59 protein-coding genes (1 of these 59 only partly in view) are annotated in these 55,449 nt (G+C 67.3%); 25 read left to right on the top strand and 34 right to left on the bottom strand.

Annotated elements, in window-relative coordinates:
* Positions 1–62: 62 nt before the first annotated feature.
* Together moaC and yihA are read left to right on the top strand one after the other, a co-directional pair.
* Positions 63–548 carry a cyclic pyranopterin monophosphate synthase MoaC gene (moaC, locus tag HF203_RS11355; RefSeq protein ID WP_168669745.1) on the top strand — a complete coding sequence of 162 codons (486 nt, stop codon included), beginning with the start codon at positions 63–65 and terminating at the stop codon, positions 546–548.
* A gap of 89 nt (positions 549–637) precedes the next feature.
* A complete protein-coding gene (gene yihA, locus HF203_RS11360) occupies positions 638–1,252 on the top strand; it encodes a ribosome biogenesis GTP-binding protein YihA/YsxC (protein ID WP_168669747.1) in 615 nt (204 codons plus the stop codon).
* Positions 1,253–1,322: 70 nt separating this feature from the next.
* On the opposite strand, the gene HF203_RS11365 is transcribed toward yihA, so the two are convergent.
* The 5 genes from HF203_RS11365 to nudE all read right to left on the bottom strand — a co-directional run bounded on the left by HF203_RS11365 (position 1,323) and on the right by nudE (position 8,385).
* Positions 1,323–3,044 (bottom strand): OmpA family protein, encoded by a 1,722-nt coding sequence (locus tag HF203_RS11365; protein ID WP_168669749.1) that lies wholly within the window; start codon positions 3,042–3,044, stop codon positions 1,323–1,325.
* Between the two features lie 251 nt (positions 3,045–3,295).
* Positions 3,296–4,510, bottom strand: a complete 1,215-nt coding sequence (locus tag HF203_RS11370) for an acetate/propionate family kinase (protein ID WP_168669751.1) — start codon at positions 4,508–4,510, stop codon at positions 3,296–3,298.
* Positions 4,507–6,606: a phosphate acetyltransferase gene (gene pta, locus HF203_RS11375; RefSeq protein WP_168669753.1), complete on the bottom strand. Its 2,100-nt coding sequence runs from the start codon at positions 6,604–6,606 to the stop codon at positions 4,507–4,509. Before pta ends, HF203_RS11370 begins: the two co-directional genes overlap by 4 nt.
* Before the next feature lie 172 nt (positions 6,607–6,778).
* A complete protein-coding gene (locus HF203_RS11380) occupies positions 6,779–7,792 on the bottom strand; it encodes a thioredoxin family protein (protein WP_168669755.1) in 1,014 nt (337 codons plus the stop codon).
* Positions 7,793–7,836: 44 nt separating this feature from the next.
* Positions 7,837–8,385: an ADP compounds hydrolase NudE gene (gene nudE / locus HF203_RS11385; RefSeq protein WP_168669757.1), complete on the bottom strand. Its 549-nt coding sequence runs from the start codon at positions 8,383–8,385 to the stop codon at positions 7,837–7,839.
* A gap of 207 nt (positions 8,386–8,592) precedes the next feature.
* Here nudE and yrfG point away from each other — a divergent pair, with 207 nt between their 5' ends.
* Positions 8,593–9,315 carry a GMP/IMP nucleotidase gene (gene yrfG, locus HF203_RS11390; protein WP_168669759.1) on the top strand — a complete coding sequence of 241 codons (723 nt, stop codon included), beginning with the start codon at positions 8,593–8,595 and terminating at the stop codon, positions 9,313–9,315.
* Here the strand turns inward: yrfG and HF203_RS11395 are convergent.
* Entirely contained in the window at positions 9,276–10,820 is a 1,545-nt protein-coding gene (locus HF203_RS11395; RefSeq protein WP_168669762.1) for a DEAD/DEAH box helicase, read from the bottom strand. The genes yrfG and HF203_RS11395 overlap by 40 nt on opposite strands.
* Before the next feature lie 202 nt (positions 10,821–11,022).
* On the opposite strand from HF203_RS11395, the gene trxA reads away from it, so the two are divergent.
* From trxA to HF203_RS11420, 5 genes are all read left to right on the top strand, one after another.
* Entirely contained in the window at positions 11,023–11,349 is a 327-nt protein-coding gene (gene trxA, locus HF203_RS11400; protein WP_168669763.1) for a thioredoxin TrxA, read from the top strand.
* Between the two features lie 198 nt (positions 11,350–11,547).
* Positions 11,548–12,804 (top strand): transcription termination factor Rho, encoded by a 1,257-nt coding sequence (gene rho / locus HF203_RS11405; RefSeq protein WP_005224458.1) that lies wholly within the window; start codon positions 11,548–11,550, stop codon positions 12,802–12,804.
* 158 nt (positions 12,805–12,962) lie between these two features.
* A complete protein-coding gene (locus HF203_RS11410; protein ID WP_168669765.1) occupies positions 12,963–13,829 on the top strand; it encodes an AraC family transcriptional regulator in 867 nt (288 codons plus the stop codon).
* Between the two features lie 32 nt (positions 13,830–13,861).
* Positions 13,862–14,557: an AzlC family ABC transporter permease gene (locus HF203_RS11415; protein ID WP_168669767.1), complete on the top strand. Its 696-nt coding sequence runs from the start codon at positions 13,862–13,864 to the stop codon at positions 14,555–14,557.
* Positions 14,554–14,862, top strand: a complete 309-nt coding sequence (locus tag HF203_RS11420) for an AzlD domain-containing protein (RefSeq protein ID WP_168669775.1) — start codon at positions 14,554–14,556, stop codon at positions 14,860–14,862. The genes HF203_RS11415 and HF203_RS11420 overlap by 4 nt, the downstream gene beginning before the upstream one ends.
* A gap of 10 nt (positions 14,863–14,872) precedes the next feature.
* Here the strand turns inward: HF203_RS11420 and HF203_RS11425 are convergent, their stop codons facing one another.
* The 11 genes from HF203_RS11425 to HF203_RS11475 form a co-directional block, all read right to left on the bottom strand.
* Positions 14,873–15,292, bottom strand: coding sequence for a VTT domain-containing protein (locus HF203_RS11425; protein ID WP_168669777.1), 420 nt, complete (start codon positions 15,290–15,292; stop codon positions 14,873–14,875).
* A 7-nt stretch (positions 15,293–15,299) separates the two neighbouring features.
* Entirely contained in the window at positions 15,300–15,815 is a 516-nt protein-coding gene (locus HF203_RS11430) for a CIA30 family protein (protein WP_168669779.1), read from the bottom strand.
* The gene (gene hisC, locus HF203_RS11435; RefSeq protein ID WP_168669781.1) at positions 15,800–16,885 is read right to left on the bottom strand and encodes a histidinol-phosphate transaminase; all 1,086 of its coding nucleotides are present in this window, start codon (positions 16,883–16,885) and stop codon (positions 15,800–15,802) included. Before hisC ends, HF203_RS11430 begins: the two co-directional genes overlap by 16 nt.
* Positions 16,886–16,901: 16 nt before the next feature.
* The gene (gene hisD / locus HF203_RS11440) at positions 16,902–18,212 is read right to left on the bottom strand and encodes a histidinol dehydrogenase (protein ID WP_168669783.1); all 1,311 of its coding nucleotides are present in this window, start codon (positions 18,210–18,212) and stop codon (positions 16,902–16,904) included.
* Positions 18,213–18,251: 39 nt separating this feature from the next.
* Positions 18,252–18,902 (bottom strand): ATP phosphoribosyltransferase, encoded by a 651-nt coding sequence (gene hisG, locus HF203_RS11445; protein ID WP_168669785.1) that lies wholly within the window; start codon positions 18,900–18,902, stop codon positions 18,252–18,254.
* 12 nt (positions 18,903–18,914) lie between these two features.
* Positions 18,915–20,177: a UDP-N-acetylglucosamine 1-carboxyvinyltransferase gene (murA, locus tag HF203_RS11450; protein ID WP_168669953.1), complete on the bottom strand. Its 1,263-nt coding sequence runs from the start codon at positions 20,175–20,177 to the stop codon at positions 18,915–18,917.
* 127 nt (positions 20,178–20,304) lie between these two features.
* Entirely contained in the window at positions 20,305–20,634 is a 330-nt protein-coding gene (locus HF203_RS11455) for an STAS domain-containing protein (protein WP_168669787.1), read from the bottom strand.
* On the bottom strand, positions 20,631–21,251 hold the full coding sequence (locus tag HF203_RS11460; protein WP_168669789.1) for an MlaC/ttg2D family ABC transporter substrate-binding protein: 621 nt from the start codon (positions 21,249–21,251) through the stop codon (positions 20,631–20,633). Before HF203_RS11460 ends, HF203_RS11455 begins: the two co-directional genes overlap by 4 nt.
* Entirely contained in the window at positions 21,251–21,718 is a 468-nt protein-coding gene (gene mlaD / locus HF203_RS11465; RefSeq protein WP_168669791.1) for an outer membrane lipid asymmetry maintenance protein MlaD, read from the bottom strand. The genes HF203_RS11460 and mlaD overlap by 1 nt, the downstream gene beginning before the upstream one ends.
* 4 nt (positions 21,719–21,722) lie before the next feature.
* Positions 21,723–22,505, bottom strand: coding sequence for a lipid asymmetry maintenance ABC transporter permease subunit MlaE (gene mlaE, locus HF203_RS11470; protein WP_168669794.1), 783 nt, complete (start codon positions 22,503–22,505; stop codon positions 21,723–21,725).
* A gap of 1 nt (position 22,506) precedes the next feature.
* Positions 22,507–23,403, bottom strand: coding sequence for an ABC transporter ATP-binding protein (locus HF203_RS11475; protein ID WP_210424745.1), 897 nt, complete (start codon positions 23,401–23,403; stop codon positions 22,507–22,509).
* Between the two features lie 491 nt (positions 23,404–23,894).
* Here HF203_RS11475 and HF203_RS11480 point away from each other — a divergent pair, with 491 nt between their 5' ends.
* The 14 genes from HF203_RS11480 to mgtE all read left to right on the top strand — a co-directional run bounded on the left by HF203_RS11480 (position 23,895) and on the right by mgtE (position 35,875).
* A complete protein-coding gene (locus HF203_RS11480) occupies positions 23,895–24,914 on the top strand; it encodes a KpsF/GutQ family sugar-phosphate isomerase (RefSeq protein WP_168669798.1) in 1,020 nt (339 codons plus the stop codon).
* A 91-nt stretch (positions 24,915–25,005) separates the two neighbouring features.
* Positions 25,006–25,527, top strand: coding sequence for a 3-deoxy-manno-octulosonate-8-phosphatase KdsC (kdsC, locus tag HF203_RS11485; protein ID WP_168669801.1), 522 nt, complete (start codon positions 25,006–25,008; stop codon positions 25,525–25,527).
* Positions 25,524–26,120, top strand: a complete 597-nt coding sequence (lptC, locus tag HF203_RS11490) for an LPS export ABC transporter periplasmic protein LptC (protein WP_168669803.1) — start codon at positions 25,524–25,526, stop codon at positions 26,118–26,120. The genes kdsC and lptC overlap by 4 nt, the downstream gene beginning before the upstream one ends.
* Positions 26,117–26,605, top strand: coding sequence for a lipopolysaccharide transport periplasmic protein LptA (gene lptA / locus HF203_RS11495; protein WP_168669805.1), 489 nt, complete (start codon positions 26,117–26,119; stop codon positions 26,603–26,605). Before lptC ends, lptA begins: the two co-directional genes overlap by 4 nt.
* 13 nt (positions 26,606–26,618) lie before the next feature.
* Positions 26,619–27,344, top strand: a complete 726-nt coding sequence (lptB, locus tag HF203_RS11500) for an LPS export ABC transporter ATP-binding protein (protein ID WP_210424746.1) — start codon at positions 26,619–26,621, stop codon at positions 27,342–27,344.
* A gap of 173 nt (positions 27,345–27,517) precedes the next feature.
* Positions 27,518–28,996, top strand: coding sequence for an RNA polymerase factor sigma-54 (locus HF203_RS11505; protein ID WP_168669810.1), 1,479 nt, complete (start codon positions 27,518–27,520; stop codon positions 28,994–28,996).
* 35 nt (positions 28,997–29,031) lie between these two features.
* Complete coding sequence (hpf, locus tag HF203_RS11510; RefSeq protein WP_168669954.1) at positions 29,032–29,379, top strand: ribosome hibernation promoting factor; 348 nt, start codon at positions 29,032–29,034, stop codon at positions 29,377–29,379.
* Positions 29,380–29,667: 288 nt separating this feature from the next.
* The gene (locus HF203_RS11515) at positions 29,668–30,126 is read left to right on the top strand and encodes a PTS sugar transporter subunit IIA (protein ID WP_168669813.1); all 459 of its coding nucleotides are present in this window, start codon (positions 29,668–29,670) and stop codon (positions 30,124–30,126) included.
* 15 nt (positions 30,127–30,141) lie between these two features.
* Positions 30,142–31,110: an HPr(Ser) kinase/phosphatase gene (hprK, locus tag HF203_RS11520; RefSeq protein ID WP_168669815.1), complete on the top strand. Its 969-nt coding sequence runs from the start codon at positions 30,142–30,144 to the stop codon at positions 31,108–31,110.
* Between the two features lie 40 nt (positions 31,111–31,150).
* Complete coding sequence (gene rapZ / locus HF203_RS11525; RefSeq protein ID WP_168669817.1) at positions 31,151–32,008, top strand: RNase adapter RapZ; 858 nt, start codon at positions 31,151–31,153, stop codon at positions 32,006–32,008.
* Entirely contained in the window at positions 32,005–32,409 is a 405-nt protein-coding gene (locus HF203_RS11530) for a PTS sugar transporter subunit IIA domain-containing protein (RefSeq protein WP_168669819.1), read from the top strand. Before rapZ ends, HF203_RS11530 begins: the two co-directional genes overlap by 4 nt.
* Positions 32,406–32,675 carry an HPr family phosphocarrier protein gene (locus HF203_RS11535; RefSeq protein WP_168669821.1) on the top strand — a complete coding sequence of 90 codons (270 nt, stop codon included), beginning with the start codon at positions 32,406–32,408 and terminating at the stop codon, positions 32,673–32,675. Before HF203_RS11530 ends, HF203_RS11535 begins: the two co-directional genes overlap by 4 nt.
* Positions 32,672–34,408, top strand: a complete 1,737-nt coding sequence (gene ptsP / locus HF203_RS11540; RefSeq protein WP_168669823.1) for a phosphoenolpyruvate--protein phosphotransferase — start codon at positions 32,672–32,674, stop codon at positions 34,406–34,408. Before HF203_RS11535 ends, ptsP begins: the two co-directional genes overlap by 4 nt.
* A 105-nt stretch (positions 34,409–34,513) precedes the next feature.
* Positions 34,514–35,875, top strand: coding sequence for a magnesium transporter (gene mgtE, locus HF203_RS11545; protein WP_168669825.1), 1,362 nt, complete (start codon positions 34,514–34,516; stop codon positions 35,873–35,875).
* A 7-nt stretch (positions 35,876–35,882) separates the two neighbouring features.
* Here the strand turns inward: mgtE and HF203_RS11550 are convergent, their stop codons facing one another.
* From HF203_RS11550 to HF203_RS11560, 3 genes are all read right to left on the bottom strand, one after another.
* Complete coding sequence (locus HF203_RS11550; RefSeq protein ID WP_168669827.1) at positions 35,883–37,355, bottom strand: phosphomannomutase; 1,473 nt, start codon at positions 37,353–37,355, stop codon at positions 35,883–35,885.
* Between the two features lie 894 nt (positions 37,356–38,249).
* Positions 38,250–39,074 (bottom strand): adenosylmethionine decarboxylase, encoded by an 825-nt coding sequence (speD, locus tag HF203_RS11555; RefSeq protein WP_168669829.1) that lies wholly within the window; start codon positions 39,072–39,074, stop codon positions 38,250–38,252.
* Between the two features lie 36 nt (positions 39,075–39,110).
* Complete coding sequence (locus HF203_RS11560) at positions 39,111–39,566, bottom strand: OsmC family protein (RefSeq protein WP_168669831.1); 456 nt, start codon at positions 39,564–39,566, stop codon at positions 39,111–39,113.
* Between the two features lie 149 nt (positions 39,567–39,715).
* Between HF203_RS11560 and crp the strand changes: the two genes are divergently transcribed.
* Positions 39,716–40,372 (top strand): cAMP-activated global transcriptional regulator CRP, encoded by a 657-nt coding sequence (crp, locus tag HF203_RS11565; protein ID WP_168669841.1) that lies wholly within the window; start codon positions 39,716–39,718, stop codon positions 40,370–40,372.
* Positions 40,373–40,524: 152 nt separating this feature from the next.
* Here crp and trpC read toward each other — a convergent pair whose 3' ends face one another.
* The 8 genes from trpC to djlA form a co-directional block, all read right to left on the bottom strand.
* A complete protein-coding gene (gene trpC / locus HF203_RS11570) occupies positions 40,525–41,328 on the bottom strand; it encodes an indole-3-glycerol phosphate synthase TrpC (protein ID WP_168669843.1) in 804 nt (267 codons plus the stop codon).
* Between the two features lie 10 nt (positions 41,329–41,338).
* A complete protein-coding gene (trpD, locus tag HF203_RS11575; RefSeq protein WP_168669845.1) occupies positions 41,339–42,382 on the bottom strand; it encodes an anthranilate phosphoribosyltransferase in 1,044 nt (347 codons plus the stop codon).
* The gene (locus tag HF203_RS11580) at positions 42,382–42,966 is read right to left on the bottom strand and encodes an anthranilate synthase component II (RefSeq protein ID WP_168669956.1); all 585 of its coding nucleotides are present in this window, start codon (positions 42,964–42,966) and stop codon (positions 42,382–42,384) included. Before HF203_RS11580 ends, trpD begins: the two co-directional genes overlap by 1 nt.
* A gap of 2 nt (positions 42,967–42,968) precedes the next feature.
* Positions 42,969–44,468: an anthranilate synthase component I gene (trpE, locus tag HF203_RS11585; RefSeq protein WP_168669847.1), complete on the bottom strand. Its 1,500-nt coding sequence runs from the start codon at positions 44,466–44,468 to the stop codon at positions 42,969–42,971.
* A gap of 145 nt (positions 44,469–44,613) precedes the next feature.
* Positions 44,614–45,297: a phosphoglycolate phosphatase gene (locus HF203_RS11590; protein ID WP_168669849.1), complete on the bottom strand. Its 684-nt coding sequence runs from the start codon at positions 45,295–45,297 to the stop codon at positions 44,614–44,616.
* Between the two features lie 8 nt (positions 45,298–45,305).
* On the bottom strand, positions 45,306–45,998 hold the full coding sequence (rpe, locus tag HF203_RS11595; protein WP_168669851.1) for a ribulose-phosphate 3-epimerase: 693 nt from the start codon (positions 45,996–45,998) through the stop codon (positions 45,306–45,308).
* 104 nt (positions 45,999–46,102) lie between these two features.
* The gene (locus HF203_RS11600) at positions 46,103–46,609 is read right to left on the bottom strand and encodes a hypothetical protein (protein ID WP_168669853.1); all 507 of its coding nucleotides are present in this window, start codon (positions 46,607–46,609) and stop codon (positions 46,103–46,105) included.
* Positions 46,610–47,143: 534 nt separating this feature from the next.
* Positions 47,144–47,953, bottom strand: coding sequence for a co-chaperone DjlA (gene djlA / locus HF203_RS11605; RefSeq protein ID WP_168669863.1), 810 nt, complete (start codon positions 47,951–47,953; stop codon positions 47,144–47,146).
* A gap of 188 nt (positions 47,954–48,141) precedes the next feature.
* On the opposite strand from djlA, the gene HF203_RS11610 reads away from it, so the two are divergent.
* Positions 48,142–49,173 (top strand): NADP(H)-dependent aldo-keto reductase, encoded by a 1,032-nt coding sequence (locus HF203_RS11610; protein WP_168669865.1) that lies wholly within the window; start codon positions 48,142–48,144, stop codon positions 49,171–49,173.
* A gap of 13 nt (positions 49,174–49,186) precedes the next feature.
* On the opposite strand, the gene HF203_RS11615 is transcribed toward HF203_RS11610, so the two are convergent.
* Together HF203_RS11615 and HF203_RS11620 are read right to left on the bottom strand one after the other, a co-directional pair.
* On the bottom strand, positions 49,187–50,104 hold the full coding sequence (locus HF203_RS11615) for a PfkB family carbohydrate kinase (RefSeq protein ID WP_343043913.1): 918 nt from the start codon (positions 50,102–50,104) through the stop codon (positions 49,187–49,189).
* Positions 50,094–51,620 (bottom strand): formylglycine-generating enzyme family protein, encoded by a 1,527-nt coding sequence (locus HF203_RS11620; protein WP_168669876.1) that lies wholly within the window; start codon positions 51,618–51,620, stop codon positions 50,094–50,096. The genes HF203_RS11615 and HF203_RS11620 overlap by 11 nt, the downstream gene beginning before the upstream one ends.
* Before the next feature lie 193 nt (positions 51,621–51,813).
* Between HF203_RS11620 and HF203_RS11625 the strand changes: the two genes are divergently transcribed.
* Positions 51,814–53,115, top strand: a complete 1,302-nt coding sequence (locus HF203_RS11625) for a DUF3422 family protein (RefSeq protein WP_168669878.1) — start codon at positions 51,814–51,816, stop codon at positions 53,113–53,115.
* A gap of 17 nt (positions 53,116–53,132) precedes the next feature.
* On the opposite strand, the gene HF203_RS11630 is transcribed toward HF203_RS11625, so the two are convergent.
* The 4 genes from HF203_RS11630 to HF203_RS11645 form a co-directional block, all read right to left on the bottom strand.
* Entirely contained in the window at positions 53,133–53,681 is a 549-nt protein-coding gene (locus HF203_RS11630; protein ID WP_168669880.1) for a retropepsin-like aspartic protease family protein, read from the bottom strand.
* Between the two features lie 144 nt (positions 53,682–53,825).
* On the bottom strand, positions 53,826–54,239 hold the full coding sequence (gene rnk, locus HF203_RS11635) for a nucleoside diphosphate kinase regulator (RefSeq protein ID WP_168669882.1): 414 nt from the start codon (positions 54,237–54,239) through the stop codon (positions 53,826–53,828).
* 198 nt (positions 54,240–54,437) lie between these two features.
* The gene (locus HF203_RS11640; RefSeq protein ID WP_168669884.1) at positions 54,438–54,959 is read right to left on the bottom strand and encodes a retropepsin-like aspartic protease family protein; all 522 of its coding nucleotides are present in this window, start codon (positions 54,957–54,959) and stop codon (positions 54,438–54,440) included.
* Between the two features lie 410 nt (positions 54,960–55,369).
* Positions 55,370–55,449, bottom strand: the final stretch of a protein-coding gene (locus tag HF203_RS11645) for a YMGG-like glycine zipper-containing protein (RefSeq protein ID WP_168669886.1). 244 nt of this gene lie beyond the right edge of the window; only the last 80 of its 324 coding nucleotides appear in the window; its start codon lies beyond the right edge, outside the window; it ends in the stop codon at positions 55,370–55,372.

Raw genomic sequence — 55,449 nt, forward strand, 5'->3', positions numbered from 1 at the left:
CCCCCCCCCCCCCCCCCCCCCCCCCCCCCCCCCCCCCCCCGCGGCCCCATGGAGCCCTGGCGATGGACGAGTTGACCCACTTCGACGAGCAGGGCGCGGCGCGCATGGTCGATGTCGGCGACAAACCGGCAACTCGCCGCAGCGCACTCGCCGCCGGCCGTATTCGCATGCACCCCGCCACCCTCGCGCGCATCCGCCAGGGCGGCGCCGACAAGGGCGATGTGCTCGGGGTCGCACGGATTGCCGGGATCATGGGTGCCAAACGGACCGCCGACCTGATCCCGCTCTGTCATCCGCTCGCGCTCTCGCGGGTGGAGATCGCCTTCGCCCCCGACCTCGAGGCCAGCGCCATCGACTGCCAGGCCCGGGTCGAGACCACCGCGCCCACCGGGGTGGAGATGGAGGCGTTGTGCGCCGTCCAGGTCGCGCTGCTGACCATCTACGACATGTGCAAGGCGCGCGATCGCGCCATGTCCATCGAGCAGGTGCGCCTGCTCGAAAAGCATGGCGGACGTTCCGGCCACTGGCGGCGCCCCGATCAGGCTTGACGCCGCCGCACCGCTGCGGCATCCCTATCCATCCCGGCGCCAGACGCCATCCTCGCCGCGCAGACGGCGACCAACCCGGCACGCATCCGATGAATCCCTTCTATCAACGCGCTCACTTCCTCACCTCGGTCCCGCGGATCGATCAGGCACCGGCCGATCAGGGCCGCGAGGTCGCCTTCGCCGGCCGTTCCAACGCGGGCAAGTCGAGTGCCATCAACGCCCTCTGTCACCAGAAGGCCCTGGCACGTACCAGCAAGACCCCGGGTCGCACCCAGCACCTGGTGTTCTTCGAACTCGACGAGCAACGCCGGCTGGTCGACCTGCCCGGTTACGGCTACGCCAAGGTCGCCGAATCGGTCAAGCGCCAGTGGCAGCAACACCTGGCCACCTATCTGATCGAGCGACGCGCGCTCGCCGGGCTGGTGGTGGTGATGGACATCCGTCACCCGCTCTCGGCCTTCGACCGGCAGATGATCACCTGGGGGCTGGAGGCCGAGCTGCCGCTGTTGCTGCTGCTGACCAAGGCCGACAAGTACCGCAAGGGCGCGGCACGCGCCGCCGAGCTGGCGGTGGCCAGGGAGCTGCGCGAGGCCGGCGACCTGATCACGGTACAGCGCTTCTCGTCGCTCGAACGCCAGGGCGTGGAGGACGTGCACGCCTGGCTCGATGCCCGGCTGGCGGTCGGCGAGGAACTCACCGACTGAGGCAGGAGGGCGCGGGCCCGGTTGACCCGGGCCCGTGCCGTGCGCCACCGCGACGGGCGGCGCCAGCGGATCACTCGATCACATAGACCTCGACCCGACGGTTGCTGGCACGACCACGCGCAGTGGCATTGCTGGCGATCGGTCCGGCCTCACCGACCCCCTCGGCCTCGACCCGCTCGGGATCGAGACCACGCTCGATCAGGCCGGCGCGGACGGCCTCGGCCCGCTGGCGCGAGAGTTCGAGGTTGAGGGCATCGCTGCCAGCGCTATCGGTGTGGCCGACGATGCGCAGGGTCAGCCCCGGATTGTCGGCGAGCAGCGCAACGATCTGGTCGAGCACCGGCAACTCGTCGGCCGGCAGGGTCGCCGCGCCAGTGGGGAAGCGCAGGGTGTCGTTGGCCAGACGCAGCCGCATCCCTTGTTCGCTGTAGCTCGCGCCCAGCTCGGCGAGACGCTGATAGAGCGCACGCACCTGGGCGGTCCGCTCGCGCTCGGCGGCGAGAGCCGTGGTCAGCGTCTCGACCTGCGCGTCGATCTCGATGTCGTCGGCCTGCGCGGCGAGCGCGGCATCGTCCTCGACCAAGCGCGCCTGCTGCGCGGCGAGCTCGGCGCGTAACGCCTGGTGGTCAGCCTCGAGTTCGGCAAGGGTGGACTCCAGCTCGACGACCCGCGCCTCGCGCGCCATCAGCTGCTCGCGCAGCACGGCCTCGTCAGCGGCGCCAGCGGCAGCGCTCGTCAGCTCGGCCTCAAGCCCCTCGATCCGGGTCCGTGCCGCGGCCAGGGCGGTCTCGAGTTCGGTCAGCTGCTGTGCACTCGGGCGCGCGGCCAGGGCGGCGCTGGCCTCGGCGCGCTGCTGCCCGACGGCGACCAAACGCTCTTCGAGTTCGGCGATGCGCGCCTCACGCTCGGCCAGGGTCCGGTTCAGCTCGGCGAGCCGGGCCACCGCGTCATCGTCACCGTCCTCGCTCGGACGGGCCTCGAGCGCCGCCAAGGCCTCGCCATAGGCGCGCTTGAGCTCATCGAGCTCGGCCTCTCGTGCCGCGGCACGGGCCTCGGCCTGTTCCAGCGCCTGCTGCAGATGGGCTCGGTCGGCCTCGTGCTTGGCGCGGGCGGCGGCATAGTCCTCTTGCAGCAGCTCGAGCTTGGTCTTGAGTTCGGCGATGGCCTGCCGGTCGGCCTCCGAGGGTACGACCCCGAGGTTCTGTGCCAGACGCAGCAGCTCGGCGTCCATCGGGGTGGTGGTGGAGAGGTGGATGCGCTCGTTGAGATGACGCTCCAGGGTCTCGATGTGGGCGCGATGCTCGGCCGCGGTGGCGGCGATCGCCTCATGGACCCGGGAGAGATCGTCACGCAAGGTCGCGATGGTCGCCTCGGCCTGTTGGTAACGCGCCTCGAGTTCAGCATAGGCACCACTGGCCTGGGCACGTTCGGAGTCGAGATCGGCCGCCATCGACTGATGACGCTCGTGCAACGTCTGATAACGCTGTTCCAAGGCCTCCTTGTCGGCTCGCAGCGTTGCCAGGCGCTGCTCGAGTGCGGCGAGCGTGGTGTCGTGATCGAGGCGCAACTGCTCGAGTTCGAGGCTCAGCGCATCGCGACGCGACACCGCCTCTGCCAACTCGACGTCGAGCTGACGGGCATGGCCAGCGGCCTCGGCGAGCGCCTGCTCTTGGGTATCGAGCTGTTCGTAGAGCCGGTCATCATACCACTCATAGAGCAGATACACGCCGATCAGGGCGACCAGCAGGAACAGCGCAACCGGCCTCCAGAACGTGGAGCTGGTATCGGACATCGTCACCTCCTTGGGGTGGCTCGTTCGGTCGTTGTTCTCGTGCGCGGCCGACGGGAAAACCCCAAACGGACCACGGTTGGAACGACGATTATCCCGCATTTGCGGCACCCACCGCACACCCGCCGCACCAGCGTGCCGGACAGCCCCCTACCGAAACGCACGCGGCGCGTGGGTCTCCCCGACGCGCCGCGCACCGATCGGTCGGCACCGGGGCTAGGTCACCCTGGCCGTCACGATTGTCGAGACTGCAATCAGCGCCGCTTGCGCTGCACCGTGGCCAGCGTCTGCTGGGCAATCTCCAACTCCTCGTTGGTGGGGATCACCCACATCTGCACCTGGCTCTCGGCGGCACTGATACGCAGCCCGGCGTCACTGGCGCGCCCGGCGTTGGCCGCAGTGTCGAGGACGATCCCCAACCGCTCGAGCCCCTCGCAGGCACCGGCGCGGACTTCGGCGGAGTTCTCACCGATGCCACCGGTGAAGATGATGGCGTCGACCGCGCCGAGTTCGGCGTAATAGGCACCGATGTACTTCTTCAGACGATGGGTGACCATCCCCAACGCCAGCTCGGCGCGCTCGTTGCCACGCTCGGCCAGGCGCACCACCTCACGCATGTCGTTGACGCCACAGATCCCGACCAGGCCGCTCTGGCGATTGAGCATGTGATCGATCGCCTCGGCGTTGAGCCCGAGGTGCTTGCTCAGATAGATCGGCACCGCCGGGTCCATGTCGCCGCAACGCGTGCCCATCATCAACCCCTCGAGCGGGGTCAGCCCCATCGAGGTATCGACACAGCGACCGTTGCGGATGGCGCTGGCGCTGGCGCCGTTGCCGAGGTGCATGGTGATCAGGTTGCACTGTGTCAGCGGCTTGCCGAGCAGCTCGGCGGCACGCTTGGCGACATAGTGGTGCGAGGTGCCATGGAAGCCGTAGCGACGGATACGATGCTCGGTGTAGAGATACTCCGGGATCGCATAACGGTAGGCCGTCGGCGGCATGGTCTGATGGAAGGCGGTATCGAACACCACCACCGATGGGACGCTCGGGAAGTGCTTGCGCGCGACCTCGATCCCGGCGAGATGACCGGGGTTGTGCAGCGGGGCCAGCGGGATCACCTCGTGCAGTTCGGCGAGGACGTCGGCATCGACGATCACCGGGTGCTTGAAGTGCGGTCCGCCGTGGACCACCCGGTGGCCGATGGCGCTGAGTTCGGAGACGTCGCCGAGCACGCCGTGCGACTGCAGCGTCTCGACGATGAAGTCGATGCCCTCCTGGTGCGAGGGTACGGCGAGATCGTCCTGGGCGCGCTGCATCACACCATCGGCATCGAGCCATTCGAGACGCAGCTCACCCTCGGTCTCACCGATACGCGCCACCAGTCCCGAGGCGATGGTCGCCCAGTCGGCGCTACGGAAGAGCTGATATTTGATCGAGGAACTTCCCGAATTGAGGACCAGCACCTTCATGCCAGGGTCTCCTGTTGGGTCTGCGCCTGGATGGCGGTAATGGCGACAGTATTGATGATATCGGTCACGGTACAACCACGGCTGAGATCGTTGACCGGTTTGTTGAGCCCCTGGAGCACCGGACCGATGGCCACCGCCCCGGCGCTGCGCTGCACTGCCTTGTAGGTGTTGTTGCCGGTGTTGAGATCGGGGAACACCAGCACCGAGGCATGGCCGGCGACCTCGCTGTCGGGCATCTTCGAGCGCGCGACATTGACGTCGACGGCGGCGTCGTACTGGATCGGGCCCTCGAGCTTGAGTTCGGGGCGACGCTCGCGGGCGAGTCGCGCCGCCTCGCGCACCCGCTCGACGTCCTCGCCCTTGCCCGAGCTGCCGCTCGAATAGGAGAGCATCGCCACCCGCGGCTCGATGCCGAAGGCCGCAGCGGTCTCGGCCGAGGTCACCGCGATCTCAGCGAGCTGCTCGGCGGTCGGGTTGGGGTTGACCGCGCAATCGCCATAGACCAGCACCCGGTCGGGCAGACACATGAAGAACACGCTCGAGACCAACTCGACACCGGGCTTGGTCTTGACCGTCTCGAAGGCCGGCCGGATGGTGTGCTGGGTGGTGTGGACCGCGCCCGAGACCATGCCGTCGGCATCCCCCATGTGCACCATCATGGTGCCGAAGTAGCTGACATCCTCGAGCACGTCGAGCGCCATCTGCTCGGAGATCCCCTTGTGCCGGCGCAGCTCGTAGTAGGCCTTGGCATAGCGTTCACGCTCGGGCGCGGCGGTCGGATCGAGGATACGGATCCCCTCGAGCTTGAGCCCGAGTTCGTCGATGCTGTGCTGGATCTCGTCGGGATTGCCGAGCAGCGTGAGGTCGGCGACCTGACGCAGCATCAGGATCTCGGCGGCACGCAGCACCCGCTCGTCGTTGCCCTCGGGTAACACGATGCGCTGACGCCGCGACTTGGCACGCTGGATCAGCTCGTACTCGAACATCAGCGGGGTAACCCGCTCAGAGCGCCGCCCGGTGAGCCGAGTGCGCAGGTCGTCGACATCGACATGCGCCTCGAACAACCCCAGCGCAGCAGCGATCTTGCGCGCGTCGCCGGGGAGGATGGTCGACTCGATGGCGTGCAGGTTCATCGCCGTGGTGAAGGTATCGGCCGGCACCTGGAGGATGGCGACCTTGGTGCGGCGCAACCCCTCGATGAGTTGACGGACCTTCTCCGAGGGCGCCATGCCACCGGTGAGCAGCAACCCGGCTACCCGCGGGAAGGCGGTCGAGGCATCGGCGGCAAGGCTTGCGAGGATGATGTCGGCGCGATCGCCCGGGGTGATGATCAGGCTCCCGTCCTCGACATAGCCGAGGAAGTCGGGCACCGCCATGGCGGCGATCTTGTAGCTGGAGACCAGCTGGTTCATGGCGTCGTCATCACCATAGAGACGATCGGCGCCCAGCGCCTGACAGATCTCGCCCATGGTCGGTCTGCCGAGTTCACGATCCTCGGGGATGACGCAGACGTTCTCCTTGTCGGTGAGCAGATCGCGAGCCCGTTCCTTGACCGTCTCGACACAGTCGGGCTCGACGCCGTTGACGATGCTCACCAGGAAGTCGCCGCCACGCTCGCGCATCAGCTCGTGGGCGATGTGCAGCGCATCCTGCGCCTCCTGCGGGGTACGGCCGAACCCTTTGACCACCGCCACCAGGCCACAGCCGAAGTGGCTCGCCAGGTCGGCGTTGAAACCGAGTTCGAGCGACGGGATCAGACCGTTGTAATCGGTCCCGGCGCAGACCACCAGATCGCAGCGCTCCTCGAGCATCTTGAACTTGTTGAGGATCAGCTTCAGCAGTTCGTCGTAACGACCACTACCGATCAACTGACGCGCGGTCTCGACCGTGCAGCCATAGAGCATCTCCGACGGGAACGGCAGGTCGTAGCGACTGCGGATCAGCGCGGTCAGATTGTCCTCGGCGGCCCCCTGCGGGGCAAAGGGACGAAAGAATCCGACCTTCTGCTTGACCGATGAGAGCATCTCCATGAAGCCGAGCACGACCACGGATTTACCGCTACCACGTCCGGCGCCGGCGATATAGACGCTTTGCATTATTCTTCCTCTTACGGGGCATGGCGATCGCGAGGCGAATCGTCAGACCGTCAAAAACAGCGACGCGGAAAAATAACAGATAATACCCATACTGGGAGCGCGCTATTTCAATGACGTAGCGCCGGACCCCCTGTTTTTTTCAACACTCGCGCCGTACACGAAAGACCAACTCTCAGTCCATCATCCCCCCTGGGCGGCTGCGCCAAACACCATAGGAGACAGTGCGATAGGCGCGACTGTCGATATATTCGAGCACCCGCCCGAGGCGGTAGAAGCTCGCCACCGAATCGACTCGCAGCAGCTCCCGCCCGCGCTCGTCGAAGAACAACAGCGAGGGGGCGTAGAACACCCCCAACTCGGCGGCCCAGTCACGCGCCAGTCGGCGCCGACCCTCGGGGGTGATCACCGGGGTGGCGCTGTCGATGTCGAGTTGCACCGCATCGATCCGGGTGAAATAGGCATCCAGCCCGGAGGCGCGCAACACCTGGCCGTGGAGCACGTCGCAGGCATGACACTCACCGCGCTCGAAGAACACCGCCAGTGGTCGATCGCTGGGGAAACGGCGATCGAGATTGTGCGGTGGCGCATGGAAGAAATCGGCCTCGTTGAGCGCGTCGAGTTCGAACACCAGACGATTGTCCCCCCGGGCGAGGTAATCCCGGAAGGACTCGCGTCGATAGTGACCATCGGCGACGTATTCGAGCGCGGCGCGGAACTGATAGGGCGGGTAATAGCCACGCAGGCGCAACGCCAGGCGGCCATCGGCGGCGTAGAACAGGATCGCGGGGGTGAAGTCGGCCTGCTCGCGCAGTGCCAGCGCGCGTTCGCTGAGCACCGTACCATCGATCGCGGTGACCTCAGCCACACCCCAGGCATCGAGCGCGACCACGTCGAAATGACGGCGGGTGTAGTCACGGATATCAGCGCGCCCAAACACCTCCTCCATCAACAGGTGACAATAGGCACAGCGGCGCTGACCGAAATAGACCATCAGCCCGCGCTTGCCCGCCGCCACCGCCCCGGCCAGGTCATCGGGGAGATCGAACAGGGTCTCGGTGAACCAATCGGGATGCGCCAACAGGGTCGCGCGCGGACGGTCGTCGAAGGCCTCGCCGCCCTCCTCTGCCACCGCAGCGACCATTGCCACCACCAGCAGCGAGGCCAGCAATACACGAATGATGGTCATGCGGATCCCTCCCGATATCGACCTCAGCGGTGGCGGCGCGACGCTCAGTCCCCGGCGGCGAGCGCGCGCTGCGCGAGGAAGAGTGCGGCGATGGCGCGCGCCTCGTCGAAGTCCTCACGCGCCAGCAGCGCGTCGAGCGCGTCCAGGCGCCAGGGTACCACCTCAATCTCCTCGGGCTCGTCGCCCGGCAGGCGACTCGGGTAAAGGTCCTGGGCGAGTACGATCAGGCTGCGATGGGCGATATAGCCGGGCACCAGCGAGACCCGATCGATGATCCGCAGCGTCCGCGCCCCATGCCCGACCTCCTCCTGGAGTTCACGGTTGGCGGCAGCGAGTGGATGCTCGTCGGGCTCCACCACCCCTTTGGGCAGGCCGAGTTCATAGCGCTCGCTGCCGGCGCCGTACTCGCGGATCAGCAACACCGTCTCGGCATCGAGCATCGGCACGATCATCACCGAGTCGTTGCCACTACCGGGCACCCGCTCATAGGTACGCCGCGCGCCATTGGCGAACTCCAGATCGATCTGCTCGACCCGGAACAGTCGACTCTCGGCGACCAGCCGGCGGGCGAGGATCTTGGGTTTGGACCGCATCAGGGACTCCTTCACAGGGACAAGGGGTGGGTGCGCCCCACGATCGGACGCACACCACCAAACACCATACCGGCGACCGACATGGCGCCATCCTGCACGGGCGAGCGGGGTTGGCACCGTGCCCGGCCATCGGGCATGCTCTGTCGCGTGGCCGCCCCCCGCGAGGGGTCGCGGCACCCCATCGCATCCCAACCGCCGGCACGACACATGACCTACCAGGACCGCATCGACATCGACTGGACGCGGATCGACGCCGTCTTCCTCGACATGGACGGCACCCTGCTCGATCTGCACTTCGACAACCACTTCTGGCTCGAGCACATGCCCCGGCGCTACGCCGAGGCGCGCGGCATCCCGGTGGCCACGGCCAAGGCCGAACTGCACGCCCGCTATCACGATCTCACCGGTACCATCGAGTGGTACTGTCTCGATCACTGGAGCCGCGAACTCGGCTTCGACGTCGCCCTGCTCAAGCGCGAGGTCGAGCACCTGATCGCCGTCCATCCACGGGTGATCGAGTTCCTCGAACTGCTCGGCGCGCGCGGCAGGCGCCGGGTGTTAGTGACCAACGCCCATCAGCGCGCGCTCGCGCTCAAGCTCGAGCGCACCCGTCTCGCCGGTCACTTCGAGCACATCATCTGCGCCCATGACCTCGGCGCGGTCAAGGAGACGCCGGGATTCTGGTCGCGGCTACAGGCGATCGAGCCCTTCGACGCCACACGCACCCTGTTCGTCGACGACAATCCACGAGTGTTGCGCGCCGCGCGCGACTACGGCTTCGACTGGCTGCTCGCCGTCGGCGCACCGGACTCGCGGCACACGCCGCGCCCGGTCGATGGCTTTACCACCATCACCGGCTTCGGTGAATTGATCCCAGGGCTGACGGCGGCTCAGTCGACCGGCTCGACCTCCACGGGACGCGGCGACTGAACACCGTCGCCACGGTTGGCGGCCGGCTTGCGTCGACGTCGCCGACGCTTCTTACGCGGCGCCTCGGTCACGGCGAGCTCGGGGGCGGGAGACTGGGGGGCGGGAGCAGCGGCGGGATCGGTCGAGGCCGCAGACGCGGGGGACTCGGCAGGAGACGGCTTGGCGGGACGCGGACGGCGCGAGCGCGACGGTTGCCCGGTCGAGGTCGTGGTCTCGGAGCCACGCGGCCGCCGGGCGCGGTCACCTGAGGAACGCTCGTCGCTACGACGCGTGTCGCGGCGCACCCGCTCGGGACGCAACCGACTGCCGGGATCGACCGCGGCGAGCAGCGCCGGATCGACCGGCTCGACCGGGATCTTGGCACCAATGAAGGACTCGATGTCGGGCAGGCAGAAGGCATAGGTCTCGCAGACGAAACCCACGGCATCGCCCGCGGCACCGGCACGTGCGGTGCGCCCGACGCGGTGGACGTAGTCCTCCGGGTCCTCGGGCAGGTCGAAATTGACCACGTGGGTAACGTCGGGGATATGCAGCCCACGCGCGGCCACGTCGGTGCCGACCAACACCGGTAGCGAGCCCTCGGTGAACTCGCGCAGCAGGCGCAACCGCTGTTTCTGCGGGACATCCCCCGAGAGCACGCCGGTGTTGACGCCATTGCCCTGCAGATAGCCCCAGACACGATCGGCCGCCCGCTTGGTGTTGACGAAGACCATGATCCGCGCATCGCCCTCGAGCCAGCCACGCACCAGTCCGACCAGCAGCGGGATCTTCTCCTCGTTAGCGGTCATGTAGCAGCATTGGCGCACCCGATCGGCGGTGACCTGCTCGGTCTCGATCTTGATCAGGCGCGGCTGGTTCATGTGCTCGTAGGCCAACTCGGTGACCCGGTAGGAGAGCGTGGCCGAGAACAGCAGTCCCTGGCGCGACTCGGGCGGCGGCATCCGCCGCAGTAGGTAGCGGATGTCCTTGATGAAGCCGAGGTCGAACATGCGATCGGCCTCGTCGAGCACCACCACCTCGATGCCACGCAGGTCGAACACCCGCTGCTTGAAGTAGTCGATCAACCGCCCCGGGGTACCGATGAGGATATCGACCCCGGCGGCCAGCTCATCGCGCTGCCGTTGGTAGCCGGTGCCACCGTAGGCCAGCCCCAGGCGCAACCCGGTGTGGGCGCCGAGGGCGAGCGCATCCTTGTGGATCTGCACCGCCAGCTCGCGGGTCGGGGCGAGGATCAGCGCCCGCGGCCGACAGATGGTGTCGGCGGCATCGCGCGGCTCGGCAGGATGGCCGAGCAGCCGCTGCATGGTCGCCAGCAGGAAGGCCGCGGTCTTGCCGGTGCCGGTCTGTGCCTGGCCGGCGATGTCATGCCCCTCCAGCGCGATCGGCAGGGTCTCGGCCTGAATCGGTGTACAGTGGGTGAAACCGGTCTCGGCGAGACCCGCGAGGATCCGCGGATCGAGCGCCAGCGAGTCGAGGCGCGTCTGGGAGAGGTGTGTGTCTGTCATGACGTTTCGAGTATCCCTGAGCTACTGACCTCGCGGGCGGGCAAGGCTTGCAAATTCTCTTCGCTTTGGATCAAATAGCATCTTACCCAAGGGCCCATATCAACGCCAATTCGCCCGCCCGCTCCACAGCCGACCCGCGCGACGCCTCAACGGCGAGTTCTCACGCCCTTCACCCACACGAAATCAACGGGAGACGACTTCAGTGAGCGACAGCATCGTCCACGTGACCGATGAGACCTTCGAGGAAGAGGTGCTGAAATCCTCCAAGCCGGTGCTCGTAGACTACTGGGCCGACTGGTGCGGCCCCTGTAAGATGATCGCCCCGGTCCTCGACGAGATCGCCGCCGAATACGACGGCCGCCTCAAGGTCGCCAAGCTCAACATCGACGACAATCCCAACACCCCACCCCGTTACGGCATTCGCGGCATCCCCACGTTGATGCTGTTCCGCGCCGGCGAGGTCGAGGCGACCAAGGTAGGCGCCGTCTCCAAGTCACAACTGACCGCATTCATCGACAGCAACCTCTGACACCCGGCACCCAACCAGCACGCCCGGGGACACCCGCGCGTTCGAGGCGATCGATTTTCTAATTTTTTCCACGGGGCGTCCGCCCGGACGCCCCCTCTCCGGTGGGCTGCCGTCCTGCAGCCGCATCCTCTCGCGACACCGACCTTCTCGCGGGGCGCTGCCCACCAGCCACGACCTCTGTCTTTAACGATAACCGTGATGAATCTAACCGAACTCAAGAAGACGCCTGTACCCGAGCTGGTTGCCCTTGCCCAATCGATGGACATCGAAGGTGTCGGACGCTCTCGCAAACAGGACCTGATCTTCGCCATCCTCAAGGCACAGGCCAAGCGTGGCGAGGACATCTACGGCGACGGCGTGCTCGAGATCCTGCAGGACGGATTCGGGTTCCTGCGCTCGGCCGACGCCTCCTATCTCGCCGGCCCCGACGACATCTATGTCTCCCCCAGCCAGATCCGGCGCTTCGCGCTGCGCACCGGCGATACCATCTCAGGCAAGATCCGTCCGCCCAAGGACGGCGAGCGCTACTTCGCCCTGCTCAAGGTCTCGGACATCAACTTCGACCGCCCCGAGAACGCCAAGTCGAAGATCCTGTTCGAGAACTTCACCCCGCTGTTCGCCCAGGAGCGGCTCACCCTCGAGGTCGGTAACGGCAGCACCGAGGACATCACCGCCCGCACCATCGACCTGGTCGCCCCCATCGGCAAGGGCCAGCGCGGCCTCATCGTCTCGCCGCCGAAGGCCGGTAAGACCATGATGCTGCAGAACATCGCCCAGTCGATCGGTCACAACCACCCCGACTGCTACCTGATCGTGCTGCTCATCGACGAGCGTCCGGAAGAGGTCACCGAGATGGCCCGTTCGGTGCGCGGCGAGGTCATCTCCTCGACCTTCGACGAACCGGCCACCCGTCACGTCCAGGTCGCCGAGATGGTGATCGAGAAGGCCAAGCGCCTGGTCGAGCACAAGAAGGACGTGGTCATCCTGCTCGACTCCATCACCCGTCTGGCACGCGCCTACAACACCGTGGTGCCCTCCTCGGGCAAGGTGCTCACCGGTGGTGTCGACGCCAACGCACTGCAGCGTCCCAAGCGCTTCTTTGGTGCCGCGCGCAACGTCGAGGAGGGCGGCAGCCTCACCATCATCGCCACCGCGCTGGTCGACACCGGCTCGCGCATGGACGACGTCATCTACGAGGAGTTCAAGGGCACCGGCAACATGGAGATCCACATGGATCGCCGCATCGCCGAGCGCCGCATCTTCCCGGCGATCAACATCAACCGCTCCGGCACCCGCCGCGAGGAGCTGCTGATGGGCCCGGCGGAGCTGCAAAAGATGTGGATCCTGCGCAAGATCCTGCACCCGATGGACGAATTGGCGGCCATGGAGTTTCTCTTCGACAAGCTCAAGGCGACCAAGACCAACGACGAGTTCTTCTCCTCGATGAAGGGCTGAGCGGGCACCCAACCCGCCCCAAGATACGCCTGGCGCGCGGCGTCATCGTCGCGCCATCCCCCCCAACGATGGCGCGGGTCCCAAGGACGCGATCCAGGCGCCGACGCGACACCGGCACAGCGACCGACGCGCCCCCATCACCACCCGTCCCAGCACACATGGACACCGCATCGGCCACAGAGCATGTCCACTTCCATCTCGGCGATGCACTCGGAGGCCTCGAATGGCTGAGCGCGAGCTATGTCCACCAGCGCTTCTCGCGCCATGCCCACGCCGGCTACAGCATCGCCCTGATCGAGCGCGGCACCCAGGGCTTCTTCAACGCTGGCGCCGATCACCTCGCCCCGCCCGACAGCCTCATCCTCGTCAACGCCGACACCATCCACACCGGACACGCCGCCAGCACCGGTGGCTGGGCCTATCGCGCGCTCTACCCCACTCCCGAGCAGTTCGAGCAGGTGTGGCACGCACTCGGCCAGCCCGCTCGCCGCGCCCCCTGGTTCCGCTCGCCAGTGGTGCACGATCCGGCCCTCGCCCGTCGGCTGCGCGCGCTCTTCAGCCTGCTCGCCCACCCCGGTGACCGGCTCGCGCGCGACACCGCACTCCATGCCGTCCTGGCACAACTGATGCGGCGACATGCCGGGATGCGGCTCACCCCGGAGGTGGCCCACCTCGATCCCCGGCTGGAACGCGTACGCGACCGGCTCGAACAAACCCCCGAGGACGAGATCCCGCTCGCCGCGCTGGCGCGACTCGCCGGTTGCAGCCCGGCGCACCTGGTGCGCGCCTTCCACCGTCGCTACGGCCTGCCACCGCACGCCTACCAGGTCCAGGTCCGGCTCAGACGGGCCGCCGCGCTGCTGCGCCAGGGCACGCCGATCGGCGCGGCGGCCTGCGCCGCCGGCTTCCACGACCAGAGCCATCTGCACCGTCACTTCAAACGCGCCCTGGGCATCACCCCGGGGCAGTATCTCACCCAGTACCGCTCAAGAACGTACAAGACGCCGTGCCCCCGCAAGCGCTAGGCTCGAGCGCACCCTAACAGCGCCAGAGATCGATGAACGCAGCACCACTCCCCCATCCCGGCAGACGCCTCGCGCGCGGCGCGGTAGCGATCGCGCCACTCTGTCTGGCGGTCGTCCCCTGGGGGCTACTCGCCGGCTCCTATGCCGTCAGCGCCGGGCTCTCGCCGCTCGAGGGCCAGGCGCTGTCGCTGATCCTGTTCGCCGGCGCGGTCCAGCTGGTGGTGATCGGCATGGGTCAGGATGGCGCCTCGCTCGCCGCCATGCTGCTGGCCACCGCCTTCATCACCGCCCGGCACCTGCTCTACGGCCTCAGCCTGCGTGACCGGGTCGGCGCGCTGCCGCTGCGCTGGCGCCTGCCGCTGGGCTTTCTCCTCACCGACGAGCTGTTTGCCGTCTGCACCCGTCACGACGCCCCCGCCTTCGACCGCTGGTACATGCTCGGCGCCGGGCTGGTCTTCTATCTGGTGTGGAACCTGGCGACCCTGGTCGGGGTGGTGATGGGCGAGACCCTGCCTGGGATCGAGGCGCTGGGGTTGGAGTTCGCGGTGGCAGCGACCTTCATCGCCATCGTCGTGCCCAACCTGATCGACCGAGCACTGTGGGTCGCGGCACTGAGCGCACTGGTGGTGGCGGTGCTCGCCGCCCATCTGGGGATCCCCGGTGGACTGGTGCTCGCCGCGCTGGCGGGGATGGGCGCGGGCTATGTCACCGAGCAGGTGGCGCCATGAGCCTGTTCGAGCTGCTCACCCTCACCCTGGTGATCTTCGCCAGCCGCTATCTGTTCCTCGAACCGGCGCTGCCACTGCGGCTCAACCGCCATCTGCGCGGCATGCTGCGCTATGCCGGCCCGGCGGTGCTCACCGCGATCTGGGGCCCGGTGGTATTCATCCACGGCGAGCCCGGCCGGTTCGCCCTCGCCCTCCCCGAACTCGCCGCCGCCACCCTGGCCGCGCTGCTCGCCTGGCGCACCCACCGCGTGCTGCTCACCGTCACCCTGAGCATGGCGCTCTATTTCCTGCTACGGCTGTGGTAGCGACAGACGCTCAGCCCGCCAGCCACAGGATCAGCGCATAGCGTGCGCCCTTGCCGAGGGCGACCAGCGGCAGGAACAGGCGCAGCGGCACCCGCATCACCCCGGCGATCAGGGTCAGGGCGTCACCGATCAGCGGCGCCCAGGCGAACAACAGGGTCCATACCCCGTAGCGGGCGAAGCGTGTCTGCGCGGCGGCGATCTGCGCCGGGGTGAAGCGGAACCAGCGCCGCCCCTGGAAGCGCAGCAGTGCCCGCCCCAGCCACCAGTTGAACAGCGCGCCCAGGGTATTGCCGAGGGTGGCGACGAGCAGCAGCAACCAGGGCATGGCCCCGGCCTGCAACAGTGCATAGAGGGCGACCTCGGAGGAGGCCGGCAACAGGGTCGCGGCGAGAAAGGCCGAGACAAAGAGCAGCAGATAGCCAGCGAGCACGACGCGATCAGTCGCGATAGAGCCCGATGGCGTCGAGACAGAGTTCAGCCTCGAAGGCGCGACCGATGGCGACCACGCCGAGGCGGGTCAGGCGGCGCGGGTCGAGCGGACGATCGACACGATGCGGCCTGAACGCGGCGAAGGGCAGATGGCAGGTGTGCCACGCCGGGGATGCGGTGAACCCCACGCGATAGGACTGCCAGGGGTGATGCAGCGCGTCGCTCTTGAGATGGAGGTTGTAGTCCTCACCGTTGCCGCGCACCCGCAGCCAGACCCCGGTGAAGTCGCCGGCATCGAGGGTCCCAGACTCGGCGAGCGGCAGCAGCAGCTGGAGGAAGCCGCCACCCTCGGCCAGGCTCACCGTGCCGCGCATGCACAGCACCCGCCGACCGTCCGCCTCGCCGTACCAGTGAGCGCCCTGCGAGCGCCCGCCCATCACCTGGTCGGCGACCAGCCGCCAGCGGGTGCCGAGACACGAGCGGCCATCGGCGGCGCCGAAGTCGTCGATCAGCCGCTCGCGCACAAGGCCGCCCGCAGCGCATCGACGAGCACCGCGTTCTCCTCCGGGGTGCCGACGGTGATGCGCAGACAGTCGGCGAGGGCCGGATCGCTGCCGTCGAGGTTCTTCACCAGCACGCCACGCTCGCACAGCGCCGAGAACAGACCACCGGCGCGCCCCCTGGGGGTGCGCACGAGGATGAAGTTGGCCTCGCTCGGGTAGGGGTGCAGGCCGTCGAGCGCATCAAGCGCCGCGAACAGCCGCGCGCGCTCCTCCCGGATCGCCCGGGTCTGGGCGTCGAGCAGCGCCTTGTGACGCAGCGCGAACACCGCCGAGACCTGGGTGAGGACATTGACGTTGTAGGGCAACCGGGTCTTGTCGATCTGCGCCAACCACTCGCGCGGCCCGACCAGATACCCCAGGCGCAACCCCGCCAGCCCCATCTTCGAGACGGTACGCATCACCAGCAGGTTGGGCCAGTCGCCGAGCAGGCCGAGGAAGCTGGTGTCGGTGAAGGGCGCATAGGCCTCGTCGACCACCACCAGACCGGGGGCGGCCTCGATGATGCGCACCATGTCCTCGGAGTCGAAGCGATTGCCGGTGGGGTTGTTGGGATAGGCGAGGAAGATCAGCGCCGGGCGCTCGCGCTCGATCGCTGCGAGCACCGCCGGCAGGTCGATGGCAAAGTCGGCGCGCAGCGGCACGCCGACGTACTCCATGCCCGCGCACTGGGCGATCTGACGGTACATCACGAACCCCGGATCGAGCGACAGCAGCCGCCGTCCAGGGCCGCCGACGGTCATCGCCAGCATCTGGATGAGTTCGTCCGAGCCGTTGCCGAGCAACAGCTCGAACTCGGGGCCGATCCCCATGGTCTCGCGCAGCGCCGCGTGCAGCGCCTCGCCATTGGGGTCGGGGTAGCGGTTGAGATCGAGCCCGCGCAGGGCCTCGAGCCACTCCGCCTTCAACTCGTCGGGCCAGCTGTAGGGGTTTTCCATCGCGTCGAGCTTGATCATCCCGTCCGCCGCCGCGACCCGGTAGGCAGGCATGGCCTGGATCTCGGGGCGGACCAGTGCGTCGATCACCGTGGTCATGATCGCATCGCCGGGGTTATTCGACGTGCGCCTCACCACGATACTCGGCCGAGCGGGCGTGCGCGGTCAGACCCTCGCCTCGCGCCAACTCTGCGGCAGTGCTGGCGAGCGCGGCGGCACCGGCCGCCGAGGCCATGATCAGGCTCGAACGCTTCTGGAAGTCGTAGACCCCCAGTGGCGAGGAGAAGCGCGCGGTGCGCGAGGTCGGCAGCACGTGGTTGGGGCCGGCGCAGTAGTCACCCAGGGCCTCGGCAGTATAGCGCCCCATGAAGATGGCACCGGCGTGACGGATGCGCCCGACCACCGCCTGGGGATCGGCCACCGACAGCTCGAGGTGCTCAGGGGCGATCTGGTTGGCCACCGCGATGGCGTCGTCGAGATCGCGCGCGGCGATCAGCGCGCCCCGGGCACGCAGCGCGGTGGCGATGATCTCGGCGCGCTCCATGCTCGGCAGCAAGCGCTCGATGCTCGCCGTCACCCGGTCGAGGAAGTCGTGGTCCCAGCTCACCAGGATCGACTGCGCGTCCTGATCGTGCTCGGCCTGGGAGAAGAGGTCCATGGCGATCCAGTCGGGATCGGTCTGACCGTCGCACACCACCAGGATCTCGGAGGGGCCGGCGACCATGTCGATGCCGACCTGGCCGAACACCGCACGCTTGGCGGTGGCGACATAGATGTTGCCGGGACCGACGACCTTGTCGACCGGCGGCACCGACTCGGTACCGTAGGCCAGCGCGGCCACCGCCTGGGCGCCACCGACGGCAAAGGCGCGGTCGACCCCAGCGATGTGGGCGGCAGCGAGCACCAGCTCGTTGAGTTCGCCGTCCGGGGTCGGCACCACCATGATCAGCTCGGCGACCCCGGCGACCTTGGCCGGGATGGCGTTCATCAGCACCGAGGAGGGATAAGCCGCCTTGCCACCGGGCACATAGAGCCCGGCACGGTCGAGCGGCGTGACCTGCTGACCGAGCAGGGTGCCGTCGGCCTCCTCGAAGCTCCACGACTCGCCGCGCTGGTGCTCGGCGTAGGCGCGGATACGCGCGGCGGCCAGCTCCAGCGCCTCGCGCTGTGCGGCGGGGATACGCTCCCAGGCAGTGGCCAGACGCGCGCGAGGGATCTCCAGATCGGCAGCGGTAGCCGGCGTCCAGCGATCGAAGCGGGCGGTGTAGTCGATCAGCGCCGCGTCACCACGCGCGCGCACCTCACGGATGATCTCGGCGACCGTCTGCTGGACGCGATCGTCGGAGACCGACTCCCAGGCCAGGAGGCCGTCGAGCCGCTCCTGGAAGTCGGCGGCGGTGGTGTCAAGACGTTGGATCTCGGTCACGGATGTCACTCCCGGTCCGTCCCCACGGACCCTTAGAATTCAGTTCTGATTGGGCGCCAGGGCAGCGCGCAAGCTCTCGAGCAGTTCGTTGACGGCGGCGTGCTTCATCTTCCAAGCGGCCTTGTTGACCACCAGCCGCGAGCTGATGTCGGTGATGTGCTCGAGCGGCACCAGACCGTTGGCCTTGAGCGTATTGCCGCTCTCGACGAGGTCGACGATACGATCGGCCAGCCCGACCAGCGGAGCCAGCTCCATCGAGCCATAGAGCTTGATGATATCGACCTGCTCGCCCTTGGCAGCGTAATAGCGTTCGGCGCTACGCACATACTTGGTGGCGATGCGCATGCGCCGGTTGGTCGGCGGCACGCTGTCGGGCAGCCCGGCGACCATTAGCCGACAACGGGCGATACGCAGATCGAGTGGCTCGTAGAGCCCCTCGCCACCATGCTCGAGCAGCACGTCCTTACCGGCGACGCCGAGATCGGCGGCACCGTATTGCACATAGGTGGGGACGTCACTGGCGCGGATGATGACGAACTTCACCCGCGCGTCCGTGGTCTCGAGGATCAGCTTGCGGCTGCGCTCCGGGTCATCGAGCGGATGGATCCCGGCATGGGCCAACAGCGGCAGCGTCTGCTCGAAGATACGGCCCTTGGAGAGGGCGATGGTCAGGGGGGTGTTCGCTGTCATGATATCGCGGTCCTAATCCGCGCCCGAGGTCCGCCGCAGATCGGCGCCCAGGGCGTGCAGCTTGGCTTCGATGTTGTCATACCCGCGGTCGAGGTGGTAGAGGCGATCGACCAGGGTCTCGCCCTCGGCCACCAGACCGGCCAGCACCAGGCCGGCCGAGGCGCGCAGGTCGGTGGCCATCACCGGCGCGGCGGTCAGTCGCTCGACCCCACGACAGATGGCGGTGTTGCCCTCGATACGGATCTCGGCGCCCATGCGCTCGAGCTCGGGTACGTGCATGAAGCGGTTCTCGAAGATGGTCTCGGTGACCGTGCCGACGCCCTCGGCGATGCTGTTGAGGGCGCAGAACTGGGCCTGCATGTCGGTCGGGAAACCGGGGTGCGGGGCGGTATGGAGGTCGACCGCGCGCGGACGACGACCGTGCATGTCGAGAGCGATCCAGTCGTCGCCGGTCGCGACCTCGGCACCGGCCTCGCGCAGCTTCTGCACCACCACGTCGAGGCACTCCGGACAGGTCTGCTCGACCCGTACCCGGCCGCCGGTCATGGCGCCGGCGACCAGGAAGGTGCCGGTCTCGATACGATCGGGCATCACCCGATGGCAGCCACCGCCGAGGCGCTCGACGCCGTGGATATGGATGCGATCACTGCCGGCGCCCTCGATACGCGCCCCCAGGGTGTTGAGGAAGTCGCCGAGATCGGCCACCTCGGGCTCGCGTGCGGCGTTCTCGATGACCGTCTCGCCCTCGGCCAAGGCCGCGGCCATCATCAGGTTCTCGGTGCCAGTGACCGAGACCATCTCCATCACCAACCGCGCCCCGCGCAACCGAGACGCGCGGGCACGGATGTAACCGCCCTCGACGGCGATCTCGGCGCCCATCGCGCGCAGCCCCTCGATGTGCAGGTTGACCGGGCGGGCGCCGATGGCGCAACCGCCGGGCAGGGAGACATCGGCACGACCATAGCGCGCGAGCAGCGGCCCGAGCACCAGGATCGAGGCGCGCATGGTCTTGACCAACTCGTAGGGCGCGGCGAAGTCATGCAGGGTACGCGGCTCGACCTCGATCCGGTCGCCCTCGCGGCGCAACGCGGCGCCCATCCGCCCGAGCAGCTCCAGGGTGGTGGCGATGTCGCGCAGCCGCGGCACATTGGTCAGGGTCACCGGCGCGTCGGCCAGCAGGGTAGCGGCGAGGATCGGCAGCGCCGCATTCTTCGCCCCCGAGGCCTGCACCACGCCATCGAGTCTGACACCACCGGTGATCAGCAACTTGTCCATGGTCTCGGCGAACCCCTCGGGGACGAAGGCACTGGTAGCCACGCCCGCTGTCTGTTTCGATTGCGACGGACACGCCGCCACCGGCTCACGCTCGAGCACTACTCCAGCATCCACCACAGGCTCTCCGTCAGCTCGATCGTGCCGCCATCGCCGGGGTGGTCGAGACCGGCAACAGCTCCAGGATGTTCGAAAAGGCCGCGATCCGCCGCAGCGAATCGGGAAGATTGGCATAACGCAGGGCCACGCCTCGCGCCCCGGCGAGGTCGAGCCACTCGAGCAACAGCGCCAGCCCGGCACTATTGGCCGCACTGACCCCGACCAGGTCGATCTCGATCGCCGTGGCGCCACGCAGCAGCGTCTCGCCCTCGCGCGCCAGTCGATTGACCGTGGTGAGGTCGAGTACGCCGTCGAGGCGCCACCGCCCCGGTCCGTCCGGACTGAGCCGGGTGGCACTCATTCCTGCCCCTTGAGGTTCATATCCTCGAGGCGCGCGATCAGCCCGTCGATCCCGGAACGCTGGATCTCGGTGGCAAAGTCGCTGCGATAGTTGCCGACCAGGCTGGCATTGCTGATCACCACGTCATAGACCTTCCAGCCGGAACCGCCGTCGTACATGCGGTAATCGACCGGGATCGGCGAACCGCCCGACTGCTGCACCTCGGTGGCGACGGTGACCCGGTTCGGACGCGAACTCGGGCGCACCGGCAGATAACGGATCTCCTCACCCGAATAGCTCAACAGTGAACGGGCATAGGTGCGGATCAGCACCTGCTTGAAGCTGTCGACCAGGCGCTGGCGCTGCGCTTGACTGGCCTCGCGCCAGTAACGACCGACCGCGCCCTGGGTGATGCGCACGAAGTCGAAGTGAGGCGCAACCTGGTCCTCGAGCAGACCATAGATCAGGCTCGGATCGCGCTCGATCTCGGCGCGACGCTGCTCGAGGGTGTCGAGCATGCGCGCGGTGGTGCGCTCGACCAGGGCGGTGGCCGACTCCTGGGCCGCACTCGCCAGACCACTGCCAAGACTCGCCAGCACCAGGGTCACCAGCAATAGAAAATGACGTTGCCGCAACATCAGCCGTCTCCGCTTGCCTTACTGAATAGGAATTGCCCGATCATCTGCTCGAGGATCATCGCCGACTGGGTGTGCATGATCTCATCACCATCGACGAGCACATCGGGACTGCCGCCGGGGTCGAGGGCGATGTACTGCTCGCCGAGCAGCCCCGAGGTGAAGACGTTGGCGAAGGTGTCCATGGGGATGCTGTCGACCGCCGGATCGATGCGCAGGGTCACCACCGCTTCGAAGGCGCGTGGATCGAAGTCCACCGCCTCGACCCGGCCGATACGGACCCCGGCCATGGTCACCGGGGCACGCGCCTTGAGGCTGCCGACGTTGGCAAAGCGCGCGGTGAGCCGATAGCCCTCGTCCATCCCGGCGAGACTGAGGTTGCTGACCTGCATCGCGAGGAAGAACAGGGCGACGAAGCCGGCCGCCATGAAGGCCCCGACCAGGATCTCGATGTTGCGTTGTTTTGCCATCTCATCAGCCTCCGAACATCAACGCGGTCAGGACAAAGTCGAGCCCAAGTACGGCCAGGGCACCATGCACCACGGTACGGGTAGTCGCGCGACTCACGCCCGCGGAGGTCGGGCTGCAGTCATAGCCCTGGAACAACGCGATCCAGGTCACCACCACACCGAACACCAGCGACTTGATGACACCGTTGACCACATCCTCGCGGACATCCATCGCCGCTTGCATCTGGCTCCAGAAGGCGCCGGCGTCGACACCGAGCAAGCCGACACCGACGAAATAGCCACCGAGCACCCCGACGGCGCTGAAGATCGCCGCCAGCAGCGGCATCGCCAACACCCCGCCGAACAACCGCGGCACCAGGATCCGGCGCACCGGATCGACGGCCATCAGTTCCAGCCCGGCGAGCTGCTCGGTAGCCTTCATCAGGCCGATCTCGGCGGTCAGCGCCGACCCCGCCCGCCCGGCCACCAATAGCGCGGTGACCACCGGACCGAGCTCGCGCACCAAGGAGGCGGCGACCATCAACCCCAGGCTCTCGGCAGCACCGAAGCGGGCCAGCACATAGTGGCCCTGGAGCGCCAGCACCATCCCGACGAACAAGCCGGAAACGCCGACGATCAGCATTGAGAGTACGCCGACGTTGTAGACCTGGGCGATCAGCAGCCGCGGCCGCCGCAACACCTCACCGACGCCGAGCACCATCGCCAGCAGCAACTGGTGGCCGCGCCCGAAGCGGGCCAGCACGTCGAGACCACTGCGACCGAGCCGCGCCAGGGGATCGAGCAACATCTCAGCGTCCTCCCCGGTTGAGCAGGTCTGCCGCCAGCGCCGGTCCCGGGTAGTGGAAGTGCACCGGCCCGTCGGGCTGACCATCCATGAACTGACGCACCCAGGTCGAGCGCTCGGCGGCGATCTCGGTCGGAGACCCCTGGGCGACGACCCGCCCCTGCGAGATCAGATAGATATGATCGGCGATCCGGGTGGCCTCGGCCACATCGTGCGACACCAGCACACTGGTGAGGTTCGAGGCATCGTTGAGCTGACGGATCAGCGACACCAGCGCCCCCATGGAGATCGGGTCCTGACCGGTGAAGGGCTCATCATAGAGGATGATCTCGGGGTCGAGCGCGATCGCCCGCGCCAAGGCCACCCGACGCGCCATGCCGCCGGAGAGTTCACTCGGGCGCAACGCACGAGCACCACGCAGCCCCACCGCCTCGAGCTTCAGCAGCACCAGCTTGCGTAGCAGCGAGGGCGAGAGGTCGGTGTGCTCGCGCAACGGATAGGCGACGTTGTCGAAGACGTTGAGATCGGTCAGCAGCGCGCCGCTCTGGAACAGCATGCCCATGCGCCGCCGCAACCGATAGAGCGCGGCCTTGTCGAGTTCGTGCACCGCCACGCCGTCGACCTCGATGCGACCGGCGTCGGGACGCAGTTGTCCGGTGATCAGTTTGAGCAGCGTGGTCTTGCCGGTCCCGCTCGGCCCCATCACCGCAGTCACGGCGCCACGGCGGATGTCGAGATCGAGCCCGTCGAAGATGGTCCGCTCGCCGCGGCGGAAGGTCAGGTCGCGGATTCGTACCAGTACGTCATCGGTGGCGGATGCGCGCGCGCCTCCACTCGGGCCCGCAGACACGTCCTCACCGCGGACGCCCGGCGCATCGCCTGGGCCCTGGCTTGGCATCATGGTGAAATGTCGCTATCGGCGCATCGGTCGGCCAAAGCAGGCAATTCTCGCGGCCCCGGCGCGGGGCGTCAAGCAAAGGGCAGCTACCGAGAAAATTGAACCGCCAAGCCGCGAAGGGCGCAAAGGAGAAGAGAGCTTCCAGCGATCAGCCGCCAGCCGCCAGCCGCCAGCCGCCAGCCGCCAGTGGGAGTGGACCCTCGACAACAACACGGCTCGCCACCACCTTGGTGCCTGTGCTTAAAGACAGACAGCCAGTGGCAGCTGGTCGCTGGTCGCTGGTCGCTGGTCGCTGGTCGCTTGAACGCCTCTTTGCGTTCTTTGCGACTTAGCGGTTCAATCTTCCCAGCCCTTCCCGGCCTGGCTGGTTCAGTCTTCCCAGCCTGGCGGCTGACAGCTAGCGACTGACGCCCTTGCTCGATGCGACACGTCCGCGTGGCATGGTGTATTTTTTCTCGTTTGACCGACCACACCTCTGGCCCATCCCCAAGACCATGACCGAACGACGACAACTCGGCGCCCGACTGGCGCCGCTCGACGCGGGCGAGCACGAGCGCATCCTCCAGCTCGCCCGAGCCGTTCTCGAGACCGAGGCGCAGGCGGTAACAGCACTCGCCGAGCGGATCGACACCCCCTTCGTCACCGCCTGCCGCTACATGCTCGCCTGCGCCGGACGCATCGTGGTCACCGGGATGGGGAAATCGGGCCATATCGCCAGCAAGATCGCCGCCACCCTGGCGAGCACCGGCAGCCCAGCCTTCTTCGTCCATCCCGGTGAGGCCAGCCACGGTGACCTGGGGATGATCACCCCACTCGATGTGGTGGTGGCGATCTCCAACTCCGGCGAGACCGCCGAGCTGCTCACCATCCTGCCGGTGCTCAAGCGGCTCGGGGTACCGATGATCGCGATGACCGGGCGACGCGACTCAACGTTGGCACGTAAGGCCGACGTCAGCATCGACGTCAGCGTCTCGGCCGAGGCCTGTCCACTCGGCCTGGCGCCGACCACCAGCACCACCGCGGCACTGGCGATGGGCGATGCGCTGGCCGTGGCGTTGCTCGAGGCGCGCGGCTTCACCGCCGAGGACTTCGCCCGTTCGCACCCGGCCGGCAGTCTCGGGCGACGCCTGCTGCTACACGTCGACGACATCATGCACCGGGATGCGCAGCTACCACGGGTCGACTGTGCGGCAAGCCTGCTGGCCACCCTCGAGGAGATCTCGCACAAGGGCCTGGGGATGAGCGCGGTCGTCGACGACACGGGTCGGCTGTGCGGCATCTTCACCGACGGCGACCTGCGCCGTGCGCTCGATCGTGGTGTTGATGTCCACCACACCCGCATCGATGCGGTGATGACCCGATCCTGTGTAACCATCGCCCCAGGCGCGCTGGCCGCCGAGGCGCTGCAGCTGATGGAGTCGCGCTCGATCAACGCCCTACTGGTGGTCGACGCCGAGCGACGCCCGGTCGGCGCACTCAACATGCACGATCTGCTACGCGCCGGCGTGGTCTGAGGCAAGGCACTGGTCAAAACCGCCACGGCGCCCGACAATGCGCCGCGCAGCGATCCAACCCCCATTCTTCTCCTCCAGGGAGTCACCAGAGATGCAAGAGATTCGCAATCGTGCCGCCGCCATTCGTCTGGCGATCTTCGACGTCGACGGCGTGCTCACCGACGGCAGTCTCTATCTCGGCGACGATGGCCAGGAGTACAAGGCGTTCAATGCCCGCGACGGTCACGGCATGGTGATGCTGCGCGACTCGGGCGTGACCCTCGCGGTGATCACCGGACGTAGCTCGCGTGTCGTCAGTATGCGGATGAAGAGTCTCGGGGTGAACCATGTCTACCAGGGCCAGCGTGATAAGCTCGCCGCTTATCTCGAACTGCGCGAACGACTGGGGGTCGAGGACACCGCCGTGGCCTATCTCGGCGACGACGTCATCGACCTGCCGGTGATGCGTCAGGTCGGCTTCGCCGCGGCGGTGGCCGATGCCCACCCGATGGTGCGCGCCGAGGCGCACTGGCACACCACCGCAGGCGGCGGACGCGGCGCCGCGCGCGAGTTCTGCGAGCTGATCATGGACGCCCAGGGGACGCTCGCACGGCTCGCCGGACATCGACCATGAGCAGCCGCGCGCACTGGCCACGACGCTACTATCTGCTCGCCGCCTTCTTCGCGCTCAGCGGACTCGCGGGCTGGTGGCAGCTCCAGCGCGTCGACCTCCCCGAGAACCCCACCGCTGAGCGCCCGCGGTTCCCCGACTATGTGGTCCATGACTTCACCGCGCTCGAGACCGATGCCAGCGGCGCCCCGAGCCGGCGCCTGAGCGCCGCCGAGTTGCGCCAGTTCGTCGCCGAGGACCTCTCCGAACTCGACCACCCGCGCATGCGTCTGTTCCAATCCGATGGGCCGCCGTGGCGCGTGCGCGCCAAGCACGGGCTGGTGCTCGGCGGCGGCGAGGAGGTGCGACTGATCGGTGCGGTCGAACTCGACCGTGACGCCACCGCCGACGCCCCACCCACGCACATCGAGACCGAGCAGCTCAACGTCTGGCACCAGCGCGCCTACGCCCGCACCGATCTACCGGTACAGGTGGCCAGCGGCGAGGACTGGCTGAGCGCCAGCGGCATGCAGCTGTGGTACGACGAACCGGCGCGCGCCACCTTCCACGGTCGTACCAGGATGCTGCTCGTCCCGTCCCAGGAGACTCAACCATGAGCCGTTCACTGCCCCTGCTCGCACTACTGCTGGTACTCGGCTGGGGACCGGCCAGCGCGCTCGACGACGACCCCCAGCAACCGATGTACATCGAGGCCGACGACGTCGAGGTGCGCGAGGCCGAGGGCACCAGCATCTATGTCGGTAACGTCGAGGTTACCCAGGGCAGTATGCAGCTGCACGCCGACCACATGACCGTCTACCATCGTGATGACCGCCGTCCGCGCCAGATCATCGCCATCGGCAACCCAGCGCGCTTTCGCCAACTGCTCGAGGATGATCAGGGCGAGGTTCGCGCCTTTGCCAAACGGATGGAGTTCGACACCACGCGCGACGAGCTGGTGCTGATCGACGAGGCGGTGCTGATCCAGGGGGAGGACCGCGTGACCAGTGAGCGCATCGTCTACGATCGCACCCGCGCCCACTTCCGCGCCGGCGGCAGCGGCCGGGTGCGGATCACCATCACCCCGGAGGATGAGTCATGACAGGGGCCGAAGGATGAGCGTACTGCGCGCCGAACAGCTCAAGAAGCGCTATCGCAGCCGTGAGGTCCTGCAGGGGGTGAGCGTCGAGGTCGACGCCGGCGAGGTCGTCGGTCTGCTCGGCCCCAACGGTGCCGGCAAGACCACCTGCTTCTATCTGATCGTCGGCCTGATCCCCGCCGACCAGGGCCTGATCACCCTCGACGGCCAGGATGTCACCCTGATGCCGATGCACGGGCGCGCCCGCGCCGGGTTGAGCTATCTGGCACAGGAGCCGTCGGTGTTTCGCAAGCTCAGCGCGCGCGACAACATCCTTGCCATCCTCGAGACCCGCCGCGACCTCGACCGCGACCAGCGCGAGCAGCGCTGCGAGCAACTGCTCGAGGAACTCGGCATCGCCCATATCGGGGAGTCGCTGGCGCTCAGCCTCTCCGGCGGGGAACGCAGGCGCCTCGAGATCGCCCGCGCCCTGGCCGTCGATCCCAAGGTGATGCTGCTCGACGAGCCCTTCGCCGGCGTCGACCCGATCGCCGTCGGCGACATCAAGGCGATCGTCTCGCACCTGCGCGAGCGCGACATCGGCGTGCTGATCACCGACCACAACGTGCGCGAGACGCTCGACATCTGCGATCGCGGCTACATCATCAGCACCGGCACGGTGATCGCCGCCGGCCGTCCCGATCAGCTACTCGCCGATCAGCAGGTCCGTGACGTCTATCTCGGCGCCGACTTCGCCATGTAGACTGCAGCCTCCATGCCCTCCTGCTACATATGAGGGGTAAGATGGAACGCGCACGCTCACGAACGCAGCGTGCTTGACGTGACTCAGGCACCTTTGTTGCCACCCGACCTATAATCGTCATAGGACGGTCATCGACCCGGCATAGAGACAGACGCAAGACGCATCGGCGATCCATGAAGCAAACCATCCAGCTTCGCCTCGGCCAACACCTGACGATGACGCCACAGCTGCAGCAGGCGATCCGCCTGCTGCAGCTGTCTACGCTCGAGTTGCAGAAGGAGATCCAGGAGGCGCTGGACTCCAACCTGATGCTCGAGGAGGCCGAGGAGGCCGATCGCTTCGCCGGTAACGGCGAGGACACCGCCAATGGCGAGCACGGCCCCGAGGAGCTGCACGCCAACGATCAGGGCAGCGCCGAGCGCGAACTCCAGAGCGAGACCAACCAGATCCCCGAGGAGCTGCCGGTCGACACCCAGTGGACCGACGTCTACGACAGCTATCTGCCACCGAGCAGTCAGGGCGGCACCGAGAACGCCGACTTCGATCCCTTCCTCCACCAGAGCCGCCCCCAGACCCTCCACGACCACCTCATCTGGCAGCTCAACCTCACCCGACTGAGCGAGCGCGATGAGATGATCGCCGAGGCGGTGATCGACGCCATCGACGCGCGCGGCTATCTCCGCGCCGACCTCGAGGAGCTGCTGGCCACCCTCGGCGACGACCAGATCAGCGCCGAGGAGGTCGCCACCATGGTGCATCGGGTGCAGTCGTTCGACCCACCCGGGGTCGGTGCCCGTGACCTCGCCGAATGCCTGCAGATCCAGCTGCGCCAGCTCCCCACCGAGACCCCGCAGCGCGACCTCGCGCTGGCGATCTGTCGCGACGGCTTCGAATACCTGCCGCGCAAGGACATCGCCGCGCTGATGCGCCGTTTCAAGCAGGGCGAGGCCGAGATCCGCAACGCCCTGGCACTGATCTGCCGACTGCACCCACACCCCGGCGACTTGATCGCGCAGGAGCCGCCGGAGTACGTTGTACCCGACATCTTCGTCCGCAAACAGAACGGTCGCTGGTCGGTGGAACTCAATCCCGAATCCACGCCCAAACTGAGGGTGAATGCAGACTACGCCAGGTTGATCCGACGTGCCGACACCAGTACCGACGGCGTCACCCTGAGGAATCACTTGCAAGAGGCGCGCTGGTTCATCAAGAGCCTGGCGAGCCGTAACGACACCGTGCTACGCGTGGGGGCCAAGATCGTGGAGATGCAGCAGGCATTCTTCGACCATGGCGAGGAGGCGATGCGGCCGATGGTGCTGCGCGACGTCGCCGAGGCACTCGAGCTGCACGAGTCGACCGTCTCCCGAGTCACCACACAGAAGTACATGCACACCCCCAGGGGGACCCTGGAGTTCAAGTACTTCTTCTCGTCCCACGTCAGCACCACTTCTGGTGGGGAGTGTTCGTCGACCGCGATCCGCGCGCTCATTCGTAAGCTGATCGCCGCCGAACCCGCCAGAAAACCCTTGAGCGACAGTAAGATCGCGGCCGAACTAGCTGAACGCGGCATCCAGGTCGCGCGTCGAACCGTCGCCAAGTACCGCGAGGCAATGGGTATCCCACCCTCGAACGAGCGCAAACGCCTGGCATGAACAGGCCGTTTGGAACCCCTGTAAGGAGTCCAATGATGCAAATCAATCTGACGGGTCATCACGTCGACATCACCGAGGCACTGCGCGACTACGTCGACAGCAAATTCGCCCGCCTGGCGCGTCACTTCGACCACGTCACCAATGCCCACGTCATCCTCAGCGTGGAGAAGCTCGACCGCAAGGCCGAGGCCACGCTCCACATCAATGGTGGGAAGCTCTTCGCCGACTCCGTGCATCAAGACATGTATGCCGCCATCGACGGCCTGATCGACAAACTCGATCGTCAGATCGTGCGTCACAAGGAGAAGAAGAACGACGTTCGTAGCGCCCCCGTGCCGAAGGCGGCCGATGCCGAGGCTGAGACCGAAACCGAGACCGAATAGCCTGGCGGCGGCCTGATGGCCCATGCGCCGGCAGGACACCGAGGACACTCGACGCCCTGCCGGACCGACGCACTGACACCTCGAACGGATCTGCGATCGCACCGTTCGGGGTGTTTTGCATTGAGACCCTGAGATCCGAGCCGATATCGACAGCAGCAGGCTCCGATGACTCGAAGGATATCCAAACCCATGACCACGACCACTCGCCCTGATCACCCGCCGGTACGGACACCGGACACCGTCACCGCCCTGCGCCCCTGTCGCCGCGATCACCAGGAGCCTTGACCGATGTTCAGTCCAGACCTGATCAGCGAGGCCCGCATCGGGTGCAGCGTCGAGATCGCCAGCAAGAAGCGGCTGCTCGAGACGCTCGCCGAGCTACTGGCCAACGATCATCCCCGACTCAACACCGAACTCGTCTTCGAGCGACTGCTCGAGCGTGAGCGCCTCGGCAGTACCGGGCTCGGTCACGGCGTGGCGCTGCCGCACGCCCGCATCAAGGAGATCAACGAGGTACTCGGGGCCTTCGTCAGCACCAGCACCGGGGTCGACTACGACGCGATCGACGGAGAACCGGTCGACCTGGCCTTCGCCCTGCTGGTCCCGGAGAGCGCCACCGAGGAACACCTGCAGCTGCTCGCACGGCTCGCCGGGATGTTCAGCGAACCGACCACCCGCGCCGCGCTGCGCGAGGCCGCCACGGCCGGCACCGTATTGCAACTGATCGAGGCGAGCGAGGCGCGCTAGCGCCTGCGCCGGGCCATGCTCGACAGCCTCCAGTCACTCCTCGATCAGACCGGCCCGCGGCTACAGCTGCGCTGGCTCAATGGCGAACCCGAGCAGCACTCCCCATTGCGTCGGCCCGAACGCGCGCGCTCACGCGAATCGCTGATCGGCTCGCTCAACTGCATCCACCCCAATTGTCTACAGGTGATCGGCACGGCCGAGCAACGCTATCTGCAGGCCCTGGGACAGACCGCCTTCGAGGAGACCCTGGAGCAGCTGTTCACCGAGCAGCCGGCAGCGATCCTGTTCGCCGACAATCTCGCCCCCCACCCCGCCTTCTTCACCTTCGCCGCCAAGCACCGCACCCCGCTGCTCGGTTCGCCACTCGGCGACGAGGAGCTGATCAACCACCTGCGTTATTTCCTCACCCACGCCCTGGCCGAACGCCAGACCCTACACGGGGTCTTCATCGAGGTGCTGGGGATGGGGGTGTTGCTGGTCGGTGATCCGGCCGTGGGCAAGAGCGAGCTGGCGCTCGACCTAATCACCCGCGGTCATCGGCTCATCGCCGACGACGCCCCACGCTTCGCCCGTATCGCCCCGGAGACCATCGAGGGCACCTGCCCCGAGACCCTGCGGGACTTCCTCGAGGTGCGTGGGCTGGGTATCCTCAACATCCGTGCGATGTTCGGCGAGGGGGCGGTCCAGCGCAGCAAGACCCTGAATCTGATCATCGACCTGCAACCGCTCGACCAACAGCAGATCGCCGGACTCGATCGGCTCACCGGCAGCCTCTCGGCGACCGATGTGCTGGGCGTGGCAATCCCCACCATCACCATGCCGGTGGCACCGGGACGCAACCTGGCCATCCTGGTGGAGGCGGCGGTGCGCCATCAGATCCTGCGTATCCGCGGTTACGACGCCGGCGTCGACTTCATCGATCGGCAGGCCCGGGCGATCCGTCTCGACCGCCCCGACCCGCCCGGTCCTGGCCCAAGACCCTAGCGCCGTCCCCTCGGGATCGGCCCGGAGCAACCCGCAGTCCATGAAACTCGTCATCCTCAGTGGCCTTTCAGGCTCGGGCAAGAGCGTCGCCCTACACACGCTCGAGGACCTGGGCTATTACTGCATCGACAACCTGCCCTTGTTCCTACTCAAGGACCTGGTCGCCGGGCTGCACAAGGCCCCCGACAACGGCTTCTCCAACACGGCGGTGGGCATCGACGCGCGCACCAGCCCGCGTGCACTCAGTCAGCTCGCCGAACTGATCGCCGATGCCCGCGCCCAGGGCATCGACTGCCGGGTGATGTTCATCGATGCCGACACCGACACCCTCAAGCGGCGCTTCAGCGAGACCCGGCGTCGCCATCCCCTCACCAGCGGGGACCGCTCGCTCGACGAGGCCATCCGGCTCGAACGCCGGTTGCTCGAGGCCATCGGCCGCTGCGCCGAGATCCGCATCGACACCACCCACACCAATGTGCACGAGCTGCGCGACCTGGTGCGTGCCCACCTCGTCGGCAGCGACTCGCCCAAGGTCTCGATCCTGCTGCAATCCTTCGGCTTCAAACACGGCGTCCCCAGGGACGTCGATTTCATCTTCGACATGCGCTGTCTGCCCAACCCACACTGGCAACCCGGGCTCAGGCCCTTGACCGGACTCGACCGCCCGGTGGTCGAGTTCCTCGACGCCAGCGCCGAGGTCCGCGAGATGCGTGACGACATGCGCACCTTCTTCGATCGTTGGATCCCGCGCTTCGAGACCGACGGGCGCAGTTATCTCACCATCGCCATCGGCTGCACCGGCGGCCAGCACCGCTCGGTCTACATGACCGAGGCGCTGCGCCACCACTTCGAGCAGGCCGGTCACAAGGTGCTGGTCAGACACCGGGAGTTACCGTGAGCATCGGACTGTTACTCATCACCCATCAACCACTCGGCGGCGACCTGCTACGCATAGCCGGCGCCATCCTCGGCACCGAGCCACACGCCACCGAGGCGCTCGAGCTGGTCAACGACCGTCCCTGCGACTGTATGCTGCGTGAGGCACTCGACTGCGTCGACCGGCTCGATCGCGGCAACGGCGTGTTGGTGCTCACCGACCTCTATGGCTCGACCCCGGCCAACATCGCCCGGGCGCTCTGCAACCAACAACAACGCCGCGTCCGGGTCATCTCCGGAGTCAACCTGCCGATGCTGCTGCGGGCGCTCAACTATGCCGATCTCGACCTCGACAGCGTCGCCGAGAAGGCGCTCGAAGGGGGACGCGAGGGGGTGATCTGTTGCCAGGAGCAGGGCGCATGACCAGCAAGGACCTCGAGATCATCAACAAACTCGGCCTCCACGCCCGGGCCGCGGCCAAGCTGGTGCAGTGCGCCAACGGCTTTACCAGCCGCGTCGAGGTCGAACGACGCGGGCAGCGCGTCAACGGCAAGAGCATCATGGGGGTAATGATGCTGGCCGCGAGCCAGGGCACCTGGATCACCGTCAGCGCCGAGGGCGAGGATGAGACGGCAGCGCTGGCGGCGATCGAGCAACTCATCGGCGACCGCTTCGGGGAGGGTGAGTGACGATCGCCTACCAGGGCATCGGGATCCGCTCGACGCGCGCCATCGCGCTCGGGCCGGCGCTGATCGATACCCGCGCCCTGGGCACCATCGGCCACGCCGAGATCGAGATCGAGCAGGTTCCGGCCGAGCTCGCGCGGCTGGAGGAAGCGATCGCCTCGGCACGCGCGGCACTCGAGGCAGTGCGTGGACAGATCCCCACTCAAACCCCACAGAACATCGCCGAGTTCATCGACACCCACCTACTGATGCTCGAGGACGCGGCCCTGGTCGAGGAGGTCAGACGCATCGTCAGCGACCAGCGCTGCAGCGCCGAGTGGGCGCTGCAGCAACAGCGCGACACCCTGGTGCGAATCTTCGACGAGATGGACGACCCCTATCTGCGCACCCGCCGCGACGACGTCGAGCACGTCGTCCACCAGATCCAGACCTTCCTCGCTGGTGACTCCCCGGAACCCCGCCTACCCGAGCACGACCTCGACGGTCACGTGGTGGTCGCCCGCGACCTCACCCCGGCCGACACCATCTTGCTCCATCATCGCGGCGTCACCGGCTTCGTCACCGAGTTCGGCGGGCCGATGTCGCACACCGCCATTCTCGCGCGCAGCCTCGGGGTCCCTGCGGTGGTCGGGGTACGTCACATCACCCGTTATATCGAACCGGGCGAGTTCCTGGTGATCGACGGTGACAACGGCACCGTGCTGTGCGATACCGACGATCTCACCATCGCCCACTTCCGTACGCGTCTGCGCGCCGCCGAGACACGCCAGCGTCGGCTGCGCCGACTGATCGGACGCGCCACCCGCACCCGCGACGGTGTCGCCATCGGTCTCCAGGCCAACCTCGAGCTACCCGAGGACGTGGCCGCGGCGCGCGCCAACGGCGCTTCTGGGGTCGGGCTCTATCGTACCGAGTTCCTCTACATGAACCGCGCCGACCTCCCCGACGAGGAGGAGCAGTACGCCAGCTACGCGGCGATGATCACCGGGCTCGACGGCATCCCCACCACCATCCGCACCCTCGATCTCGGCGCCGACAAGGACAGCCCCGCCCAGCCCATCGAGCCCAGCGGCAACCCGGCGCTGGGACTGCGTGCGATCCGGCTCTGTCTCAAGGAGCCGGCACTGTTCCGCCCCCAGTTGCGCGCCATCCTGCGCGCCTCGGCGCTCGGCCCGGTACGGCTGATGCTGCCGATGATCTCGAACGTACGCGAGGTGATCGCGGTCCGTCAGCTGATCGAACAGCTCAAGCGCGAACTCAGCGACCAGGGGCTGGCCTACGACCCGGCCCTCCCGCTCGGCGCCATGATCGAGGTACCGGCCGCAGCACTCGCCGCTGGGGCCATCGCCCGCCACTGCGACTTCCTCTCGATCGGGACCAATGACCTCATCCAGTACACCCTCGCCATCGACCGCCTCGACGACGCCGTCAACGACCTCTACGACCCCACCCACCCGGCGATCCTGCGCCTGCTGCGGATGACCATCGCAGCCGGCCTCAGCCACGGCATCCCGGTCGGAATGTGTGGCGAGATGGCCGGTGACGCACGTTTCACCCGGCTGCTGCTGGGGCTCGGGCTGCGCGAATTCAGCATGCAGCCCGGCGCCCTGCTCGACGTCAAGGAGGTGGTGCTCGCGGCCGACACCACCATCCTGCAGCAACGCACCACCGCCCTCTTCGCCCATCTCGACGAGGCCGATCCCGCGGACCTGCTGGCAGCGCTCAACGCCGACTGAACCCCGCCTCAGCGCAGCCCCACGGCTCTGTTAGGATAGGCATCCCGAGCGTCGGCCCGCCCGGGCCCAGGAGCCCTCATCCACCACAGCCAGCCACGGTCACCCATGACAGCCGCAGCTTCCAGCACCACCGACGACCAGCGCTTCGCCGATCTCCACCAGGTCCTCGAACAAGGCGCCATGCGCAAGGCCGCGCGCATGCTCAACGCGCTGCAGCCGGCCGAGATCGCCCACCTCCTGGAATCGCAGCCGCCCAAGGAGCGCGAGCTGGTGTGGGGCCTGGTCGATGCCGAGTACGACGGCGAGATCCTCACCTATCTCAACGACGACGTGCGCGAGCAGCTGATCAGCCAGATGGACGCCGGCGAGCTGGTCGCCGCCGTCGGCGGACTCGACACCGACGACCTCGCCGACCTCATCCAGGACCTGCCGGTCGCCATTACCAGCGAGGTGCTCAAGTCGCTCGACCAGCAACGGCGCGAACGGCTTCGCACCGCGCTCGCCTTTCCCGAGGACAGCGCCGGTGGGTTGATGAACACCGACACCGTCACCGTCCGCCCCGAGGTCACGCTCGATGTGGTGATGCGCTATCTGCGCCGACTCAAGGACGGGCTGCCCGACATCACCGACAACCTCATCGTGGTCAACCGCGAGGGCTACTACCTCGGCGTGCTCTATCTCACCGACCTGCTCACCCACGACCCCGACGAGACCGTGGCCGAGGCGATGACCCTGGCGGTGCAGGCGATCCCGGCGACTTGGGGCGCGCGCGAGGTGGCCACCCGCTTCGAGCAGCACGACCTGGTCACCGCGCCGGTGGTCGACGAGACCGGACAGTTGCTCGGTCGTATCACCGTCGACGATGTGATGGACGTCATCCGCGAGGAGGCCGAGCACCAGTTCCTCGGCCAGGCCGGTCTCTCCGAGACCGAGGACATGTTCGCCCCGGTACTGCTCAGCGCACGCCGCCGTGCGCTGTGGCTGGGCGTGAACCTGCTCACCGCCTTCCTCGCCGCCTGGGTGATCGGTCGCTTCGAGGACACCATCCAACAGGTGGTGGCGCTGGCGGTATTGATGCCGGTGGTCGCCAGCATGGGCGGTATCGCCGGTACCCAGACCCTGACCCTGGCGATTCGGGGCCTCGCAGTCGGCCAGCTCTCGACCAAGAACGCCCGCTGGCTGCTGTGGAAGGAGCTGGCGGTGGCAGCGATCAACAGCGTGGTCTGGGCGGTGGTGGTGGCGGCGATCGCCGCCTACTGGTTCGGTGACCCGCAGATCGCCCTGGTGATCGGCGCCGCGATCACCATCAACCTACTCGCCGCCGCACTCGCCGGGGCGCTGCTACCGATGGCGCTGGAGCGCTTCGGCATCGACCCGGCGCTCGCCGGCGGGGTGATCCTCACCACCGTCACCGACGTGGTCGGCTTCCTCGCCTTCCTCGGACTCGCCACCCTGTTCCTGGTCTGACCCTGGCTCAGGCGCGCCAGCCCTCGAGCAGGGCGAGGGTCGCCGCGACCCGCGCCCGCGCCCGCTCGGCGCTGTCGGCCTCGGCATAGACGCGCAGCTCCGGCGCATTACCTGAGGGGCGCAGATGGACGATCTCGCCCGCGGCGAAGGTGAGACGCAGCCCGTCGGTCCGATCGACCCCCGCGACAGCGCCGAGCGCCTCACCGAACAGCGCACCGATCGCCGCAGGATCGGCACCGAGCGCGGCGATGCGCTCGGCGGCCAGCGCTGAGGGAAAGTCACGCAACCGATCACTCGCGGTGAAGCGCGGCGGCAGCTCGGCGGCGAGCGCGGCGAGCGGCAGACCACGCGCGGCGCTCGCCTGCAGCAGTGCGAGGGCGACGATCACCGCATCGCGGGTCGGCAGTGCCGGCAGCTCGCGCCCGTCGCACACGACGGTACTGCCGAGCAAAAAGCCACCATTGGCCTCGTAACCGACCACCGGCGCCAACCCACGCTCGAGCAGATGGCTCATCCCGGCGATCACATAGGGCGAGCCAATGCGGGTGCGCAGCACCTCGGTGAAGGCCCCACAGCGCTCGACCGCAGTATTGCTGCTCACCGGAGTGACCACTGCCGCCGCACCGAGCTGACGCGCACAGAGGATGCCGGCGATGTCCCCGCGCAGCCACTCGCCCCGAGCATCGGCGACCAGCGGTCGATCGCCGTCGCCATCGGCCGAGACCAGCGCATCGAGCGCGCCATCGGCGCACCACTCACGCGCCAGCGCGACATCCTCGGGGCGAATCGCCTCGGTGTCGACCGGCACGAAACGATCGGCGCGCGCCAACCGTCGCACCTCAGCGCCGAGCGCCTCGAGCAGCTCGGCGAGACAGTCGCGCGCCACGCTCGAGTGCTCGTAGACCCCGACCCGCAGCCCGCGCAGACAGCCCTCGGGGAAGAAATCGAGATAGCGCCGCAGATAGGCACTGCGGGCCGCATCACTCGCCGGCGGTAGCGGCGCGACGGCGGCCTCGACGAAGCCCCCCGCGGCGGTGAACAACTCCTCGGGCGCGATCACCGGCAGGGCGCGGATCGCCGCCTCGTCGTCCTTGAGGATCTCGCCACAGGGCAGATTGAACTTGATACCGTTGCGGTCATCCGGGATATGGCTACCGGTGACCATCAGTGTCGGTATGCCCCGGGCGATCCCGTGGGCGGCGAGCGCCGGGGTGGGGATGCGCCCGTGATCGCGCGGCTCCAGCCCGAGGTCACGCGCAGCGCGGGCACAGGCACGGAGGATACGCTCGGTGCTCGGGCGCAGATCGCCGGCGAGCCCGACCTCGGCGCCAACCGCGAGCCCCCCCTGGTCTCGGACATAGCGGAGAAAGGCATGGGCGTAGGCATAACAGACCCGATCGGTCATCGCCGTCGCCAACCCACGCGCCCCGCTGGTCCCGAACTTGACCCCCGAGGTCGTCATCAACTCGTCGATCAGCATCCCTCCCTCCCTTGACTCTGCAACTGACAACGCATCGCGACAGTTTAGAGCGGCCAGCGGCCAGCGGCCAGCGGCCAGCGGCCAGCGGCCAGCGGCCAGCGGCCAGCGGCCAGCAGATTGAACCGCAAAGCCGCAAAGAACGCCAAGGGATGAATAGCAACCAGCCACCGGCCTCCAGTGGGCGCACGACCTCGACGACGGACGCACTGACAACAGGCGGCTGAATCGCTCAGGTCGGAAGGCATTCGCAGGCGCGAGCGGGAGCGGGAGCGGGAGCGGGAGCGGTGGACCGTGGACGATCAGCCCACCGCGGTCTCTCATGACGCTCTTTGCGTCCTTCGCGCCTTCGTGGTTCAGGTCTTATCCCGACCTGAAACGCAAAGCCGCAAAGAACGCCAAGGGATGAATAGCAACCAGCCACCGGCCTCCAGTGGGCGCACAACCTCGACGACGGACGCACTGACAACAGGCGGCTGAATCGCTCAGGTCGGAAGGCATTCGCAGGCGCGAGCGGGAGCGGGAGCGGGAGCGGGAGCGGGAGCGGTGGACCGTGGACGATCAGCCCACCGCGGTCTCTCATGACGCTCTTTGCGTCCTTCGCGCCTTCGTGGTTCAGGTCTTATCCCGACCTGAAACGCAAAGCCGCAAAGAACGCCAAGGGATGAATAGCAACCAGCCACCGGCCTCCAGTGGGCGCACAACCTCGACGACGGACGCACTGACAACAGGCGGCTGAATCGCTCAGGTCGGAAGGCATTCGCGGGCACGGGCGGGAGTGGTGGGCCGGGGACGATCAGCCCACCGCAGTCTCTCATGACACGCTTTGCGTCCTTCGCGCCTTCGTGGTTCAGGTCTTTTCTCGACCCACCACGCCGACCGACGGCTACGCCACCGTCACGGGTCCATGAACTCGAGTTCGCGGCCGAGGTTGCGGCCGTAGAAGATCTCGCTGAGCTCGCGACGCAGCAGCTTGTGGATACGCTTGTACTCGCGCTCGGAGAGGTCCTTGGCCTTGATACAGAAGAGATAGTCGTCGAGGCGGAAGTGCTTGAGGACCATCTTGGTGTGGAACAGGTTCTCCTGATAGACGTTGACGTCCATCATCTGGAACTTGCGCTTGGTGTCGCGTGAGAGATAGTTCTGGATCGAGCTGATGTTGTGGTCGATGAAGTGCTTCTTGCCACGCACGTCGCGGGTAAAGCCACGCACCCGGTAATCGATGGTGACCACGTCCGACTCGAAGGAATGGATCAGGTAGTTGAGCGCGCGCAGCGGTGAGATCCGACCACAGGTGGAGACGTCGATATCGGCGCGGAAGGTGCTGATCCCGGTCTGGGGATTGGTCTCGGGATAGGTGTGGACGGTGATGTGGCTCTTGTCGAGGTGCGCGACCACGGCCTCTGGCAACGGCCCCGGGGTGGCATTGTTCGACAGCGCCTCGGCGGCGATCGGCTCCTCCGAGATCAACATGGTCACCGAGGCGCCCTGGGGGTCATAGTCCTGATGTGCGATATTGAGGATGTTGGCACCGATGATCTCGGTGACATCGGTCAGGATCGCGGTCAGGCGTTCGGCGTTGTAGGCCTCGTCGATATACTCGATGTAGGCCTCGCGCTGCTCGTCCGAGTCGGCGTAGCAGACATCGTAGATATTGAAACTGAGCGTCTTGGTCAGGTTGTTGAACCCTTCCAGGCGCAGCTTCTTCAACGGATTGGGCATTCCTCAGGAACCTCGGAAACAACGAAGGCGCGGGCGCTAACGTGGTGGCGCATCCGCAACGGAACCGGCTGTATCACGCAGCTCGAAGTCGTGGGTGATCTCGGCGGTGGCGCCGAGCATGATCGAGGCCGAACAGTACTTCTCGGCACTGAGCGCGATGGCGCGTTCGACCCGCTTGGGGTCGAGTCCCGCTCCGCTGACGATGAAGTGCGCATGGATCCGGGTGAAGACCTTGGGGTCGGTTTCGGCACGCTCGGCCGAGAGTTCGACCACGCAGTCCGTGACCGGCTGGCGGGCCTTGCGCAGGATCTGCAACACGTCGAACTGGGTGCAACCACCCATGCCGATCAGCAGCAGTTCCATCGGCCGAGGCCCGAGGTTACGACCCCCGTACTCGGCCGGCCCATCCATCACCACCGCGTGTTCGGCCCCCGCCTCACCAGCGCTGCCGACCATCGCCGCACCCTCGAGCCACTTCACCCGCGCCTTCATACACTTATGCTCCTATCTGCTCCACCGCAGTCACTCGGGCACCGCCCAACTGGCCCCGGCCTCGAACCGGGCGAAGGCTAACACAGTTCGACAATGGACAGCAGCATGCATAGAATCGAGTCACGACAAGGCGCTCTGGCAAGCATCCCATGAGCATTCTGACACCACCGAAAAAGGACCCACCCTGGCTCCAGCCCTTTCTGTCGCAGTGTCATACCAAGACCTACGACAAGAATGTGGACTTCATTCGCCAGGGCCAGCCAGCGGAGAGCCTCTACTATCTGATCGAGGGGTCGGCTGCCGCATTGATCGATGACGCCGACGAGCGGCGCACGATCATGCTCGCCTATATCAACAAGGGCGAGTTCATCGGCGAGATGGGGCTGTTCGTGCCACAGAACACGCGCAGCGTGATCGTGCGCACCCGCACCAAATGCAAGGTCGCCGAGATCGGCTACCAGCGACTCGACCGGCTGCTCGAGAACGAGTTCAAGGGCTATGCCAAGGACTTCCTCTACAGCGTCGGCTATCAGCTCTCGACCCGGCTGCGCCAGACCAGTCGCAAGGTCAGCCACCTGGCCTTCCTCGACGTCACCGGTCGTATCGCCGGCACGCTACTGGACCTCTGCAAGCAACCCGACGCCATGACCCATCCCGACGGGATGCAGATCCGCGTCACCCGTCAGGAGCTCGGGCGTATCGTCGGCTGCTCGCGCGAGATGGCCGGGCGGGTGCTCAAGAACCTCGAGGAGCAGGGGCTGGTCAGCGTCAAGGGCAAGACCATCGTGGTGTTCGGCACCCGTTAGCCCTGCAACGCCTCGAGCGCAGCCCCCTACCCCGCACCACCCGACCGCACCGCCCCTTGATCTTGGAGCCACCGCCGCACCGGCCCCGTCCGCGTACGGGGCGGCCCGCCTCACATGAGGCCCGCGCAGCGCGGCGATTCATCAACAGGGATCTAGTCGGCGAAGAATAAGGCACGCAGCGCGGCGCCGGGGTCCTCAGCGCGCATGAAGGCCTCGCCGACGAGGAAGGCGTTGACCCCATGCGCGCGCATTCGGGTGACATCGGCGCGCGCCAAGATGCCGCTTTCGGTCACCAGCAACCGCGTCTCCGGCACCCGGTCGATCAACCCCAGGGTGGTCTCGAGGCCGACCTCGAAGCTGCGCAGGTCACGGTTGTTGATACCGATCAACTCACCGGGACAGGCCAGGGCGCGATCGAGCTCCTCGCCGTCGTGAACCTCGACGAGCACGTCGAGCCCGAGTTCGCCGGCCAAGGCACCGAGATCACGGAGCTGGGCGTCGTCGAGACAGGCGGCGATCAGCAGGATGGCGTCGGCACCGATGGCACGCGCCTCAACGACCTGATAGGGGTCGATGATGAAGTCCTTGCGGATCACCGGCAGCGCACAGGCCGCGCGCGCCTCGCGCAGATAGGCCTCGCTGCCCTGGAAGAAGTCGGCGTCGGTGAGCACCGAGAGACAGGCGGCGCCGGCGGCGGCGTAGCGCGCGGCGATCTCGGCCGGGACGAAGTGCTCGCGCAGCACCCCCTTGCTCGGACTGGCCTTCTTCACCTCAGCGATCACCGCCGGGTCGCCGGCGGCGACGCGCGCGCGCAACGCCCGCGCAAAACCGCGCGCGGGCGCTTGCTCGGCGGCGGCGGCGCGCAACTCGGCGAGGGGGCGACGCGCGGCACGCGCGCTCACCTCCTCGGACTTGCGGTAGACGATCTTCTTCAGGATGTCCGGCGTCTCACGCATCTCTTGATCCTCAGCTTGCCGCTGCCAGCGGACGACCGAGGCCGCCGGTCAGCTCCCGCAATCGTTCGAGCCGACGCAACGCCTCGCCCGAATCGATCACCTCGGCGGCACGGGTCACACCAGTGGCCAGCGAGGGTGCACGGCCGGCGACGTAGATCGCTGCGCCGGCATTGAGCAGCACCATCTCGCGCGCCGCCCCTGGCTCGCCACCGAGCACTCCGCGCAATACCCGCAGGCTCTCCTGCGGCCCCGAGACCCGTACTGCATCGAGCGGTGCACGGGTGAGGCCGAAGTCCTCCGGGCGCACGCTGTAGCGATGGATCTCGCCGCCCTTGAGTTCGGCGATATCGGTGCTGTCGCCGATACTGATCTCGTCGAGACCATCGCGCGCGTGCACCACCATGACATGGCGGCAACCGAGCCGGTGCAGCACCTCGGCCAGGGGTTCGAGCAGGTGGTCGGAGAACACCCCGAGCACCTGGTTGGAGACCCGCGCCGGGTTGGTCAGGGGTCCGAGGACGTTGAACAGCGTGCGGACCCCGAGCGCGCGCCGGGGCTCGACCGCGTGCTTCATCGCGCTGTGATGACCGGGAGCAAACATAAAACCGACCCCGATCTCATGGACACAGCGCGCCACCTCTGTCGGACCGAGATCGAGTCTGACCCCGGCGGCCTCGAGCACATCGGCCGCACCGGACTTGCTCGACACCGAGCGGTTGCCGTGCTTGGCCACCCGACAACCGGCCGCGGCGGCGACGAACATGCTGGTGGTGGAGACGTTGAAGGTCCCCGAGGCATCCCCTCCGGTCCCGACGATGTCGACGGCATGTTCGAGGCCGTCGAGCTCGACCCCGGTGGCGAGGTCGCGCATCACCGCCGCGGCGGTGGCGATCTCGGTCACCGATTCGCCCTTCATCCGCAGTGCGACTAGGAAGCCGGCGATCTGTGCCGCACTCGCGCCCCCGGTCATGATGGTGTGCATCACCGAGCGCATCTGGGTCTCGTTGAGATCCCGGCCGTCGATGCAGTGTGTAATGGCGTCCTTGATGTCCATCAGTCGCGATCCTCGATGAAGTTGCGCAGCAGGTCGTGGCCGTGCTGACTCAGGATGGATTCGGGATGGAACTGCACCCCCTGGATCGGCAGGGTGCGATGACGTACCCCCATGATCGCATCGAGTGCACCGTCCTTGGTCTGGGTCCAGGCCGTGACCTCGAGACACTCTGGCAGGGTCTCGGGGTCGATGACCAGTGAATGATAGCGGGTCGCCACGAAGGGATCGGCGAGCCCGGCGAACACGCCACAGGCGCGGTGATACACCGGCGAGGTCTTGCCGTGCATGACCTCGCGGGCACGGACGATGCGCGCCCCGAAGACCTGACCGATTGACTGATGACCGAGACAGACGCCGAGGATCGGCACCCGCCCGGCCATGGCATCGATCAGCGCCATCGAGATCCCGGCCTCGTTGGGGGTACAGGGACCGGGGGAGATGACGATACGCTCGGGGCGCATCGCCATCACCTCGTCGACCGTGCACTCGTCGTTACGCACCACCCGTACCTCGGCGCCGAGTTCACCGAAGTATTGCACCAGGTTGTAGGTGAAGGAGTCGTAGTTGTCGAGCATCAGCAACATGGTCATTCCCCCTTCAGCCCGCAGCCGTAACGATCGATACCCATCTCGGCGGCACTCACCGCGCGGAAGATGGCGCGCCCCTTGTTCATGGTCTCCTGCCACTCCAGCTCAGGCTGGGAGTCGGCGACGATCCCGGCGCCGGCCTGGATGTGCAGGGTGGCGTCGCGGATCACTGCGGTGCGGATGGCGATGGCGGTATCCATGTTGCCGTTCCAGGAGAGATAGCCCACCGCGCCGGAATAGATGCCGCGCTTGACCGGTTCGAGTTCGTCGATGATCTCCATAGCGCGCACCTTCGGTGCCCCGGAGACGGTCCCCGCCGGGAAGGTCGCACGCAGCACGTCGATCGCACTCATCCCCTCGCGCAGCCGGCCGGTGACGTTGGAGACGATGTGCATGACGTGTGAATAGCGCTCGATGACCATCTTCTCGGTCAGACGCACACTACCGACCTCGGCGACCCGACCGGCGTCGTTGCGGCCAAGATCGATCAACATCAGATGTTCGGCCAACTCCTTGGGGTCGGCGAGCAACTCGCGCTCGAGCGCCTGATCCTCGACCTCGTTGGCGCCACGCCTGCGCGTCCCGGCAATCGGACGCACGGTCACCACCCCATCCTCGAGCCGGGTGAGGATCTCGGGCGAGGAGCCGACGATCTGAAACTCACCGAAATCGAGGAAGTACATATAGGGCGAGGGATTGAGCCCACGCAGCGCGCGATAGAGATCGAGGGGTGGGGCCTGGAAGGGGATCGACAGCCGCTGCGAGAGCACCACCTGCATGCAGTCGCCGGCGAGGATGTAGTCCTTACTGCGCTCGACCGCGTCCTTGAAGCCCTGCTCGGTGAAACCGGAGACGAAGTCGTCCTCGTCGACGCGACGCCGCTCGCCGGCCTGATGTGGCACCAGGGGCCGGCACATGCGTTCGGTGAGCGCGGTGATCCGCGCCTGCCCCGATTCCAGGGTGTCGCCGGCGGTGGGGTCGAGATGGAGGACGATATAGAGCCGCCCGCTGAGATTGTCGAACACCACCACCTCGTCGGAGACCATCAGCTGGATGTCGGCGGTGTCGAGCAGGTCGGGATTGGGCGAGGTCCCCAGCCGCGGCTCGATGTAGCGCACGGTGTCGTAACCGAAATAGCCAACCAGGCCGCCGGTGAAACGCGGCAGCCCTTCGACGTCGAAGGCCTCGAACCGGGCCTGGTAGGACTCGATCCAGGCCAGTGGGTCGGCGACCTGGTGCGACTCGATCACCGCGCCGTCGCGCTCCAGGGTGACCTCGTGACCACGCACCCGCAGCAGGGTGCGGCAGGGCAGACCGATGATCGAGTAACGGCCCCATTTCTCGCCGCCCTGGACAGACTCGAAAAGGTAGGAGTTAGGCCCGGCGGCGAGCTTGAGATAGACGCTCAGCGGGGTCTCAAGGTCGGCGAGGACCTCGCTGACGAGCGGAATACGGTTATAACCCTGCCCAGCGAGGGCACGGAAGGTCGCGGGAGTCATGTGGATCTCCTGACTGCAGCGTTTGGACGATAGGGGTCAGACGAAGGCGACTTAGCGTCGCCATCGCCACCCTACCGTCACTCGAGCTGCGTCGATCCACATGATGTGTCAGATGATCTCGTTGTGTGTCTAGCCAGCCCGCTCCTCAGCGGGCCGCAGCCAGCATTCCGGCAAGTTCGCTCAGCGAGTCGATGACCGCATCGGGCGCACTGTCGCGGATGTCCAGGCCGTGATTGTACCCATAACTGGTACAAATGATACCGAATTTTGCCGCCCGCGCCGCTCGCACGTCACTGACCGAGTCGCCGATCATCAGCGACGCGGTCGGATCGACGCCGAAATGGCGCGCCGCGTGCAGCAGCGGCAGCGGATCGGGCTTACACGCAACCAGGGTATCACCACTGATGACGATACCAAAGTCCTCGTAGAGCCCGAGATGACGTAGCAGTGGCCCGGTGAAGCGGGCCGCCTTGTTGGTCACCAAGCCGAGGGGATAACCTGCGGCCTTGAGGAAATCGAGCCCCTCGCGTACTCCGGGATAGAGCGTGGCACGCTCGAAGGTGTGCTCGGCATAGAGTTCGAGGAAGATCGGATAGGCGCGATCGAACTCGCTCGCCTCGGGCTCACCCTCGAGCGCCCCGACCAGGGCGCGACGCACCAAGCGCTCGAGCCCGTTCCCCACCCAGGTGCGCACCGCCGCCTCGCCACGGGGCCCGCGCCCCAGACGCTCGAGCATGGTATCGACGCAGTAGGTGAGATCGGGGACGCTGTCGACCAGGGTGCCATCGAGGTCGCACAGCACCATCTGTGGGCGACGGAGCGGAGCCATGGCGTTCATCAGCACCCCGCCCCGGCCAGCGCCTCGCGCATCTGGCCGATGATGGTGTCGTAGCGGTTGGGATCCTCGGCCCGCCCCTTGCCGAAGACGCCGGAGCCGGAGACGAAGGTGTCGGCGCCGGCGGCCTTGATCGTGGCGATGTTGTCGACCTTGACCCCGCCGTCGACCTCGAGACGGATGTCTCGACCGCTGGCATCAATGCGGCGGCGCACCTCGCGCAGCTTGTCGAGCGTTGCGGGGATGAAGCTCTGCCCACCGAAACCGGGATTGACCGACATCAGCAACACCATGTCGACCTTGTCCATCACATAATCGAGATAGCTCAGCGGCGTGGCCGGGTTGAACACCAGCCCCGACTTGCAGCCCTGATCGCGGATCAGCTGCAGGCTGCGATCGATGTGCTCGCTGGCTTCGGGGTGGAAGGTGATGTAGGTCGCCCCGGCGGCGGCGAAGTCAGGGATGATGCGATCGACCGGCTTGACCATCAGGTGCACGTCGATCGGGGCCTCGACCCCGTGCTTGCGCAGCGCCTCGCACACCAGCGGACCGATGGTGAGATTCGGCACGTAATGGTTGTCCATGACATCGAAGTGCACGATGTCGGCCCCGGCGGCCAGCACCTGGTCGACCTCCTCGCCGAGACGGGCGAAATCGGCCGAGAGGATCGATGGCGCAATCAGATCGCGCGTCATGGCAGGGTCCCCCTAGGAATGTTATGGCGTCACCCCACCGCCCCCCGGGGGCACGGCGAGGCACGCAGGATGAGTCGAGTCGTCCGGGCGCGAAACGGCCAGGACTAGAGCGCCAACGGCGGCGACAGGGTGAAGGAGACGCTCGGCGACTCGTCGTAATCGACATCGCCCTCGTCCCACTCCAAGGAGCCCATACTGTGCGCGTCGCGCCAGTAGGTCTGATAGAGCTCGAGCATAGGGTTGTCGAGCACCTGGGCAGGGGCACCGAGCACCGCCTCGAGCTGGTCACGACTGGCACGGTACCAGTCGAGGCCGGCATCTTCCTTGATGAAGGAAATCGCCGTCAGACGACCGTCGACGAAGCGATAGAGGCGCTGATCGAAATCCACCTCACCGAGCACCGGCGCGACCCCGGGATCGGCACAGATGGTGAAGGCACGCCCGCGGAATTGCTCCTCATGCAACACCTCGAGTCCGACCGGACGGGCATCGCCCCAATCCAGGTCACCGCGCGCCAGATCAAGCCCGGTGGCAAGCGTCTGCCCGCTACAGAGCAACGCCAGCGCCACCATCAATCCCTGCCATCTCGCCCCACCGCGCATCCTCGTCACCACCGTTGGTCGTCTCTTCAGCAGCGCCCGAGTATAGGCAGAGCCCGCGCGCGGGTGCAATGACGGACCGGCGTCAGCGACCAGCGACCAGCGACCAGCGACCAGCGACCAGCGACCAGCGACCAGGGCATTGAACCGCCAAGATACCGTCTTGCCCGTCAATCGCCGATCATGCACACCAGCCTCGCCGACTGGAGGCTGGATGCTGATTCGAACCGCAAAGCCGCAAAGCACGCAAAGGAGAGGTAGAGCCTCCAGCGACCAGCCTCCAGTCACCAGTGGATGTGCATCCTCGGCAGCAGCACGGCCTGCCATCACCTTGGCGCCGGTGTTAGAGGACCAGCGACCACTGGCCGCTGATCACTGAAACTTGAACACCTTCGCACCCTTTGCGACTTGGCGGTTCAATCCTCCCGGCTGGCGGCTGGCGGCTGGCGGCTGGCGGCTGGCGGCTGATGGCTTGAATCCCTTCGCGCCCTTTGCAGCTTTGCGGTTCAAACTACCTGGCGGCTGGCAAGCGCCAAGCGGCGGCACTCATCCGCGGGCGCGGGTGATGGTCTCGTAGGCGCGGCGGATCTCCTGGGTCTTCTGCGAGGCGGCCTGGATCTGCGCCTCGCTCACCCCTTGCGAGACCAGCTTGTCGGGGTGGTGCTGGCTCATCAGCCGCCGATAGGCGCGCTTGACCTCGGCGTCGCTGGCCCGGGCACGGACGCCGAGCACGGCATAGGCACGCGAGAGCGGTAGCTCGCGCCGCGGCGCCGCACCCGGCCCTGCGGAGGCGCCACCGGCATCACGGACCCGTCGCTGTAGCGAGACCAGCAGCTCGATGCGCCGATAGGCGCCGTTGGAGACCTCGAGTCCACGGCGGATGGCCTCGAGCGCGGCGCGCTGGGCACGCGACGGAGGCCCGTCGACATAGGCCATCGACAACGCCACCTCGAGCAGCAGATGCAGCAGAGGCCCCTGGCCGGCGGCAACCTCGTGCAGCGCCCCGATCTCGGCGGCCAGGGCGAACTCCGGGGCCTTGCCGGCACTGAACAGGCCGATCGCTTGCTGGCGCTGTGGTGCGCCCAACCCCATCCGAGTCATCACCGATTCGGCATAGGCGATCTCGGCCTCGCTTACCCGACCATCGGCCTTGGCCACATGCCCCATGACCCGAAAGCCCGCCTCGAAGAAGCGCTGTTGGATACGCGAGCGCTGCTCCAGGGTCAGTCGATCCCCGCCCTTGTTGGCCCAGCTACGCTCGACCCCGCGGCCGAGGGCGGCGCCGAACAGGGCACCGAGCGGGCCGCCGAACACCAACCCGAGACCGCCGGCGACGGCCGTACCGAACCAGCGCATGCATGCACTCCGTAGATTGACGATGACGAGATCAGAATATCGGGCCGACCCCTACGTGATCGCAAGGTCCCGGCGCAAGCAGGCAAGCCTAGCATGATACGACCGACGCGATCGGCCCATCCACGCCGGGTTGCTAAGATGGGCCGTCATCCACCCGGGCCGCCCCGGGTCAGCCACAGGAGACCCAGATGCACTACAGACGACTCGGCCGCACCGACCTTGAGGTCAGCGCGCTCTGTCTCGGTACCATGACCTTCGGCGAACAGAACAGCGAGGCCGAGGCGCACGCCCAGCTCGACCGGGCCCGCGCCGCCGGGATCAACCTCATCGACACCGCCGAGGTCTATCCGGTGCCGCCCTGCGGCGAGACCCAGGGGCGTACCGAAACCTATATCGGCAACTGGCTCAAGCAGCGCGGCTGTCGCGATCAGGTGGTGCTCGCCACCAAGGTCGCCGGCCCCGGCGACTGGCTGGCGCACCTACCCCGGCGACTCGACCGACGTCACATCGTCACCGCCGTCGAGGACAGCCTGCGCCGCCTGCAGACCGAGACGATCGATCTCTACCAGCTGCACTGGCCGGATCGCCGGACCAACTTTTTCGGCCGGCTCGGCTACAGCCCCGCCGAGATCGACGACAGCGTACCGCTGCGCGAGAGCCTGGAGGCGCTCGCCGAGCTGGTACGCGCCGGCAAGATCCGCCATGTCGGCCTCTCCAACGAGACCCCCTGGGGGCTGATGCACGCCCTGGCGCTCGCCGAGCAGCACGGCCTACCCCGGGTGGTGAGCATCCAGAACCCCTACAACCTGCTCAACCGCACCTTCGAGATCGGACTCGCGGAGATCGCGCTGCGCGAGGACTGCGGTCTGCTCGCCTACTCGCCGCTGGCCTTCGGCGTGCTCACGGGCAAGTATCTCGACGGCCAGCGCCCGGCCGGGGCACGGATCAGCCGCTTCTCGCGCTTCAAGCGCTACAACAACCCCCAGGCCGAGACGGCCACCGCCGAGTACGTCGCCCTCGCCCGTCGCCACGGTCTCGATCCGGCACAGATGGCGCTGGCCTGGGTCAACACCCGCCCCTTCGTCACCAGCACCATCATCGGTGCCACCACGCTTGCACAGCTCGAGCACAACATCGGTAGCCTCGCAGTCGAACTCGACGCCGCGCTGCTCGCCGAGATCGAGGCGATCCAGACCCGCCAGCCCAACCCGGCCCCCTGAGTCGAATCCGGGCTCAGTCGAGCACCCCGGCGGTGGCGCACGCCGCCTCGATCAGGTCGTCGACACCGACCCGGGTGCACTTGAACCCAGCCAGCCGCACCGCCCGCGCGCTCGCCTCCGCCAGCGCGTGCCCACGCAGCAGGCCGTCGATCACTGCGGCGTTGAGACAGTCGCCGGCGCCCAGGCTGTCGACGACCCGCGCCAGCGGCCAGGCCGGGTGATGACGCGGCGCGGCGCCGGGCACCTGGCTCCAGGCACCGCCCTCGCCCCAGCCGAGCACCCAGCAGGCCCGTGGCGCCAGCGTGGCCAGACGCGCAAGCGCCCGCGCCGGCGGCTCGTCACCACCGTCGGCGCATACATAGTCGCGCCCGACCAGTACCAGGTCGGCCAACGCGGCCAACGACTCGATCCCGGGGCGCGCTTTCTCCAGCTCGACCGAGACCCGCGCCTGCGGACGCAGGCGTCGCACCCGACGCATCATCTCGGCGGTCTCGGCGGGGTTGCGGCCCTCGAAGTGCACCCAATCGAACCCGTCGAGCCCGACTCGGGCAAAACCGGCGACATTGAGCTCGGGGAGATCGCGATGATGGACGATGGTGCGACTGCCGCTGACGCGGCTGAGGGTAACGTAGGAGGTCGGGGTGGCGGCCCCGGTGATCCGTTCCACCGCGGCGAGCGCGATCCCGCGCCGCGCCAGGTCGGCGGCGATGAAGCGCCCCCCGGCATCGTCGGCCAGGGTGCCGCACCAGACGCAACGATGGCCGAGCTGCGCCAGCACCGCCAGGGTATTGGGGGCATTGCCACCACGCGCCTGGCGCTGTGCCAGGGCGCGCACCTCGGCGTCCTCGCTGGGATAGGCGGCCACCTCGTTGATCAGGTCGAGCGTGGCCACGCCAACGGCGAGCACCCGCGCGCCGAACTCAGAGATCACGGACGATGCGGAAACCGAGCATATTGAGTTGGGTCTCAGGGGCGAAGTGCTGGCGCGCATAGGTACGCATCGCCGTCGCCGGCTGATTGAAGGCACCGCCACGCGCCACCCGCTCAACACAGCCGCCATCGAGGCGCGGACGCCCGTTGTTCGGCGCACCCTGATAGCCGGCCACATAGCAGTCGAGGACCCATTCCATGGCATTTCCTGCGGTATCGAAAAGCCCGAAGGGACTGGGCTGCAGGCTACCCACGGGGGCGGTCGAGCGCCGGTCCCAGCGGCTGCCGCAATCGAAGCACACCGCCCGTCCCGGCTCCTTCCCGAAGCCCCACCAATAGGAGCCGCGCCCACCGGCCCGAGCCGCATACTCCCATTCGGCCTCACTCGGCAGACGATAATGATAGCCGCTCTCGCGCGAGAGCCAGGCGGCGTAGGCGCGGGCGTCCTCCCAGCTAACATCGACCACCGGACGCGTGCCCCGTCCCCAGCCCTGGTCGTCCGGCAGACGCCGTCCGGTAGCCTGGGCGAAGCGGTCGTACTCGGCGAAGGTCACCTCGTAGGCACCGATCAGGAAGGGCCGCAGCGTCACCTGATGGGCCGGCATATAGTCGGTCCGCGCGAGCGAGTTGTAGCCCATGCGGAAGCTGCCCCCCGGCAGCTCCACCAGTTCGGGCCCGAAGCTGCCATCGCTCAAGCGGTCCCGGCGCAGCAGCGGCATCTGCGCCGCACGCGGCACCTCGGTCGCAAGCGGCGCCGGCTCCTCGACCGGGGCCACGCGCCGCTCGGGCGGGGGCGCCTTGAGCGAGCGTGGCGGCTCGGCCCAGATCAGCTCGGCGGGCTGATCCGAGAACGACATCCCCGAGAACCAGTAACGCAACTGCGGTAGGAACACCGCGAAGCTGACCAGCGCCAGCACCAGCAATACCAGCCCGATCACCAGCCGCCCCTCGCGCGGGCGACGCGAATACCCCTGCAGCTCGGGGGGCAGTGTCGGCGCCGGGCCTGCCGGCACGCGCGGCGGCGGTGGGGGCGGGGTTGGCGGCGCCGTCGCCGCCGCAGTCGGCGAGGGACTGACCGGCGGCGGGGGCGGCGGGGGCGGCGGGGGCGATGCGGCGCCATAGGCGCGCTTCTGCAGCCAGGCCATCTCGCGACGCATGCGCTCGAGTTCGAGCTGGGTCTGGCGTAGCGAGCTGTCCCGCTGCTCGAAGGCCTGCTGCAACCCGTCAAAGGCGAGGTTGCGGTCCTCGAGCTGGTCCTCGAGACGTTGGCACTCGTCGGTGATGCGCCCGAGCGCCTGCTCCTTCACGCTCAGCGTCTGGCGCAACAGGGTTAGCTCTTGCTGTAGCGCCAGGCGCTCGGTCTCTGAGGCAATGCTCTCCTCAACGGCCTGCTCGCGGGCGGCCAGACGGCGGTTGAGTCGTTCGATCTCACGAGCGGCCTGTTCGCGCATCTGCTCGAGCGAGTTACGCAAACCCCGGGCCTCGCCGGCTCCGCTCTCCTCGGTTGGTTCGGACATGAGTGAATCGTCGTCGTTCTTGAGCAATGCGCCCACCGGCCCCGGTATCGGGAACGGCGAACGCCACCGGACACCCATTGTCCGGGCACCCACCCGGTTTTACCAGATGGACGAAGGAACCTTGCCCTCGCGCGTTGGTCATCCTTTTCCGCTACTCTGAGCCTCCGTGTCAACAACGAGCCTGTTTCAAGTGATGTCCCCGGCCTTCAAGGAACACCCGCTGCGTCATTCGGTGACCGCCGAGTTGCACGCGCGCACCTTCGACCCGCTGCCCTCCCCCGCTCGCGTCTTCCACCTCGCCGCCATCTGTGGCGAGCGTGGCAGCGGCGAGAACGTCGAGCACCTATTGCGACTGCTCGATTACTTCGGTGTCCGCCGGCCCGAGCGGGTCGGTCAGTATTATGCAGTCGATCTCGCCGACGGGCTGCGGCTACGCTGGGAGCGTCACACCGAATTCGTGACCTATACCATCAGCCGTCACGAACGCTTCAACCACCCCTTCACCGACCCGCTGATCAACGAGCTGCCACAGGACTGGCTGCGCGAGATCCCGGGACAGGTGGTCACCGCCACCGCGCTGGCGCTGGAGTCGTGCGAGATGCCCGAGCGCGGCAGCAACGAGCTGCTGGCGTTGTTCGAGGGCAACCCCTTCATCGGTTCCGAGGTCGTCGGTGGCGCGAGCCGCGCCTGGTCGGACCTGCGCATCCACAGCGACGGCTATTCGCGCATCCTGCTGCGCGACTGCGGACTGTCGGAGAATCAGGCCGGGCGCCTGGCCAAGCGCATCCTCGAGATCGACGCCTACCGCGCAATGGCACTGCTCGGGCTGCCGGCGGCGCGCGAGGCCACGCGCGCGCTGAGCGAGGCCGAGCGGCGTCTGGTGGCGCTGGCAGCACGCATGACCGAAGGCAACGATCACACCCGCGGCGCCAGCGAGAGCGAGCTGCTCGCCGAGCTCACCACCCTGGCCACCGAGATCGAGACCATCGCCGCGCGCACCATCTATCGCTTCGAGGCCTCGCGCGCCTACTACCGCATCGTCCAGCAACGGCTCGAACAGCTGCGCCAGCGCCGGATCGAGGGACTGCAGACCTTCACCGAGTTCCTCGAGGCACGGCTGGCCCCGGCAATCGCCACCTGCGACTCCACCCGCGAGCGTCAGCAGGACCTGGCCAAGCGTGCAGCACGACTGGCGAGCCTGCTGCGCGCACGCGTCGAGGTCGACCTGCAGCACCAGAACCGCGGGCTGCTCGAGTCGATGGACCGACGCGCCCGGATCCAGCTACGACTGCAGGAGACGGTCGAGGGGCTCTCGGTGATCGCCATCGGTTACTACGGCGTCGGTCTGGTCGGCTATGCCCTCAAGGGGCTGGAGGCGCAGGGGCTGCTGCCGATTGATGCCAGCCTCGGCATGGGCCTGTCGGTGCCGATCGTGGTCGGTGCCGCCTGGCTCGGACTCAAGCGCATGAAACAACGCCTGCTCAACGGTCACTGAGCAGGGTTCGCGATAATTCAGGAATCGGCGGCGGCGAGCAGCGGGCGCAGCGACAGGGTGCCACCGCGCAGGACCACCTCCATGTGCTTGAGGTAGGACATGCCGAGCAGCGCCTCCTCGCCCTGCATGTTGGGCAGCACCGTGGCCTTGACATCGGTCACCACCAAACCACCGACCTCGACCTGATCGAGGGTCGCATGCCAGGTTGCGACATTGCCGTTGCCGGTCTTGCTGTAACCGCCGCGCTTGAGCCTCAACCCCAAGCGCTGAGCGAGCATATAGGGCATGGCGACATCGGCCGAACCGGTGTCGACGAGGAAATCGACCGCCTGACCGTTGATCCGGCCAGTGGTGACGTATTGATCAACCTGGTTGGGCTGGAGCACCACCTCAGGCACCCCGTCGGGGCCGAGATAGGCGACTGGTTTTGGATTGGGATTGTGGCGCTGACCGAGCTGGGCTCCGATCAGACCAACGAGGGTCAGCACCGCGACCAGTAGCAGCAGCGACCCGAACCGCTGACGCAGGCGCACGGGGGTGGCGATGGAGACGAGCGAAGATTTCATCACGAGCATGTCCCTGGACGAACTGAGGGCTGCGAGGCGCGACCTCGCCGACGTCCGGACCGGGATCGGCCCCGGACTGCAGCGTCTCGCCCGAGGCGGACGCGGCCGGGGCTGGAGTGTAGCGCAAGCGCGCGACGGACGCCCTCAGCGGTGGTATTCGCCACTACGCTCGGGCTGGTAGAGCACCTCCTCGATACAGACCCGCATCAGATTGCCGCCGGGCCGCGGCCAATCGATCTCATCGCCCTCGGAGAGACCGAGCAGCGCGCTGCCGACCGGGGCGAGGATCGAGACGGTGCCGCCCTCGGGGTCGACGTCCTTGGGGTAGACCAGGGTCAACACGAAGGTCTCGTTGGAAGAGGAGACCCGCACCCGAACCTTGGAGTTCATGGTCACCACGGTCGCGGGCATCTGCTCCGAGTCGATGATCTCGGCGCGCTCGAGTTCTTCCTCGAGGTTGTCACGCCCGGGCACGCCGTCGCTGGGCAGGGAGTCGAGCAGCCGCTGCAGACGCTCGAAGTCGGTTTCTGAAACGATCAGGGATGGTTTCTGGCTCACGTTGTCATCTCGATGGAAAAGGCCAAACCGAGCCCCCGCTCACGGGGCGCTCGACATCAGGGTTCGGGGACCGCGGCGGATGCGCCACGCGGCCCCGGATTGGTGCAGCGTTCGCTGCCCGTGCCAGCCCATCCAGGCCGGCCCACGGTCGAGCACGCCACCGATCGGCGGCGTCTCGGCAGGACAGGGCGCCGCGACTCAACCCGGCGGCGGTCTCAGGGTCAGGGTCTCGCCACGCTGGACGAGTTCGAGACGCCCGAGGAAACTCATCCCCAGCAACACCTCGTTGCCGGACATGTTCGGCAACACGGCGGCACGCACGTCGTGCGCGATCAGGCCGCCGAGTTCGACGCGAGCCAAGCGCGTACGCCAGACCCGCACCTCGCCATTGGCGGTCCGACTGATCCCCCCGGGACGCAGCTCCAGCCCCAGACGTTGCGCCAATGCCAGCGGCAAGGCGACGGCGGTGGCTCCAGTATCGACCAGGAAGCGCACCGGCTCACCATCGATCCGGCCATCGGCGACATAGTGCCCGGCACGATTGCGCTCGAGCACCACGCCGGGAGTGCCGTCCGAGTCGACGAAGAGCCGCGGCGGCGGTGCCCGATCATGCTCGAGCAGACCACCGAACAACAGCGCCAGCAGCCCGAGCGCGACCACCCAGGCGGCCAACAGCATCACCCGGCCGATGCGCTGGGGCTGCTCATCGGCTCGTGACATCAGTATCCGAGGGCCGGGAGGAGGACACGGGATCTGGGGATCGAGTCAGGCGGGCGCCTCAGCGGCACACCCACCGGCATCCGACCGCCCCGCCGCCACGCGAGGCCAGCGACGGCGGCCCAACATCCGGGGACGGGACCAACAACCATCGATGTGCGCACGACATGTCGATCCTCCCTTCGCGCGTGAATGAGACGGGCCAAGCGCCCTGCCCGAGGTTGCCAACAGGCGCGGGCAAAAGCAAGCCGACCACCACGCCACGATCTAAGGATCAGTCGCCAGAGCACGACCCCGGCCACTTGCCAGTGGCGGCACCCGTTCAGCGCAGCCGGTCGAGACCGGCGCAACGCGCGACATGCACCACCGTGACCGCAACCTCGCCCCCGGCCACGCCGAAGCGCGCTATCGGATCAGTAACGCACGCAGCGCCCGCGCTGGCCCAGCGCCAACCCCGGAGGACAGGGGCGTCCCTCGGCGGGCGGGGCATAAC

Source organism: Marichromatium bheemlicum (genome assembly GCF_012276755.1).
GTDB lineage: Bacteria > Pseudomonadota > Gammaproteobacteria > Chromatiales > Chromatiaceae > Marichromatium > Marichromatium bheemlicum.

Bases quoted from the DNA above. Each gene is read 5' to 3' on its own strand.
- moaC (WP_168669745.1), top strand. From the start codon at position 63: ATGGACGAGTTGACCCACTTCGACGAGCAGGGCGCGGCGCGCATGGTC.
- yihA (WP_168669747.1), top strand. From the start codon at position 638: ATGAATCCCTTCTATCAACGCGCTCACTTCCTCACCTCGGTCCCGCGG.
- HF203_RS11365 (WP_168669749.1), bottom strand. From the start codon at position 3,044: ATGTCCGATACCAGCTCCACGTTCTGGAGGCCGGTTGCGCTGTTCCTG.
- HF203_RS11370 (WP_168669751.1), bottom strand. From the start codon at position 4,510: ATGAAGGTGCTGGTCCTCAATTCGGGAAGTTCCTCGATCAAATATCAG.
- pta (WP_168669753.1), bottom strand. From the start codon at position 6,606: ATGCAAAGCGTCTATATCGCCGGCGCCGGACGTGGTAGCGGTAAATCC.
- HF203_RS11380 (WP_168669755.1), bottom strand. From the start codon at position 7,792: ATGACCATCATTCGTGTATTGCTGGCCTCGCTGCTGGTGGTGGCAATG.
- nudE (WP_168669757.1), bottom strand. From the start codon at position 8,385: ATGCGGTCCAAACCCAAGATCCTCGCCCGCCGGCTGGTCGCCGAGAGT.
- yrfG (WP_168669759.1), top strand. From the start codon at position 8,593: ATGACCTACCAGGACCGCATCGACATCGACTGGACGCGGATCGACGCC.
- HF203_RS11395 (WP_168669762.1), bottom strand. From the start codon at position 10,820: ATGACAGACACACACCTCTCCCAGACGCGCCTCGACTCGCTGGCGCTC.
- rho (WP_005224458.1), top strand. From the start codon at position 11,548: ATGAATCTAACCGAACTCAAGAAGACGCCTGTACCCGAGCTGGTTGCC.
- HF203_RS11410 (WP_168669765.1), top strand. From the start codon at position 12,963: ATGGACACCGCATCGGCCACAGAGCATGTCCACTTCCATCTCGGCGAT.
- HF203_RS11415 (WP_168669767.1), top strand. From the start codon at position 13,862: ATGAACGCAGCACCACTCCCCCATCCCGGCAGACGCCTCGCGCGCGGC.
- HF203_RS11420 (WP_168669775.1), top strand. From the start codon at position 14,554: ATGAGCCTGTTCGAGCTGCTCACCCTCACCCTGGTGATCTTCGCCAGC.
- hisC (WP_168669781.1), bottom strand. From the start codon at position 16,885: ATGACCACGGTGATCGACGCACTGGTCCGCCCCGAGATCCAGGCCATG.
- hisG (WP_168669785.1), bottom strand. From the start codon at position 18,902: ATGACAGCGAACACCCCCCTGACCATCGCCCTCTCCAAGGGCCGTATC.
- murA (WP_168669953.1), bottom strand. From the start codon at position 20,177: ATGGACAAGTTGCTGATCACCGGTGGTGTCAGACTCGATGGCGTGGTG.
- HF203_RS11455 (WP_168669787.1), bottom strand. From the start codon at position 20,634: ATGAGTGCCACCCGGCTCAGTCCGGACGGACCGGGGCGGTGGCGCCTC.
- HF203_RS11460 (WP_168669789.1), bottom strand. From the start codon at position 21,251: ATGTTGCGGCAACGTCATTTTCTATTGCTGGTGACCCTGGTGCTGGCG.
- mlaD (WP_168669791.1), bottom strand. From the start codon at position 21,718: ATGGCAAAACAACGCAACATCGAGATCCTGGTCGGGGCCTTCATGGCG.
- mlaE (WP_168669794.1), bottom strand. From the start codon at position 22,505: ATGTTGCTCGATCCCCTGGCGCGGCTCGGTCGCAGTGGTCTCGACGTG.
- HF203_RS11475 (WP_210424745.1), bottom strand. From the start codon at position 23,403: ATGATGCCAAGCCAGGGCCCAGGCGATGCGCCGGGCGTCCGCGGTGAG.
- HF203_RS11480 (WP_168669798.1), top strand. From the start codon at position 23,895: ATGACCGAACGACGACAACTCGGCGCCCGACTGGCGCCGCTCGACGCG.
- kdsC (WP_168669801.1), top strand. From the start codon at position 25,006: ATGCAAGAGATTCGCAATCGTGCCGCCGCCATTCGTCTGGCGATCTTC.
- lptC (WP_168669803.1), top strand. From the start codon at position 25,524: ATGAGCAGCCGCGCGCACTGGCCACGACGCTACTATCTGCTCGCCGCC.
- lptA (WP_168669805.1), top strand. From the start codon at position 26,117: ATGAGCCGTTCACTGCCCCTGCTCGCACTACTGCTGGTACTCGGCTGG.
- lptB (WP_210424746.1), top strand. From the start codon at position 26,619: ATGAGCGTACTGCGCGCCGAACAGCTCAAGAAGCGCTATCGCAGCCGT.
- HF203_RS11505 (WP_168669810.1), top strand. From the start codon at position 27,518: ATGAAGCAAACCATCCAGCTTCGCCTCGGCCAACACCTGACGATGACG.
- hpf (WP_168669954.1), top strand. From the start codon at position 29,032: ATGCAAATCAATCTGACGGGTCATCACGTCGACATCACCGAGGCACTG.
- HF203_RS11515 (WP_168669813.1), top strand. From the start codon at position 29,668: ATGTTCAGTCCAGACCTGATCAGCGAGGCCCGCATCGGGTGCAGCGTC.
- hprK (WP_168669815.1), top strand. From the start codon at position 30,142: ATGCTCGACAGCCTCCAGTCACTCCTCGATCAGACCGGCCCGCGGCTA.
- rapZ (WP_168669817.1), top strand. From the start codon at position 31,151: ATGAAACTCGTCATCCTCAGTGGCCTTTCAGGCTCGGGCAAGAGCGTC.
- HF203_RS11535 (WP_168669821.1), top strand. From the start codon at position 32,406: ATGACCAGCAAGGACCTCGAGATCATCAACAAACTCGGCCTCCACGCC.
- mgtE (WP_168669825.1), top strand. From the start codon at position 34,514: ATGACAGCCGCAGCTTCCAGCACCACCGACGACCAGCGCTTCGCCGAT.
- HF203_RS11550 (WP_168669827.1), bottom strand. From the start codon at position 37,355: ATGCTGATCGACGAGTTGATGACGACCTCGGGGGTCAAGTTCGGGACC.
- speD (WP_168669829.1), bottom strand. From the start codon at position 39,074: ATGCCCAATCCGTTGAAGAAGCTGCGCCTGGAAGGGTTCAACAACCTG.
- HF203_RS11560 (WP_168669831.1), bottom strand. From the start codon at position 39,566: ATGAAGGCGCGGGTGAAGTGGCTCGAGGGTGCGGCGATGGTCGGCAGC.
- crp (WP_168669841.1), top strand. From the start codon at position 39,716: ATGAGCATTCTGACACCACCGAAAAAGGACCCACCCTGGCTCCAGCCC.
- trpC (WP_168669843.1), bottom strand. From the start codon at position 41,328: ATGCGTGAGACGCCGGACATCCTGAAGAAGATCGTCTACCGCAAGTCC.
- trpD (WP_168669845.1), bottom strand. From the start codon at position 42,382: ATGGACATCAAGGACGCCATTACACACTGCATCGACGGCCGGGATCTC.
- HF203_RS11580 (WP_168669956.1), bottom strand. From the start codon at position 42,966: ATGTTGCTGATGCTCGACAACTACGACTCCTTCACCTACAACCTGGTG.
- trpE (WP_168669847.1), bottom strand. From the start codon at position 44,468: ATGACTCCCGCGACCTTCCGTGCCCTCGCTGGGCAGGGTTATAACCGT.
- HF203_RS11590 (WP_168669849.1), bottom strand. From the start codon at position 45,297: ATGGCTCCGCTCCGTCGCCCACAGATGGTGCTGTGCGACCTCGATGGC.
- rpe (WP_168669851.1), bottom strand. From the start codon at position 45,998: ATGACGCGCGATCTGATTGCGCCATCGATCCTCTCGGCCGATTTCGCC.
- djlA (WP_168669863.1), bottom strand. From the start codon at position 47,953: ATGCGCTGGTTCGGTACGGCCGTCGCCGGCGGTCTCGGGTTGGTGTTC.
- HF203_RS11610 (WP_168669865.1), top strand. From the start codon at position 48,142: ATGCACTACAGACGACTCGGCCGCACCGACCTTGAGGTCAGCGCGCTC.
- HF203_RS11620 (WP_168669876.1), bottom strand. From the start codon at position 51,620: ATGTCCGAACCAACCGAGGAGAGCGGAGCCGGCGAGGCCCGGGGTTTG.
- HF203_RS11625 (WP_168669878.1), top strand. From the start codon at position 51,814: ATGTCCCCGGCCTTCAAGGAACACCCGCTGCGTCATTCGGTGACCGCC.
- HF203_RS11630 (WP_168669880.1), bottom strand. From the start codon at position 53,681: ATGAAATCTTCGCTCGTCTCCATCGCCACCCCCGTGCGCCTGCGTCAG.
- HF203_RS11640 (WP_168669884.1), bottom strand. From the start codon at position 54,959: ATGTCACGAGCCGATGAGCAGCCCCAGCGCATCGGCCGGGTGATGCTG.